General features: G+C 64.6%; 52 protein-coding genes (1 of these 52 only partly in view). 30 read left to right on the top strand and 22 right to left on the bottom strand.

Annotated features, from left to right (window positions below; translation table 11 throughout):
* From FXB38_RS16250 to FXB38_RS16240, 3 genes are all read left to right on the top strand, one after another.
* Nucleotides 1–755: the 3' portion of a ferredoxin--NADP reductase gene (locus FXB38_RS16250; protein ID WP_148751871.1), read on the top strand. 19 nt of this gene lie to the left of the window's left edge; the window shows 755 of its 774 coding nt (coding positions 20–774); its start codon lies beyond the left edge, outside the window; it ends in the stop codon at nucleotides 753–755.
* A 473-nt stretch (nucleotides 756–1,228) separates the two neighbouring features.
* Nucleotides 1,229–2,854 (top strand): FMN-binding glutamate synthase family protein, encoded by a 1,626-nt coding sequence (locus FXB38_RS16245; protein ID WP_148751967.1) that lies wholly within the window; start codon nucleotides 1,229–1,231, stop codon nucleotides 2,852–2,854.
* A 108-nt stretch (nucleotides 2,855–2,962) separates the two neighbouring features.
* Complete coding sequence (locus FXB38_RS16240) at nucleotides 2,963–3,205, top strand: PilZ domain-containing protein (protein WP_148751870.1); 243 nt, start codon at nucleotides 2,963–2,965, stop codon at nucleotides 3,203–3,205.
* Between the two features lie 21 nt (nucleotides 3,206–3,226).
* Here FXB38_RS16240 and FXB38_RS16235 read toward each other — a convergent pair whose 3' ends face one another.
* The 4 genes from FXB38_RS16235 to FXB38_RS16220 all read right to left on the bottom strand — a co-directional run bounded on the left by FXB38_RS16235 (nucleotide 3,227) and on the right by FXB38_RS16220 (nucleotide 8,254).
* The gene (locus FXB38_RS16235) at nucleotides 3,227–4,525 is read right to left on the bottom strand and encodes a hemolysin family protein (protein WP_148751869.1); all 1,299 of its coding nucleotides are present in this window, start codon (nucleotides 4,523–4,525) and stop codon (nucleotides 3,227–3,229) included.
* A 132-nt stretch (nucleotides 4,526–4,657) separates the two neighbouring features.
* Nucleotides 4,658–6,664, bottom strand: coding sequence for a carbohydrate porin (locus tag FXB38_RS16230; protein ID WP_430640174.1), 2,007 nt, complete (start codon nucleotides 6,662–6,664; stop codon nucleotides 4,658–4,660).
* A 380-nt stretch (nucleotides 6,665–7,044) separates the two neighbouring features.
* Nucleotides 7,045–7,308: a hypothetical protein gene (locus tag FXB38_RS16225; RefSeq protein ID WP_187434916.1), complete on the bottom strand. Its 264-nt coding sequence runs from the start codon at nucleotides 7,306–7,308 to the stop codon at nucleotides 7,045–7,047.
* 139 nt (nucleotides 7,309–7,447) lie between these two features.
* Nucleotides 7,448–8,254, bottom strand: coding sequence for a creatininase family protein (locus FXB38_RS16220; protein ID WP_148751866.1), 807 nt, complete (start codon nucleotides 8,252–8,254; stop codon nucleotides 7,448–7,450).
* A 155-nt stretch (nucleotides 8,255–8,409) separates the two neighbouring features.
* Between FXB38_RS16220 and FXB38_RS16215 the strand changes: the two genes are divergently transcribed.
* The 7 genes from FXB38_RS16215 to FXB38_RS16185 all read left to right on the top strand — a co-directional run bounded on the left by FXB38_RS16215 (nucleotide 8,410) and on the right by FXB38_RS16185 (nucleotide 14,628).
* Nucleotides 8,410–9,432: an ABC transporter substrate-binding protein gene (locus tag FXB38_RS16215; protein ID WP_148751865.1), complete on the top strand. Its 1,023-nt coding sequence runs from the start codon at nucleotides 8,410–8,412 to the stop codon at nucleotides 9,430–9,432.
* An 11-nt stretch (nucleotides 9,433–9,443) separates the two neighbouring features.
* Nucleotides 9,444–10,259 carry an ABC transporter ATP-binding protein gene (locus tag FXB38_RS16210; RefSeq protein ID WP_148751864.1) on the top strand — a complete coding sequence of 272 codons (816 nt, stop codon included), beginning with the start codon at nucleotides 9,444–9,446 and terminating at the stop codon, nucleotides 10,257–10,259.
* Nucleotides 10,256–11,074: an ABC transporter permease gene (locus FXB38_RS16205; RefSeq protein WP_148751863.1), complete on the top strand. Its 819-nt coding sequence runs from the start codon at nucleotides 10,256–10,258 to the stop codon at nucleotides 11,072–11,074. The genes FXB38_RS16210 and FXB38_RS16205 overlap by 4 nt, the downstream gene beginning before the upstream one ends.
* Nucleotides 11,074–12,063 carry a 2-hydroxyacid dehydrogenase gene (locus FXB38_RS16200; RefSeq protein WP_148751862.1) on the top strand — a complete coding sequence of 330 codons (990 nt, stop codon included), beginning with the start codon at nucleotides 11,074–11,076 and terminating at the stop codon, nucleotides 12,061–12,063. The genes FXB38_RS16205 and FXB38_RS16200 overlap by 1 nt, the downstream gene beginning before the upstream one ends.
* Nucleotides 12,063–12,755, top strand: a complete 693-nt coding sequence (locus FXB38_RS16195; RefSeq protein ID WP_148751861.1) for an AprI/Inh family metalloprotease inhibitor — start codon at nucleotides 12,063–12,065, stop codon at nucleotides 12,753–12,755. Before FXB38_RS16200 ends, FXB38_RS16195 begins: the two co-directional genes overlap by 1 nt.
* A gap of 153 nt (nucleotides 12,756–12,908) precedes the next feature.
* Nucleotides 12,909–13,316, top strand: a complete 408-nt coding sequence (locus FXB38_RS16190) for a YciI family protein (protein ID WP_148751860.1) — start codon at nucleotides 12,909–12,911, stop codon at nucleotides 13,314–13,316.
* A gap of 31 nt (nucleotides 13,317–13,347) precedes the next feature.
* Nucleotides 13,348–14,628: an RNA polymerase sigma factor gene (locus FXB38_RS16185; protein ID WP_148751859.1), complete on the top strand. Its 1,281-nt coding sequence runs from the start codon at nucleotides 13,348–13,350 to the stop codon at nucleotides 14,626–14,628.
* Here FXB38_RS16185 and FXB38_RS16180 read toward each other — a convergent pair.
* Nucleotides 14,625–16,205 carry a peptidoglycan-binding protein gene (locus FXB38_RS16180; RefSeq protein WP_148751858.1) on the bottom strand — a complete coding sequence of 527 codons (1,581 nt, stop codon included), beginning with the start codon at nucleotides 16,203–16,205 and terminating at the stop codon, nucleotides 14,625–14,627. The genes FXB38_RS16185 and FXB38_RS16180 overlap by 4 nt on opposite strands.
* Nucleotides 16,206–16,490: 285 nt before the next feature.
* Here FXB38_RS16180 and FXB38_RS16175 point away from each other — a divergent pair, with 285 nt between their 5' ends.
* Nucleotides 16,491–16,865: a hypothetical protein gene (locus FXB38_RS16175; protein WP_148751857.1), complete on the top strand. Its 375-nt coding sequence runs from the start codon at nucleotides 16,491–16,493 to the stop codon at nucleotides 16,863–16,865.
* A 165-nt stretch (nucleotides 16,866–17,030) separates the two neighbouring features.
* Nucleotides 17,031–17,336: a YMGG-like glycine zipper-containing protein gene (locus FXB38_RS16170; RefSeq protein WP_148751856.1), complete on the top strand. Its 306-nt coding sequence runs from the start codon at nucleotides 17,031–17,033 to the stop codon at nucleotides 17,334–17,336.
* Between the two features lie 75 nt (nucleotides 17,337–17,411).
* Here the strand turns inward: FXB38_RS16170 and FXB38_RS16165 are convergent, their stop codons facing one another.
* Complete coding sequence (locus tag FXB38_RS16165) at nucleotides 17,412–17,837, bottom strand: hypothetical protein (protein WP_148751855.1); 426 nt, start codon at nucleotides 17,835–17,837, stop codon at nucleotides 17,412–17,414.
* Between the two features lie 160 nt (nucleotides 17,838–17,997).
* On the opposite strand from FXB38_RS16165, the gene FXB38_RS16160 reads away from it, so the two are divergent.
* From FXB38_RS16160 to FXB38_RS16150, 3 genes are all read left to right on the top strand, one after another.
* Nucleotides 17,998–18,579, top strand: a complete 582-nt coding sequence (locus FXB38_RS16160; protein ID WP_148751854.1) for a TetR/AcrR family transcriptional regulator — start codon at nucleotides 17,998–18,000, stop codon at nucleotides 18,577–18,579.
* Between the two features lie 14 nt (nucleotides 18,580–18,593).
* Nucleotides 18,594–18,980 carry a VOC family protein gene (locus tag FXB38_RS16155; protein ID WP_148751853.1) on the top strand — a complete coding sequence of 129 codons (387 nt, stop codon included), beginning with the start codon at nucleotides 18,594–18,596 and terminating at the stop codon, nucleotides 18,978–18,980.
* A gap of 216 nt (nucleotides 18,981–19,196) precedes the next feature.
* Nucleotides 19,197–22,676 carry a CHAT domain-containing protein gene (locus FXB38_RS16150; RefSeq protein WP_148751852.1) on the top strand — a complete coding sequence of 1,160 codons (3,480 nt, stop codon included), beginning with the start codon at nucleotides 19,197–19,199 and terminating at the stop codon, nucleotides 22,674–22,676.
* 9 nt (nucleotides 22,677–22,685) lie between these two features.
* Here the strand turns inward: FXB38_RS16150 and FXB38_RS16145 are convergent, their stop codons facing one another.
* From FXB38_RS16145 to FXB38_RS16135, 3 genes are all read right to left on the bottom strand, one after another.
* Complete coding sequence (locus FXB38_RS16145) at nucleotides 22,686–23,474, bottom strand: bestrophin-like domain (RefSeq protein ID WP_148751851.1); 789 nt, start codon at nucleotides 23,472–23,474, stop codon at nucleotides 22,686–22,688.
* A gap of 28 nt (nucleotides 23,475–23,502) precedes the next feature.
* A complete protein-coding gene (gene radC, locus FXB38_RS16140; RefSeq protein ID WP_148751850.1) occupies nucleotides 23,503–24,216 on the bottom strand; it encodes a RadC family protein in 714 nt (237 codons plus the stop codon).
* 134 nt (nucleotides 24,217–24,350) lie between these two features.
* On the bottom strand, nucleotides 24,351–25,319 hold the full coding sequence (locus FXB38_RS16135; RefSeq protein WP_148751849.1) for a DMT family transporter: 969 nt from the start codon (nucleotides 25,317–25,319) through the stop codon (nucleotides 24,351–24,353).
* Between the two features lie 130 nt (nucleotides 25,320–25,449).
* On the opposite strand from FXB38_RS16135, the gene FXB38_RS16130 reads away from it, so the two are divergent.
* Nucleotides 25,450–26,046 carry an Ada metal-binding domain-containing protein gene (locus FXB38_RS16130; protein WP_148751848.1) on the top strand — a complete coding sequence of 199 codons (597 nt, stop codon included), beginning with the start codon at nucleotides 25,450–25,452 and terminating at the stop codon, nucleotides 26,044–26,046.
* 16 nt (nucleotides 26,047–26,062) lie between these two features.
* Here the strand turns inward: FXB38_RS16130 and map are convergent, their stop codons facing one another.
* Both map and FXB38_RS16120 read right to left on the bottom strand, forming a co-directional pair.
* Entirely contained in the window at nucleotides 26,063–26,881 is an 819-nt protein-coding gene (map, locus tag FXB38_RS16125) for a type I methionyl aminopeptidase (protein ID WP_148751847.1), read from the bottom strand.
* 184 nt (nucleotides 26,882–27,065) lie between these two features.
* Nucleotides 27,066–28,376 carry a mechanosensitive ion channel family protein gene (locus tag FXB38_RS16120; protein ID WP_148751846.1) on the bottom strand — a complete coding sequence of 437 codons (1,311 nt, stop codon included), beginning with the start codon at nucleotides 28,374–28,376 and terminating at the stop codon, nucleotides 27,066–27,068.
* A gap of 438 nt (nucleotides 28,377–28,814) precedes the next feature.
* On the opposite strand from FXB38_RS16120, the gene FXB38_RS16110 reads away from it, so the two are divergent.
* Nucleotides 28,815–30,608, top strand: coding sequence for a potassium/proton antiporter (locus tag FXB38_RS16110; protein ID WP_148751844.1), 1,794 nt, complete (start codon nucleotides 28,815–28,817; stop codon nucleotides 30,606–30,608).
* 316 nt (nucleotides 30,609–30,924) lie between these two features.
* Nucleotides 30,925–31,185, top strand: coding sequence for a PepSY domain-containing protein (locus FXB38_RS16100; RefSeq protein ID WP_148751842.1), 261 nt, complete (start codon nucleotides 30,925–30,927; stop codon nucleotides 31,183–31,185).
* 44 nt (nucleotides 31,186–31,229) lie between these two features.
* Here the strand turns inward: FXB38_RS16100 and modC are convergent, their stop codons facing one another.
* From modC to mepA, 5 genes are all read right to left on the bottom strand, one after another.
* Nucleotides 31,230–31,892 (bottom strand): molybdenum ABC transporter ATP-binding protein, encoded by a 663-nt coding sequence (gene modC, locus FXB38_RS16095; protein ID WP_148751841.1) that lies wholly within the window; start codon nucleotides 31,890–31,892, stop codon nucleotides 31,230–31,232.
* A gap of 2 nt (nucleotides 31,893–31,894) precedes the next feature.
* Nucleotides 31,895–32,590: a molybdate ABC transporter permease subunit gene (gene modB / locus FXB38_RS16090; RefSeq protein ID WP_148751840.1), complete on the bottom strand. Its 696-nt coding sequence runs from the start codon at nucleotides 32,588–32,590 to the stop codon at nucleotides 31,895–31,897.
* A gap of 27 nt (nucleotides 32,591–32,617) precedes the next feature.
* Nucleotides 32,618–33,403 carry a molybdate ABC transporter substrate-binding protein gene (gene modA, locus FXB38_RS16085; RefSeq protein WP_148751839.1) on the bottom strand — a complete coding sequence of 262 codons (786 nt, stop codon included), beginning with the start codon at nucleotides 33,401–33,403 and terminating at the stop codon, nucleotides 32,618–32,620.
* A 186-nt stretch (nucleotides 33,404–33,589) separates the two neighbouring features.
* Nucleotides 33,590–34,093 (bottom strand): hypothetical protein, encoded by a 504-nt coding sequence (locus tag FXB38_RS16080; RefSeq protein ID WP_187434915.1) that lies wholly within the window; start codon nucleotides 34,091–34,093, stop codon nucleotides 33,590–33,592.
* A 342-nt stretch (nucleotides 34,094–34,435) separates the two neighbouring features.
* Nucleotides 34,436–35,380: a penicillin-insensitive murein endopeptidase gene (gene mepA, locus FXB38_RS16075; RefSeq protein WP_148751837.1), complete on the bottom strand. Its 945-nt coding sequence runs from the start codon at nucleotides 35,378–35,380 to the stop codon at nucleotides 34,436–34,438.
* Nucleotides 35,381–35,811: 431 nt separating this feature from the next.
* On the opposite strand from mepA, the gene FXB38_RS16070 reads away from it, so the two are divergent.
* On the top strand, nucleotides 35,812–37,980 hold the full coding sequence (locus FXB38_RS16070) for a putative bifunctional diguanylate cyclase/phosphodiesterase (RefSeq protein ID WP_148751836.1): 2,169 nt from the start codon (nucleotides 35,812–35,814) through the stop codon (nucleotides 37,978–37,980).
* A gap of 79 nt (nucleotides 37,981–38,059) precedes the next feature.
* Nucleotides 38,060–38,782, top strand: a complete 723-nt coding sequence (locus FXB38_RS16065; protein WP_148751835.1) for an RDD family protein — start codon at nucleotides 38,060–38,062, stop codon at nucleotides 38,780–38,782.
* Nucleotides 38,783–38,891: 109 nt separating this feature from the next.
* Here the strand turns inward: FXB38_RS16065 and FXB38_RS16060 are convergent, their stop codons facing one another.
* A complete protein-coding gene (locus tag FXB38_RS16060) occupies nucleotides 38,892–40,859 on the bottom strand; it encodes a methyl-accepting chemotaxis protein (RefSeq protein ID WP_148751834.1) in 1,968 nt (655 codons plus the stop codon).
* Between the two features lie 203 nt (nucleotides 40,860–41,062).
* Entirely contained in the window at nucleotides 41,063–42,220 is a 1,158-nt protein-coding gene (locus FXB38_RS16055) for an acyl-CoA dehydrogenase family protein (RefSeq protein ID WP_148751833.1), read from the bottom strand.
* Nucleotides 42,221–42,410: 190 nt separating this feature from the next.
* Between FXB38_RS16055 and FXB38_RS16050 the strand changes: the two genes are divergently transcribed.
* Together FXB38_RS16050 and FXB38_RS16045 are read left to right on the top strand one after the other, a co-directional pair.
* Nucleotides 42,411–44,039, top strand: a complete 1,629-nt coding sequence (locus FXB38_RS16050; protein ID WP_148751832.1) for an amidase family protein — start codon at nucleotides 42,411–42,413, stop codon at nucleotides 44,037–44,039.
* Between the two features lie 66 nt (nucleotides 44,040–44,105).
* Entirely contained in the window at nucleotides 44,106–44,867 is a 762-nt protein-coding gene (locus FXB38_RS16045; RefSeq protein ID WP_148751831.1) for a hypothetical protein, read from the top strand.
* A 7-nt stretch (nucleotides 44,868–44,874) separates the two neighbouring features.
* Here the strand turns inward: FXB38_RS16045 and plsY are convergent, their stop codons facing one another.
* Nucleotides 44,875–45,561: a glycerol-3-phosphate 1-O-acyltransferase PlsY gene (gene plsY / locus FXB38_RS16040; RefSeq protein WP_148751830.1), complete on the bottom strand. Its 687-nt coding sequence runs from the start codon at nucleotides 45,559–45,561 to the stop codon at nucleotides 44,875–44,877.
* 520 nt (nucleotides 45,562–46,081) lie between these two features.
* Here plsY and FXB38_RS16035 point away from each other — a divergent pair.
* The 6 genes from FXB38_RS16035 (at nucleotide 46,082) to FXB38_RS16010 (ending at nucleotide 50,940) form a co-directional block, all read left to right on the top strand.
* Complete coding sequence (locus FXB38_RS16035; protein ID WP_187434914.1) at nucleotides 46,082–46,990, top strand: serine hydrolase domain-containing protein; 909 nt, start codon at nucleotides 46,082–46,084, stop codon at nucleotides 46,988–46,990.
* A 265-nt stretch (nucleotides 46,991–47,255) separates the two neighbouring features.
* Nucleotides 47,256–47,672 (top strand): SRPBCC family protein, encoded by a 417-nt coding sequence (locus FXB38_RS16030; RefSeq protein ID WP_187434913.1) that lies wholly within the window; start codon nucleotides 47,256–47,258, stop codon nucleotides 47,670–47,672.
* Between the two features lie 264 nt (nucleotides 47,673–47,936).
* Nucleotides 47,937–48,242, top strand: a complete 306-nt coding sequence (locus tag FXB38_RS43840; RefSeq protein ID WP_246229921.1) for a hypothetical protein — start codon at nucleotides 47,937–47,939, stop codon at nucleotides 48,240–48,242.
* Nucleotides 48,243–48,274: 32 nt separating this feature from the next.
* Complete coding sequence (locus tag FXB38_RS16020) at nucleotides 48,275–49,372, top strand: tetratricopeptide repeat protein (protein WP_148751827.1); 1,098 nt, start codon at nucleotides 48,275–48,277, stop codon at nucleotides 49,370–49,372.
* Nucleotides 49,373–49,574: 202 nt separating this feature from the next.
* Nucleotides 49,575–50,033, top strand: coding sequence for a hypothetical protein (locus tag FXB38_RS16015; RefSeq protein ID WP_148751826.1), 459 nt, complete (start codon nucleotides 49,575–49,577; stop codon nucleotides 50,031–50,033).
* A 217-nt stretch (nucleotides 50,034–50,250) separates the two neighbouring features.
* Nucleotides 50,251–50,940, top strand: a complete 690-nt coding sequence (locus FXB38_RS16010) for an aspartate/glutamate racemase family protein (RefSeq protein ID WP_148751965.1) — start codon at nucleotides 50,251–50,253, stop codon at nucleotides 50,938–50,940.
* A gap of 136 nt (nucleotides 50,941–51,076) precedes the next feature.
* Here FXB38_RS16010 and FXB38_RS42755 read toward each other — a convergent pair whose 3' ends face one another.
* On the bottom strand, nucleotides 51,077–51,307 hold the full coding sequence (locus tag FXB38_RS42755; RefSeq protein ID WP_187434912.1) for a hypothetical protein: 231 nt from the start codon (nucleotides 51,305–51,307) through the stop codon (nucleotides 51,077–51,079).
* Between the two features lie 380 nt (nucleotides 51,308–51,687).
* On the opposite strand from FXB38_RS42755, the gene FXB38_RS42750 reads away from it, so the two are divergent.
* Nucleotides 51,688–52,077, top strand: a complete 390-nt coding sequence (locus FXB38_RS42750; protein ID WP_187434911.1) for a hypothetical protein — start codon at nucleotides 51,688–51,690, stop codon at nucleotides 52,075–52,077.
* 126 nt (nucleotides 52,078–52,203) lie between these two features.
* On the opposite strand, the gene FXB38_RS16000 is transcribed toward FXB38_RS42750, so the two are convergent.
* Entirely contained in the window at nucleotides 52,204–52,497 is a 294-nt protein-coding gene (locus FXB38_RS16000) for a hypothetical protein (RefSeq protein ID WP_210250914.1), read from the bottom strand.
* Between the two features lie 187 nt (nucleotides 52,498–52,684).
* Complete coding sequence (lepA, locus tag FXB38_RS15995) at nucleotides 52,685–54,496, bottom strand: translation elongation factor 4 (protein WP_148751824.1); 1,812 nt, start codon at nucleotides 54,494–54,496, stop codon at nucleotides 52,685–52,687.
* Between the two features lie 113 nt (nucleotides 54,497–54,609).
* On the opposite strand from lepA, the gene FXB38_RS15990 reads away from it, so the two are divergent.
* The coding region (locus FXB38_RS15990; protein WP_148751823.1) for a glycosyltransferase family 39 protein at nucleotides 54,610–55,065 on the top strand (456 nt) is incomplete at its 3' end.

Here is a 55,065-nt window from a genome sequence, read left to right as displayed (position 1 = left end):
AGAAGGTTCTTTCCGTCCAGCACTGGACCGACACGCTGTTCAGCTTCCGCGCCACGCGCGATACCGGCTTCCGCTTCCAGAACGGCCAGTTCGCGATGATCGGCCTCGAGGTCGATGGCCGTCCGCTGCTGCGCGCCTACAGCATGGCCAGCGCCAATCACGAGGAAGAGCTCGAGTTCTTCTCGATCAAGGTGCAGGACGGACCGCTGACCTCGCGCCTGCAGAGGATCAAGGAAGGCGACACCATTCTGGTCGGCCGCAAGGCGACCGGCACGCTGATCACCGACAACCTCATCCCCGGCAAGCGGCTGATGCTGCTCTCGACCGGCACCGGCCTTGCGCCCTTCGCCAGCCTGATCAAGGATCCCGAGGTCTATGACCAGTTCGAGAGCATCGTGCTGGTGCACGGCTGCCGCCAGGTCTCCGAGCTCGCTTACGGCGAGAAGCTCGTCGCGAATTTGCGCGAGGACGAGCTGTTCGGTGAGCTGCTCGCGGACAAGTTGATCTATTATCCGACCGTGACCCGCGAGCCGTTCCGCAATCGCGGCCGCATCACCGACCTCATCAGCTCCGAGCAGATGTTCAACGACATCGGCCAGAGCCCGCTCGACATCGCAACCGACCGCATCATGATGTGCGGCAGCCCGGCGATGCTCGAAGAGCTCAAGGTGATGTTCGAGGGCCGCGATTTCGTCGAAGGCTCCGGCAACAAGCCCGGCCACTTCGTGATCGAGAAGGCGTTCGTCGAGCGCTGATACCCTCCAACACCGCCGTCCCGGGTCTGCGCTGACGCTTGCCCGGGACGACGGCGGAGAGTGTGGCTCGCATCTCGGCTCGCACCCTCACTACCACCCTCACCATCCTCCCCCGACCTTGTCATTGGCGTCGCCCGCGCGCGCCTTGTTATAAGCGCGCGGCAAAATCTCGCAGCGGTGTTGCGATGCGAGAAGTGGGGGAGCTGCGCCTTGCGCGCCACGGTGTGATTCCGCACGAGGCGCAGCTGCATGGCCACTGAATTGGTCACTGATTTGTCATGTCATTGAATCTATTGCAGTGAAAAAGCCCGCATCCGGAGGAATTGATCTGAAGCGTGCGGATTCGGTAGCCTCAGGACCGGTCCGCGTCATATCCATAGACCCGGCGCGGGCGTATCATACCCCGTCATCCTGACGAGAGGGACGTGGTCGTGGCCAACGAGAACAAGACACAAGCTTCGCCCGAAGGGCTGATGGAAACCCTGCTGCTTCCATTCTCGCCGCGCTTCATCATCCTGACGATCTGCGCGGTCGTCACCGCATTGCTGATCGGCATCGGCATCGCGGACCGCAAGATCTTCGACATCCTGCTGATCCCGATCTGCATCTTCGGCGCCCTGACGCTGCTCGGCGTCCGCGATCTCATGCAGAAGGGCCATGCGGTTCTGCGCAACTACCCGATCTCGGCGCATATCCGCTTCCTGCTCGAAGAGATCAGGCCGGAGATGCGGCAGTATTTCTTCGAGAGCGAGAAGGACGGCATGCCGTTCTCGCGCGACATTCGCGCGCTGGTCTATCAGCGCGCCAAGATGCAGCTCGACAAGCGTCCGTTCGGCACCCAGGAGGATGTCTATCGCGATGGCTATGAGTGGATGCATCACTCGGTGTCGCCGAAGGCGCACGCCGAGGAGAAGTTTCGTGTCACCATCGGCGGGCCGGACTGCGCAAAACCCTATTCGGCCTCAGTGTTCAACATCTCGGCGATGAGCTTTGGCGCGCTCAGCCCCAATGCGGTGCGCGCGCTCAATGCCGGCGCCAAGAAGGGCGGCTTCGCCCATGATACCGGCGAAGGCGGCTTCAGCCCCTATCACGCCGAGATGGGCGGCGACATCATCTGGGAGATCGGCTCCGGCTATTTCGGCTGCCGTCATCTCGACGGCAGCTTCGATCCAGAGGCGTTCGCGCGCGTCGCGAGCCAGGACCAGATCAAGATGGTCGAGCTCAAGATCAGCCAGGGCGCCAAGCCCGGCCATGGCGGCGTGCTGCCGGCGGCGAAGGTCTCCGAGGAGATTTCCAAGATCCGCGGCGTCACCATGGGCGAGGACTGCATCTCGCCAGCCTCGCATCGCGCCTTCTCGACGCCTGTTGGCATGATGCAGTTCATCGCCGAGATGCGAAAGCTCTCCGGCGGCAAGCCGGCTGGCTTCAAGCTCTGCATCGGCCATCCCTGGGAGTTTCTGGCGATCTGCAAGGCGATGCTGGAGACCGGCATCTATCCCGATTTCATCGTCGTCGACGGCAACGAGGGCGGCACCGGTGCTGCGCCGCTGGAGTTCATGGATCATCTGGGCATGCCGATGCGCGAGGGCGTCAATTTCGTCCATAACGCGCTGGTCGGGATCAATGCCCGCGACCGCATCAAGATCGGCGCGTCCGGCAAGATCGCCACCGCCTTCGACCTGGCGCGCGCGATGGCGATCGGCGCCGACTGGTGCAATTCCGCGCGTGGCTTCATGTTCTCGCTCGGCTGCATCCAGTCGCTGAGCTGCCACACCGACCGCTGTCCGACCGGAGTCGCGACCCAGGACCCGACGCGGGCACGTGCGCTCTACGTGCCGCTCAAGATCGACCGCGTGCACAATTATCATCGCGCCACGCTGCACTCGCTGACCGAGCTGATCGCGGCGGCCGGTCTCACCCATCCGCAGGAGCTGCGCCCGGTTCATTTCAGCCAGCGGACCTCGACGACCCGTGTGCAGTCCTTCGCACAGCTCTATCCGGCGCTGCGCCCGGGCGAGCTGCTCGAAGGGACGGAAGATCCGCGGTTCGGCGACGCCTGGCGGATGGCGCGGGCAGATTCGTTTCAGCCGGCGCTGTGAGGTTCCGCTCCACCACATGATACCGCTGCACCCTGCTGCGGGGCGTAAATTCATCGCACGCCGGTTGCATTTTAACCTCTGTGTCAGCTTCGGGTGTAAATTGGCCCAATGGACGAAGAACGACGCAACAAGGCCAGGCATCGTGTGTTGAAAGCCGGAACCATCGAGTTCGGCGGCGGCGCGATCGACTGCACCGTCCGCAATTTCTCCGCCACCGGCGCAGCCCTCGACGTCACCAGCCCGGTCGGCATTCCCGAGCATTTCACCCTATCGATCAAGGCCGATGGCGCGCATCTCGCCTGCACGGTGGTGTGGCGCAAGGAAAAGCGGATCGGGGTAAGGTTCGGGTGAGGGTGTCGCACGAGCGCTCGCTCACCCCGTCTCGACCTCACTTAGCCGGCTCGCCAAAATCTTGTCGATCCGCCTGCCGTCGAGATCGACCACCTCGATGTGCCAGCCGGCAAAGTCGAAGGCGTCGCCGACATTGGGCAGCACGTTGAATTGCTGCAGCACGAGGCCGGCCACCGTGTTGTAGCGGTGATGCGGCGGCAGCTCGATGCCCAGCAGCTCGCCGAACTCGTCGACCGGCATCCAGCCTGCGACGAGGAGCGACGAGTCCGCGCGCCTGACGTAAGCCGGCTCCGGAGGCCCTTCCTCGGAATGGAAGGCGCCGACGATCGACTCCAGAATATCGGCTGCCGTCACCACGCCCTCGAACGCGCCGTACTCGTCATAAACGAAACCGACATGAACCGGCGCAGCTCTCAGGATTGCCAGCACGTCGCGGGCATCGGCTGATGCGGGAATGCTTGGCGCTTCGCGGATAAGCGCCCGCAGATCCGGCGTGCGTTCGTTCATATACGCGACCAGCAGGTCCTTCGCCTGGAGCACGCCGATCGGCTTGTCGCGATCGCCGTCGGAGACCGGAAAGCGCGAGTGCGGGCTCTTCGCGATCAGAGTCTGGATCGTGGCTTGGTCATCGCTCAGGTCGATTTCGTCGACCTCCGTGCGCGGCGTCATGATCGCGCCGACCGGCCGGTCGCCGAGCCGCATCACGCCGGCGATCATCTCCTTTTCGCCCGACTCCAGAACCCCCGCGCTTTCGGCCTCGTTGACAAGATGATGAATCTCGTCCTCCGACACCTTCTCCTCGGCTTTGCCGCCGCGGCCGAGCAGCGTGAGGATCAGCTTGCCGGAGAGATCGAGCAGAAATACGAGCGGCAGCGAGACCCGCGCCAGAACGTGCATTGCGGGCGCGACCTTCACCGCGATGCTTTCAGGGTTGCGCAGCGCCACCTGCTTCGGCACCAGCTCGCCGATGATCAGGGTCGCATAGGTGATGATGGTGACGACCATGCCGACGCCGACGATGTCGGCAATGCCCGAGGACAGGCCGAGCTCGACCAGCCATTGCGTCAGCCGTTGCCCGAGCGTCGCGCCGGAGAACGCGCCCGAGAGCACGCCGACCAGCGTGATGCCGATCTGCACCGTCGAGAGAAACTTTCCGGGATCGGCGGCCAGTGTCAGCGCGCGCTCGGCGCCGCGCACGCCCTTGGCGGCCAGCATCGACAGCCGCGCCGGGCGCGATGAGACCACGGCGAGCTCCGACATGGACAGCAGGCCGTTGATGACGATCAGGACGACGACGATGATGAGTTCGACAGACAACATTGCGCGCGAGCGAAGGGGAAAATCAGCCCGGCGGACGCCGGACCAAGCCCGTTATATATGAACGCGATGCGCACCTTGCCCGGTTCCGACCAAATTGTCGCACCGCCGTCCGGACATGTGTTCCCCGGAGGCTCAGAATTCGGCGTGCAGGCGGCCCGAGAAGATCGAAACCGGGCCGCGGTCAGCGTTGTAGGCAGGGTTGACGATGAGCTGATAGTCGGCGGTCAGCGTCACGCCCTTGATCACCGAATAGGCGTAGTAGGCCTCGAGGATGCGTTCGGTGCGATAGTTGAGCTGGCCGTCGCCGATCAGGAGACCGGTGCCGCCGGCGGCGAGGAAGTCGCGATGCGCGGCCGACAGGCCGTTGATGGCGCCGCCGATGCCGACCGTATCGTCCGGACGCCCCCAGCGACTGCCCTTGATCGACAGGCCGCCAGAAACGCTGCGGTCGACATCAGTGAAGTTCAGGATCTGGTTCTGGCCGTCGTTCCAGCTTGCCCGCGCGAACAACCCGACGTCCTTGACGATCTGCTGCTCGAGATTGACGTAGAGGCCGTATTTGAGACGATTGCGCTGGGTCACGGCGGCGATGTCATTGATGTCGAGCGCCGGATTGGCAGCGGCCAGGTCCACCACCTGCTGATAGTTCGCGGTGTTGCCGCTATTGGCGAAGACGCCGACGCGCAATTTGCCGGGCTGCTCGAAGATCGAATGACGCTCCTCGAACTCGACCACCGAACCGCCGGTCTTGAAGGTCAGCACATCGCTGTTGGGCGCGGCCGGCACCTGGAATAGGCCGGCACGGATCGCCCAGTCCTTGCGGTTGAGCTCGACTACGGCGCCGCGGGTATAGCCGGGCAGGTCGGCGGGGAAGTCATAGGCGGCCGACGCCCACATCGCCCAGTTCATGAAGTCGGCACGCGGGTCTTTTGCGTATGAATTGCCGTCGAAGAAGTCGCCGACTGCGAACCGACCGACGATCAGCGTGACGCGATCAATGTCGCGTTTTCCCGCGAGCTGGTTCGGACCGTCGTCGATCGTCTCCTGCTCGCCGCCGAGTCCGAATATCTGCTTGAGATAGTAGCGCTGCGCCCGGATTTTCGGGAAGGCCGCGCCGGCCTTCTGCGCTTCGCCGTTGGAGAAGCCGGCAAGCCCGAGCGTGCCGTTGAGGCCAAAACCCTGCGCCAGCTCGGGGTTGAAATAGAACTCGCCGCCGTCCCAGAGCCGCGCTCCCAGAAACGCCGTCGTCGTCCAGGTCGCCTGGAACTGGCCGCGACCGGGAAGGCTCTGCGGGCTCGCATAGGGTGAATGGATCGGCCCATAGCCTTGCGGCAGCACGGTGGTCTGGGCGTGGACGTTCCAGTCGTCGGATTCAGGCAGCTTGGCCTTGCCGCCGGCCACCGGCATCCACGGCGTGTCGCCGAACTGGTAGTTCAGGCCGAGCTTGAACAGATGAATGCGTGGATCGACGTTGACGCCGCCGAGGCCAAAGCCGCTGAGATCGTAAGTCTTGCGGGAGAGGTCGACATAGTCGTATTCGGCCTTCGCCGTCCAGTTGCCGCTGACGGCGTATTCGAGACCGAGGCCCGCAGTCCATCCGGCCTGGTAGTGGCCGACCGGAAATAATCCGGTGACGCCATCGCCGTCATTGACGTTGATGTGGGTATGGCCCCAGGCCAAGCCGCCGGTGAGATAGGGCATGAATCTGTCGAACGCATAGCCGATGCGGCCGCGCACGGTGCCGACGTAATCAATCGTGGTGTGGAATGGCGCCGGCGAACGTGCGAGTGCCGGACCGTCAGACGGACTCGTGAAGGTCGAATCCGCCTCGATGCCGAGCACGACGCGGTTGGAAAGCTGCCGGCTGTAGCCGAGCTGATAACCGCCGGTGAGCCCGGTCGCGCTGTGCGGCAGGACGACGCCCTGCTCAGGCATGGGATTGGTGCCGGGTCCGAAGCTCGCGTCGCCGTAGCCGAAATGGCCGCCGACGTAGAAGCCGGTCCACTCGTAGACCGTTTTCGCGGCGCGCGCCTTCAGCGGCAGGTCGGCGGCAAAGCTGGCGCCCGGCACGACGAACCCGCCGGCGGCGATCACCGCTGCCGTCCGCAGCAATTGATGTCGGTGACTTCTCAAAGTCAAAACTACGCCCCCAGACGCGACCGTGCCCCAACCGCGCCCGACATCCCTGCCGATTCGCGATGCTCCTGTCATTAGGGTCTTGGCTGTTCGCGCGATCGGACGAGACGAGCTCGTTTCGATGCGTTTCACCCCAAGGTCTTGCCAAGCCCCTGCGCTCGCTACAAACCTTATTGCTAATAATTCGCAATAGCAACTAGTTCAGAATGTCGCAGGAGATGGTTCGCACCGCTATGTGACCGGACTGCAACGAATTCCCGGTCTCAAAAAACGAATGACCCCGCCCGGGGGGACAGCCGGGCGGGGTCGGGGCACGACACGGGGTGGATGAGGCGCCCGTGTCGGACGCGGGATCCACGTAAGATCGGCCTCAGAACCTCAAATCAGTAGCAAGTACGAACGTTGCCGACGAACTGGCCGTAAGCGTTGTACTGGGCGACCCAGCCGCAGCGGTGATAGCCGTAGTAATAGGGCTGGCTGCTGGCGGCGACCGCGGTGCCGACGATGGCGGCGGTGGCGATGCCGGCGCCGACACCCCAGCCCCAGCCGAGCGGCTTGGCCTGAGCGGTCGACGTGGTGGATGCGACGCCAGCGGTGACGGTGAGGGCGGCGAGAGCGACGGTGGCAATCTTGGTTTTGATCGACATGTGAAACTCCATCCGGGTTGAGGCGGTCCGTTGTGGTCCGCGTGCTCAATTGGACGGAGGCTTGCCGAAACCGGTTCGAAGGCGCCCTAGGTGGTCTGGGAATGCAGCTCTTTCCCGAAGGATTTCAGATAGATGCGAGCTAACCAAGGGGGCCTTTGGCGAGCTTGTTCACGTCGAAGTTATCGACCTCGGCCAGCAGCTCGCAAAAGGCGCGCGCGCCTTGGTCGATGACCTGCTCGCCCTTCTCGAGGACGGCCAGTGTCGCATTGCCGACGGCGCCGCTGGCGTTGAGATCCTGGGCCTGCCAGGCAAAGGGCGCGGGCCGCTGCGTCGAAAGCCAGCGATATTGTTTCTCGATCGCGATGCTGCTCGCAGGAAAATCCGCGATCGCATCCACGCGCACCTGATCGGGATAGCGCGCCAGCATGATCGAGGTCTCGACCGCGCCGCCATGGATGCCGTGACGCACTTCATCGGCCGGGAACAGTTTTTCTGCAGCCGACAGGCGCGACCATGATGTCGTCACCACGAGCAGCTTCTGATGCGCGCGAAGATCCTGCGCCACCAGCATCATCGCCGCGCTGTTGCCGCCATGGCTGGTGATGATGACGAGCTTCTTCACGCCGCGTCGCGCGATATCCTCGCCGATTGCGGTCCAGCGCTTCAGCGCCACCTCGGTCGGCAGCGTCTGCGTGCCCGGATAGTCGATATGCTCGGTGGAGATGCCGATGGGCTCAACAGGCAGGAAGGTCGCCGGAATGGTCGCGGGCAGCACTTCCTGCACCCGCGCAAGATAGGCCTCCGCAATCAGCACGTCGGTCTCGAGCGGCAGATGCGGGCCGTGCTGCTCGGTCGCGGCCAGCGGCAGCACCGCGATCCAGCGCGATACGTCCGCAGGGTTCGCATCGGCCCAGCGGATCTCGGTCCAGTCGCGCGAAGGCGTCATCAAGGTTTCTTTGCCCGAATTTGTCACGTAGTTTGGTGTTATGGAGGGGACGCGGGCCTGGCCGGTTCGCGTCCCCGAATGTCTTGCGGTTTTATCGCGTTGGTCTGGCATGAGCCAGAAGCGATTGGGCCAGAAACGATCGACGGAGTCCCATCATGAGCCCTCCTCATCTGCGGCGAGCGTTAACGGCAGGCTTGCTGGCCACGGTCGTGTCGATCCTGCTGGCGCGCGCGGAAACCCTGGACAAGGTCAGCTTCGGCACCAACTGGGTCGCCGAGGCCGAGCACGGCGGCTTCTTCCAGGCGGTCGCCGACGGCACCTACAAGAAATATGGGCTCGACGTCACCATCGTTCCGGGCGGGCCCAACGAGAACAACCGGATGCTGCTGATCGCCGGCAAGATCGATTTCTTCATGGCCGCGAACACGCTGATGTCGTTCGACGCGGTCGCTAACAACGTCCCCGTGGTGACCATCGCCGCGGTCTTCCAGAAAGACCCGCAGGTGATGCTGACGCAGCCGGATGCGAAGGTCACCAAGATCGAGGACCTCAAGCCGCTGACGCTGTTCGTCTCCAAGGAGGGCATGGGCAGCTACTTCCAGTGGCTGAAGTCCGAATACGGCTTCAGCGAGAAGAACGTCCGGCCCTATAATTTCAATCCGCAGCCCTTCATCGCCAACCCCAAGAGCGCGATGCAGGGCTACGTCACCTCCGAGCCTTTCGCCGTCGAGAAAGCCGCCGGTTTCAAGCCCAACGTCATCCTGCTCGCCGATGCCGGATTCAACACCTATTCGACCCTGATCGAGACCCGCCGCGACCTGGTCGAGAAGAAGGCGGACCTGGTGCAGCGCTTCGTCGATGCCTCCATGATCGGCTGGTACAATTACATCTACGGCGACAATTCCGCCGGCAATGCCATGATCAAGAAGCTCAATCCGGAGATGACCGACGATCTGCTCGCCTATTCCGTCGCCAAGATGAAGGAATACGGCATCGTCGATTCCGGCGAATCCTTGAAGAACGGCATCGGCGCGATGAGCGACGATCGCTACACCTCCTTCTTCAACAAGATGGTGAAGGCCGGCGTCGTGAAGGGCGATCTCGACTTCCGCAAGTCCTACACGTTGCGCTTCGTCAACAAGGGCGTCGGTGTCGAGCTGCGCCCCGCCAAGCCGTAACGCAAGCGTTGATGTCAGACGCCAAAACTACGCCCACGGTCGAGGCCAGCCTGACGGCGCTCGCCGTCAGCCTGCGCGGCGTGACGAAGACCTATGACAACGGCGTCATGGCGCTCGGTCCCTTCGACCTCGCGGTGCGCAAGGGCGAGTTCATCTCGCTGCTCGGGCCCTCCGGCTGCGGCAAGTCGACGGCGCTAAGGCTGATTGCGGGGCTCAGCGCGGCATCATCAGGCACGGTGCGGATGTCGCGTCATGAAGGCCCGGCGCAGATCGGCCATGGTATCGGCTTCGTGTTCCAGGAGCCGACCCTGATGCCCTGGACCAGTGTGCGCGAAAACGTGCGGCTGCCCTTGAAGCTTGGCGGCATCCCGAAAGCCGAAGGGCGGGCGCGGGCCGACGCGGCGCTGGCGAGCGTCGGTCTCGCCGATTTCGCCAACGCTTTTCCACGCGAATTGTCCGGCGGCATGAAGATGCGGGTGTCGCTGGCGCGCGCGCTCGTCACCGATCCTGATATCCTTTTAATGGATGAGCCGTTCGCGGCGCTCGATGAGATCACGCGCTTCCGCCTCAACAACGATCTGCTCGCACTGTGGCGCAGCCTTGGCAAGACCGTCATCTTCGTCACCCATTCGGTGTTCGAATCCGTCTATCTGTCGCAGCGCGTCGTCGTCATGACCGCGCGGCCCGGCCGCATCCAGGCCGACATCCGCATCGAGACCGTCGAGCCGCGCGGTGAGGAGTTTCGCACCTCGGCGGCTTATTCGGATTATTGCCGGAAAGTATCGGCCGCGCTGGCGCCGTCCTACTCGGGACAGTCGATGCTATGAACGCGCAAGCCCCCGTCATCGCAAAGCCGTCAGGCGCGCAAAGCGCGGTGCGTTTCGTGCTGCCCATCATCGTGTTCGCGGCCGGTCTTGCCGCCTGGGAGCTCGTGGTCCGCATCCGTGAGATTCCGCCCTATGTGCTGCCGGCGCCGTCGGTCATCTTCCTGACGCTGATCAAGGACTGGGCGGTGCTGTCACAATCGCTCGCCACCACGCTGCTGACGACGCTGGAAGGTTTTGTCGCCGCGAGCATCGGCGGCATCGCGCTGGCGCTGCTGTTCAACCAGTCGAAATGGGTGGAATATTCGCTGTTCCCCTATGCCGTCGTGCTGCAGGTGACGCCGGTGATCGCGATCGCGCCGCTGCTCCTGATCTATCTGGAGCAGCAAACCGCGGTCGTCGTCTGCGCCTTCATCGTCGCCTTTTTCCCGGTGCTGTCGAACACCACGCTCGGGCTGAATTCGGTCGACCGCAACCTCGCCGGCCTGTTCCAGCTCTATGGCGCCTCGCCGCCGCAAACCCTGCGCTTCCTGAAGCTGCCTGCGGCGCTGCCCTATATTCTGGGCGGCCTGCGCATCGCCGGCGGCCTGTCGCTGATCGGCGCGGTCGTCGCCGAGATCGCGGCGGGAACGGCGGGCGCCGGCTCAGGTCTCGCCTACAGAATCGCCGAATCCGGCTATCGATTGAACATACCCCGCATGTTCGCAGCGCTGCTTTTGTTGTCGCTGGCCGGGATTGTCATCTATGGGGTGCTGGCGCTAGTTTCCCACCTCGTTTTACGGCGCTGGCACGAGAGCGCGCTTGGAAAGGAAAACTGATGTCTACCGGTTCGATTTCGTCCGACAAGATCGACCTTCTGATCTATGGGCCGGTGCGGCCGATCCTGGAGAACGGGTTTTCCGATCATTTCGTCGTGCACAAGGCCGAGACGCGAGGCGACCTCGAGCGGCTGACGCCGGCGATCCGCGACAAGATCCGCGGCGTCGCGGTGACCTATCACACCGTCCGTGCCGACAAGGATTCGCTGTCGCAATTGCCCGGGATCGAGATGGTGGCGAGCTTCGGCGTCGGCTACGACCACATCGACGCCAAATACGCCGCCGAGCACAACATCATCGTCACCAACACGCCTGATGTGCTGACCGAGGAGGTCGCCGACGTCGCGATGGGCCTGCTGATCTCCACCGTGCGCGAGTTCATCAAGGCCGATCGCTACGTCCGCTCCGGCCTCTGGCAGACCCAGAACTATCCGCTCAGCGTCGGCTCGCTGCGCGACCGCAAGGTCGGCATCGTCGGCATGGGCCGGATCGGTCAGGCGATCGCGCGCCGGCTCGATGCCTCGCTGGTGCCGGTGGTCTATCACTCGCGCAATCCGTCCAAGGACGTTTCCTACAAGCACTACCCCGACCTGATCGAGATGGCGAAGGCGGTCGACACGCTGATGGTGATCGTGCCGGGCGGCGCCTCGACCGACAAGATGATCAATGCCGAGGTGTTCAAGGCGCTCGGCCCGCGCGGCGTGCTGGTCAACGTGGCGCGCGGCTCGGTGGTCGACGAGCAGGCCTTGGTCCAGGCGCTGAAGTCCGGCACCATCCTCGCCGCCGGCCTCGACGTGTTCGCGGCCGAGCCCAGCGTGCCGGAGGAGCTCAAGTCCATGCAGAACGTCGTGCTGCTGCCGCATATCGGCTCGGCCTCCGTGGTGACGCGCAACGCCATGGACCAGCTCGTGGTCGACAACCTCAAGTCCTGGTTCGCCGGCAAGGCGCCGCTGACGCCGGTTGCGGAAACGCCATTCAAGGGGCGCTGATGAGAGTCCTTCGGGCCGTTGCTTTGCTGATCGCGGCCTGCGCCGCCGCGATCGGCCCTGCGCGTGCGCAGGATGCGACGACCCTGAAGAAGGAAATGCCCGGACAATGGGAGCTCTCGACCACCGAACGCAGCAAGACCTGTGTCATCACGATGAAGAGCGACGCCGGGGCGCAGGGTTTCAAGCTGGAGCTCGAGCCGGCCTGCAAGACCGCGCTTCCGTTCACCAAGGACATCGTCGCCTGGAGCGTCAAGGGGCTCGACATCGTCCGCTTGCAGGATGCGACCGGTGAATCCGTGATCGACTTCACCGAGGTCGAGGCCGGCATCTTCGAAGGCCTGCGGCAGGGCGAGGGCGTCTACATCCTGCAGGACCTCGCCGCCGCCCGCTCGATGGCCAAGTCGATGGACCAGATGATCGGTGACTGGGCCATGGTGCGCAGCAACGGCCAGCCGGTCTGCGGATTGACGCTGACCAACACGGAAGCCGATCAGGACAATTTCCAGGTCTTCCTGAAGCCGAAATGCGATGCGGCGATCGCCCAGTTCAACCCGACGCAATGGCGGCTCGAGCGCGGCCAGATCATCCTGATGTCGAAATCTGGCGACGTCTGGCAGTTCGAGGCCGACGACAACGCGCAATGGCGGCGGGTTCCCGATACGGCCGATCCCCTGATCATGCTGCGCCAATAGGCGCCGTTCCGGTTCTGTAATTCTCCTCGCAATTTTTCCTGCGCCCAATTTTTATCGAAGCGATGTCGATCCGGCCCCGGCTGGATCGTCATCCCAATAGCGAGCTGATCGCGCGGCCGAACCGGCCGCGTCTCGCCTCAACAGGAGTTTTGCATGCGCTTCATGTACATCGTCACCTCCAGCCAGCCGATGAAGGGCCCGAGCCCGGCGCTGATGGAGGCCATGCAGAAGATTTCCGAGCGGGAAATCAGGGCCGGCCGGATGATCGACAATGGCGGCCTGATGCCGCTTGCGACCGGCGCGCGTGTGCGCATCGTCGACGGCGAGCTCAGCGTCATCGACGGTCCCTTCATCGAGGCCAAGGAAGTGGTCGGCGGCTACGCCATTTTCGAGTTGCGCGACAAGGCGGAAGCCCTGGCCATGGCCAAGGAGTTCATGCAGCTGCACCTCGATCACATGCCGGGCTGGGATGGCACCTGCGAGTTGCGGGCCTTCGCCACGCCGGGCGTGGATGGGGCCTGCGAGGTCGACGCACGGTCAGGGGTAGCTGCGCACGCCTGATGGTCAGCACCGCTCATTCCGGTCGGCGGCGATGACGGCCGCCGACATCGATCAGATCATCCGTGCCACGATTCACGCCACCTGGCGCGTCGTGCAACCACGGCTGATCGCGACGCTGGCGCGGATGCTGCGCGACGTGCCGCTTGCGGAAGAGCTGACCCAGGACGCGCTGGTTGCGGCGCTGGAAGCCTGGCCGATCATCGGCGTGCCCGACAATCCCGGCGCCTGGCTCATGACCACCGCAAGGCGCCGCGCGCTCGATGTCCTGCGTCGCGGCAGGATGCTGGCGGACAAGCACGACATGCTGGCGCGCGACATGTTGCAGGAGCAGGCGACCGTGCCGGATTTCGATGCTGCGCTCGACGATGACATCGGCGATGAGTTGTTGCGACTGGTCTTCACCGCCTGTCATCCGATCCTGTCGCGCGAGGCGCGCGCGGCGCTGGCGCTGCGCATGATCTGCGGCTTGACCACGTCCGAGATCGCGCGCGCCTATCTCGTGCCGGAAGCAACCATCTCCCAGCGCATCGTCCGCGCCAAGCGCACGCTGTCCGGATCCGGCCTCGCCTACGAGACGCCGGGCGGCGAGGCTTTGTCAGAGCGTCTCGCCTCCGTGCTGGAGGTCGTCTATCTCATCTTCAACGAAGGCTACCTCGCCGCTCGGGGCGACGAATGGCTGCGGCCGCAGCTCTGCGACGAGGCGCTGCGCATGGGCCGCGTGCTCGCCGGCCTCGCCCCGGACGAGCCCGAGGTTCACGGCCTCGTCGCGCTGATGGATTTGAATGCCGCGCGGGCCCGTGCACGCACCGACGCGACTGGCGATCCCATCCTGCTGATGGACCAGGATCGCACGCTCTGGGATCGCTCGCAGATCCGCCGCGGCCTGCGCGCGCTTGAACGTGCCCGCGAGCTCGGCGGTTCGGGAAGGTTCTACGCGCTTCAGGCGGCGATTGCGGCGTGTCACGCCACGGCGGGGACGGCCGCGGACACCGACTGGCGGCGCATCGCGCAGCTTTACGCCGAGCTGGCGCTTCTGGTGCGCTCGCCGGTCATCGAGCTCAATCGCGCGGTCGCGGTCGGCATGGCCGAAGGACCGCAGGCCGGACTCGACGTGCTCGACAAGATCGCCGGCACGCCGGCGCTGTCGGCCTATCATCATCTGCCGGCGGTTCGGGGTGATTTGCTGCAAAAGCTCGGACGGCTCGCAGAGGCGCGGCAGGCGTTCGAGGCCGCCGCGCAGCTTGCGACCAACGGGCGAGAGCGCGCGCTGATGGAGCGCCGCGCCGCGGCGCTCCATGCACAGGATATCTAGGTTGTCGGCTTGGGCGGCGGCGCGGTGCCCTGGGCCCATTTCTCCAGCTTGCCGAGCACGCCCCAGGCCGTCAGCGCCAGCGAGATCGGGAGGGCGAACTGGCTAAGCCCTGGCACCGCGGACGCGATCGTCCCGAGCAGCCCGGCAAGACCGCCGGCACTCGGGGTCGCGCTCACGGCAGAGAGCAGCGCGGTGATGAGCGCGCCGCCGATGCCAAGTGCCGTCTTCTTGCCGTCCAGCAGCTTGCCGATGGTTTCGCCGAGCGCGCCGTTGACCTGGCCGAGCACGGGCTTGTTGCCGAGCAGTGTGCCCAGCAGGTCGACGAGCTGCTTGAGCTGATCGGCCGGAGCGGGATTTGCCGCCGCCGCCGTCCCCGGCACTGTCCTGGTGATGAGAGAGAGGAGCTGCCCGAGTACGCTGACTGTCGTGCTGGCCGCCGTTGTCGGGTTCGCCGGATTTGTCGCTCCCGACTGCAAGGCCTGCGTGAGGCTCTGCAGCTGGCTCAGGATCTTGGGTAGCTGAATAGTCTGCGCTAGGGGCGCCGTTGCTGTAGATGGGGTCGCGATCGGCGTTGGTGTCGTTGCTCCCGACTGTATGAGCTGTGCGAGATTTTCCAATCGGCTCAGGATTTGAGACAGATCGACCGACTGTCCTCCCGACGTCATGCCTGCCAATGCAGGTGTTGCGCCTCCTGGCTGCACGACCTGTGAGATATCATCCAGCCGCTTGAGGATCTGGGAAAGATCGATACTCGCCGTCCGGACCGGCTGCATTCCCGCGCGCGTGATGGCGGCGATCGTGGTGCCGTCGAGCAGGCCGGTATCCGCGAGGGCGTGTTGTTGCTGAAATTGCGAGACCGCGGCCTTGGTCTTCGGTCCGCTGATGCCGTCTTCGTCGAGCGGCGGATTGGCGCCGAGCTTGTTGAGCGTCTGCTGCATGAGCAGGACCGACGAGGCCACGTCCTCGTCGGGCTCGGAATGGGAGGCAATGGACGGGCCGTCGTTGATCGCGATCGAGGAATCCTGCGACATCATCGCATGCAGGATAACGGCGGTGCCGAGCTGGGAATCGACATGGTTCGGATCGAAGACATGGTCCGCGACGAACTTGCCGGCGTTTGCCTCGGTCGGTCCGTACAGGGTCGAGCCGCCGTAGAGATAGGGCGAGTTGACGCCCTTGGCGTGATAGCCGAGGCCGTTGAAGCATTCGAGCCGGTACAGGGTGCGCGCAATGCACCAGTCCTGCGTGCCGACGAAGTGCTGGATCCGCAGCGCGTCCACGGCCCCGTCGACGAACGAGGCGAACGGGCCGCGGCCTTTCGGGACGAGGCATGTCACGCGCTTCAATGTCTCGCCGTTGCCGAGATAGGTGTCGAAATCGAAATTGGATTCGCGATAATGGCAGAGCGCGACAAAATACCAGGGCACACCGGACAGCCGCTCGACCTGCTGATAGGTCGCCTTGCCGTTGATGGCCTTGCGTGCCGTCGCGCTGGCCTCGCCAAGGCGTGCGGGCCGGATCTGGAGATTGGCCCAGTTCCTCTCATACCCGCTCTTCAGATTCTCGTATGACACCATCTCCCGCTCCCGCGAATTGTTAAATTATCAGTTGGTTGTGCAAATCAGGCGTGAGCCGCGTGCCACCGTCGGTGGGCGCGAGCTCTGGGCGTGGTTTGGCAAATGTGGCAGGCCCTCGCCGCAGTGCATGTGAAATGGCTTACACGTGCAGCGCGAAAGGTTGCGGTCAAAGGACGCAACATCAGCACCGTACGCGCGAACGCGCGGTCGCCCATGCGCACTCCGGGAACCGGTCGGGCGGCCGTCCGTTAGCACCGGAGACGGTCTGCTCAGGGAAATCCTGCGATGGCCAAGCGCGTCCTCGCGATCGGCATCGAACCCGGCAGTGCGGATTACAGTGCGTTTCCGCAGCTCACGCCGGCGCTCGTCCGCAACTATATCGAAGCGCAGCTGCTGCGCCTGCGCGGCCTCGGCTACGAGGTCACGAGCTGCCTGATCGATCTCGACGTTGCCGCGGAGGCGGCCGTAACGGCCGCGTTGCGCGATGAGCACTTCGATTGCATCGTTATCGGTGCCGGCCTGCGTGAGCCGAAGGAACGGCTGCTGCTGTTCGAGAAGGTGCTCAACCTCGTCCACCACCTGGCGCCGCAGGCCGCGATCTGCTTCAACACGACGCCTGCCGACACGGCGGAAGCCGTGCAGCGCTGGGTCGAGCCGTAGCCGCGGGCAAGCCTACCCTTAGTCCGAGGCTGATCAGGATCGGCCGTTGTCGCGACAGGCTGGCCCGTGACGTAAAGGGCGGGAAGCGAGCCGGATTCGCGCGATTATTCTGGCCCGGGATCGTCCCAAACGCTATGAGTGGCGCATCAGATGGGAGGATTCGGGATGCTTCGACGTCTTGGAGTTGCAGCGTGTTTCGCAGTCGCGATGGCCGTCCCGGTCCATGACGCGGTGGCGCAGGACGCTGTCGGTGGCGCCATCATTGGCGGCGTGGGCGGAGCGATCCTGGGCGGAGCGATCGGCGGTGGCCGCGGCGCCGCCATCGGTGCCGTCGTCGGCGCCGGCACGGGGGCTGCGATCGCCTCCGAAGGCGAGCGTCGCCGGTCCGGCTATTACGCCTATCAGCGCGGCTGCTACATGCAGCGCCCGGACGGCCGCTACGTCCCGGTCGATCCAAGATACTGCTACTGAACATACTGCTACTGAACAGACGATGCGCCGGCGCCGTCTCGCATGCGCCGGCGCTGTCATGACTGGTTGCTGTCCCTAGGCAGCGCTGGCCCGACTGACTGCATCGCCGAGCTCGGCATTGGTGTAGGCCCTGCCGCCGATGCCCCACAGCCCGTCCACCGCATAGACCATGTTGACGAAAATCCGCTCGCGCGGATGGCGGCCTTCCGCTGCGTTGAACACGATCTCGGTGGCCTCTTCGATGAAGCCCGCCTTTTGCGCAGGCGCCGCCAGCGCGAAAGACGGGACTTTCAATTCGACCACGACGATGTCGTTTGACGACCCGCCGGCGAAGGACCGGCCTTTCGGGACGGTGCTGATCTCGCCGATCACGTTCGGCGTGATGAACGCATTGCCCGCGAGATCGTGATGCCTGAGAAATGAGGCGGTCAGCTCGGCGAACATGGTCTGCTCGGCGGCTGCACTGAAGATGCCATCCGTGGCAACGACGGTGATCGGCATGATTGGATCTCCCTTCATGATACGAGCGTCGCGAGCGCCGGATGCGATCGCGGCTTGCAATAATATTGCGATCGTTATATAACGACCGTGACTGCATTCGCACGGAGAGGGCGATGCCGTCAATATTAAAATAGCGATCGTTATATCTAGAGGTGCGGTGGTGCGATACAAGTCCGGACACAAGGAAGAAGCTCGCGCGCGCATGGTCGCGGCCGCCGGCCGCGGCTTTCGCCGCCATGGCTATGGCGGCATCGGTGTCGACGGCCTCGCCAAGGAGGCCGAGGTCACCTCCGGCGCGTTCTACGGGCACTTCTCGTCCAAGGGTGAGGCATTCAAGGCCGCGCTGGTGGCGGGCCTGCAGGAGCTGCGCCAAGGCGTCGAAAGCCTGCGTGCCGAGCACGGCGCCAAATGGGTCGCGGCATTCGTCGATTTCTATCTCGGGCAAAAGCGGGTCTGCGAGCTCGGTTCGAGCTGCGCCTTGCAGAGCCTGACCTCGGAGGTGCAGCGCGCCGATGCTGCAATCAAGACCGTGTTCGAGGCCGAGATCGAGGGCGTCGTGAACGCCGTTGCGGGCGGTTTGCCGGGCCGCTCGCCCAAGGACAGACGCGCGCGTGCCTGGGCGTTGCTCTCGATCCTGTCCGGCGGTGTCACGATGGCACGGGCCGTCGCCGACAAGGATGTCAGCGCTGCGATCGCGTCCGCGTGTCGCGCGGCTGCACTCAAGGCCTGTTCCGAGACCTGAGAGGAGACCCGCGGATGCAGATGTCGAACTATCTCTTCTTCACGACGCATTGCGAGGCGGCGCTCGCTTTCTACGCCGCCTGTGGCCTCGGCAAGGTGACCGAGGTCATGCGTCACGGCGCAGCCGGACCGATGCAGGGAAAGATCCTGCATGCAAGGTTCGAAGGACCAGGTATCCAATTCTATGCATCCGACAACGACGATGCGGAGCCGATGCGCGGCTCGGCGCACCACCTGATGATGGACGACGCGCAGGAAACGACGGACCTGTTCGCCCGCCTTGCCGAAGGCGGCACGATCACCACGCCGCTCGGGATCCAGCCCTGGGGCGACTATTACGGCAAGCTCACCGATCGCTTCGGTGTGCAATGGATGCTGAACTGCACGCTGGCGCGCGTCTAGCGCGTCCCGCTGGCGCGCCGGCGTAGCTCGGGGCAGGGCAAGTGACAGGGCAAGGGCAGGCTTCACGCGGCGAAACCGCGCATCTCCTTTACGTAGCGCGCATCTCGCGCTAAACTAAAGGTAGCATATTGAGCTGACCAATTTTTTTCGCCCCGGGCTGGCACTTGTCGCCAGGCCGGTTCGCCCCGACCGCATTTGCCGAAAAGGCGGGTCTCCATGGCGCGATCGATTACTCTGAACAATGCCAGCGAATGGACCGTCGTCTCCGAGGGCACGGCGGCTGTCCGCCGAGGCGGCCGGCGCGCGGCCGCGACAGCGGCGATCACCGTTCCGGTGATCCCGGCCGAGTTCATTGCGCCGCAGGTGACGATCGATCGCACCATGGAGCTCGCCCCGACGACCACGCGTCGGGCGGCCGGCGTGCCGATGGTCGACATGTCGGTGGTCCCGTCGGCGAACGAATCCTACCTGCTGGCGATCAGGCACGCCTCCGGCGCGCTCACGTTCCATGCGCCCGAGATCGAAATCGGAGCGCGCAGAGGGCGATCGGCTGCGTTGGCCAGCTTCCGCTTTCGCGTCCCGCTGCGAGGTGCCTCGATCGCGGCCAAGCGGCGCGGCATCGTGAGCTCGGCCATCAAAGCGGTCGTCCTGAAAGTGGCTGGCAAGATCGCCGATGCGTTGTTGCCCTCGCTGGCCGCCACGGTCGAGGCGGCGCTATGGAGGAGGGCGGGTCTCTCCGAAGGATGGTTCACTCTCGACCAGAATTCGCTGGCGTCGGGCACGTTGCGGCCGGGTGCGCCGGCCGGCGGTCAGGCTGGACGCGCACTGCTGTTCCTTCATGGGACGTTCTCACACACCACCTCGTCGTTCAAAGAGCTCGCCACACCGCAATTCTTCACGCCGCTGCAGGCGGCGTATGGCGATCGAATATATGCGTTCGATCATTTCAGCGTCAGCAAGACGCCGGAAGAGAATGCGAAAGACCTGCTCGCCGGCTTGCCCGATCAGGAGACCGAATTCGACGTCATCACCTATTCGCGCGGCGGTCTCGTGCTGCGCAATCTGGTGGAACGCGCGAACGCGCTCGGGCCGACGGCAAGCCGGTTCAAGCTGAATCGCGCCGCGCTGGTCGCCTCGCCCAATGATGGCACGCCGCTGGCAACGCCGGCACGGTGGGAAGCCACCGTAGGCTGGCTGGCCAATCTGCTCGAACTGTTTCCCGAGAATCCGTTCACCTTCGGCGCCGGATTCGTTGCCGACGCGCTGGTCTGGCTTGCGCAGCGCGCGGGTGGTGCCTTGCCGGGCATCGCGGCCATGGACGCGGGTGGCGAGATGGTGGCCGATTTGCAGGGGCCCCCCGCGCCGCCTGCTGCGGCTTACGCCGCGCTGGTCTCGAACTTCACCCCGTCCGGCAATATCCTCGAGCGAATGGTCGACGTCGGCGTCGACACGTTCTTCGCCGGCGCCAATGACCTCGTCGTGCCGAGCGCCGGTGGATGGCTGATTGATCGCACCGACGGGTCGGTCCCCGGAGACCGGATCGGCTGCTTCGGCGCGGGCGGAAACTTTCCCTCGAATCTGCCGCCGGTGCATCATCTGAACTTCTTCGCCCGCGCCGAGACCGCCAGCTTCCTGCTTCAGGCGCTGGCGGGAGCTCCACACGGATTGCCGGAGATCGATCCCTCGGTGACGCTCCCCGACAGCCGAGGCCGGCGCAGCCTCGTCGAAAGGCCGGCCGCGTTGCTGCGGCCTCAGGCCGCACAACTGCCGGCGCCCCCGCCGGCGACGGTGGTGCCGGCGCCGCTTCCGGGCCCGTCAGATTTCTCGATCTTCAGCGATGCATTCCAGCTCACGCTGATTGATCCCAGGCCCCTCGCGCAGGATGGCGGACCTGCCCGGCCAGGCGGGGATGGGCAGAAAGGTGGTGTCGTGACGCCGCAGCCGTACCAGCTGTTGGCAACCTATGGCGGTGCACGCATCGTGGAGCCCTTTACGGCCAGGGGCGGCGAAGCGGGGCAGAGGTGGCATGACATCATCGCCATGCATGAGCGCATGAAGAATTACGTCGACGGCAAGCTCGGCTTCGACGCGCCGACCGACGAAGAGCTCATCAAATACGGGACGCTGCTGTTCGACACGTTGTTTCCGCGGGAGGTGCGTCGCCTCTACGACGTGGCGCGATCGCGCGAGGAGCGCAACGGCCATCTGAACGTGATCTTCACGTCGATGATTCCGTGGATCGCCGACAAGCCCTGGGAGTTCGCGTTCGACCCGGACCGCAAGACGTTCCTCGCGACCCAGGAGCTGCATTTCGTCCGCAATGCGCTGACGGCGATGCCGGTGGAGGTTGCGAAGCCCAAGTCGGGGCCGTTGCGGATTCTGGTGGCCGTTGCACAGCCGATCGGGACCGCGAAGCTCTCTACGGAGCAGGAAGAAGCCGTTATCATGCGCAGCTTCCAGCCGCTCATCGATGCCGGCCTGGTCAAGGTCGACGTGCTGCGTGCGACGACGCCGACGCGGCTGCATCGGTGGATCTCGGCGACACCCTACGACGTCGTGCACTTCATCGGCCATGGCACCTTCGACACCGAGACCGGACAGGGCTTCCTTGTTTTTGAGGATGACAAGGGCGCCGTGTGCGAGGTCAGCGCGCGAAATATTTGCGAGATCCTCTGCAAGCGTGGAATCCAGCTCATCTTCCTCAACGCGTGCGAAACCGGACGCGGCGAGGCGAGGGGTACGAAACAGCGCAAGGCGGACTTCAATCGCGGCATCGCGCCGGCGCTGGTGGCGAACGGCGTTCCGGCCGTTGTTGCGAACCAGTTCAGTGTCCGCGACGAGGCCGCAACCGAATTCTCACAGCATTTCTACTGGTCGCTGGCGCAGGGAGACTCCTACGGAAGCGCGGCACGGGAAGCGCGGATCGCGGTCAACTACGCGACCAGCCACGACACGATCGACTGGGCCGTTCCGGTTGTCTACGCCCGCGATCCCGAGGGCCGCATTTGCGAGCGGCGCACACTGCCAAAGGAAGCATTGCTGACACCGCTGGTCTCGACCACGGCGAGACGCGCCACCATGCTGCACAAGTTCCGTGTCGCCGTGTGGGACGTCAACCATGTCTTTCCGGAGCTCGAGCGCACGGTCCAGCGCTTGAACGTCGCCCAGGGCGAGTTCGGCTTCGAGGTTGTCGACATGTCCGTTCCGCTCGGAGCCTGGCAGCGCGTGGAGGGAGAGGGCCTGCAACTCAACGCCAATCTCGCCGCAAGCGGGTTCAACAACAAGCGCCAGGAATTCGGCGTCGATTTTCTGTTCTGCATCATCGACAAGCCGATCATGTATCAGGAAGGCGGCGATACGCACACCGGCTATATGTGCTGGTGGTCAGATCCCGGCCAGGAAAACATCATCATCTTCGGCACCGTCTACGAGGACAAGCCGACGCAGGGACCTGCGGCCGACCATATGATCGCAAACGCAATCGTGCAGGGGCTGACGGGTATCCTGGCAGACCGCGGCACGCACAAACGGAAGGCCGGCGGCGGCAAGCACTGCCCGCTCTACTACAATGGCGAATTGGACATGCGGCTCGATGTTGGATCGCAGCGCTTTGACGCCATTTGTGAACGCGAGCTCAGGAAACAGATACCCGAGCATCTGCCCGCGTTGAAGTCGCTGCTCGCCGCCTTCGACTGACATCGCGCCTCAGGGCTTGGCGGAGGCCTCCGGCATGATCTGGCGCAGCGGCTCCGGTGATATCGATATCTGGCCCGTGAACGGACGATCATGCGCCACGATCAGGAGCACCGAGGTGGCGACGCCGGTCGCGAACAGCGCAATCGCGATCGCCGATCCCAGGCGGTTGTCGCAATGAACGAAGCCGATCACCAGCAGCTCGCACAAGGCCTGGAGATACAGGCACCACCATTTCACCGAGTTGACCGAGGCCAGGCTGACGATGATCCGCTGCCGCCGCGCATCCAGCGCCTGCTCCAGCGCGGCGACGATCTCGCGCTGCGCGGTCTCCTGCCCGCGACCCTGCGGCGTCGTCGCGACGACCAGCTGCAAGGCCTCGGCGAGCGCCGGCGGCGTCGCCTTCAGGGAAGCCTCCTGATGCGCCATCTCGGGCCATTCCACCGTGACGGCTTGACTGACATAGTCACGCACCAGCCCACGCAGCTTGGCTTCCTGCTCCGCCGGCAGTCCGGCCGCGAGCAGAACGGCGCTGCGAAGCGCGCTGGCCTCGCGGCTCACCGCCGTGCCAGCGCGGTCGCTGTCGCCCCAGACCTGCGCCGCAGTGAAGGCGACGAACAGGCCGAAGATGATGCCGAGCACCGGCAGCATGCCCGGCGAGATCGCCTTCAGCGCTTTCGCGCGTTCCTCTGTCGCGACCAGCGCGATCGCGGCGAACACCGTCGCGGCCAGAAGATAGGTGAAACCGAAGATCACCAGCGCCATCGCGGGCACCGGCAAATTATGCAGCCAATCGCTCATGTCATCTCATCATTTGCCCGGAAGCTCGTCAGATCAGCCGCATCCCCCGCAGGCTGGCATGCCCGTTCTTGCCGACGATGATGTGATCATGCACGGCAATCCCGAGCGGCTTGGCGATCTCGATGATCGCCTTGGTCATCTGGATATCGGCCTGCGAGGGCGAGGGATCGCCCGAGGGGTGATTATGCACCAGAATCAGCGCGGTTGCCGACAGCTCCAGCGCGCGCTTGATCACCTCGCGCGGATAGACCGGCGTGTGGTCGACGGTGCCGGTCTGCTGCACCTCGTCGGCGATGAGCTGGTTGCGCTTGTCGAGGAAGAGCAGCCGAAACTGCTCCTTGTCGGCGAAGGCCATGCTGGTGCGGCAATAGGCGATCACCTCGTTCCAGGACGACAGCGCATTGCGGCTGTTGACCTCGCCCTTGGCGACGCGGTGCGCGGCCGCCGCAATCAGCTTGAGCTGGTTGATGGCCGCTTCGCCGACGCCGTCGATCTCGCGCAGGCGCGCCACCGGCGCATGGACGACCTCGGCGAACGAGCCGAAGATCTTGATCAGTGTTTTCGCCAGAGGTTTTGTGTCGCGCCGCGGCAGCGCCGGAAACAGCGCCATCTCCAATAGCTCGTAGTCGCTGAGCGCGTCGGCCCCGGCGCTGTAGAAGCGCTCGCGCAGCCGTTCGCGATGGCCGAGATAATGCGGCGCGTCCTCGGGGTTGCTGTCGTCGGCCTTGGTTTTGGCGGGCATCGCGCACAACCATGCCGCACCCGGCGCGTTTTGCAACCATGAAGTGTCATGGTGTCCCGCGGACAGTCTTGCTGCCGCCCGCAGGACGCGCCGTTCAGCCTATGAGATCGTCATCGACAAACAGGATGGCAAGATCAGGCTTTGAAGGTGACGACAATCAGCCCGGCGGTTTTCTGATCGTGTCGCGCCGGCGGCGGCAGCGTGACCGTGATCACCCCGGTAAGAATGAGCGCCATTCCGGCCAGAATTGACCAGGCAAAGCTCTCGCCGAGCAGGGTTGTGCCGAGCATCACCGCGAATCCCGCCCGCAGATAGCCCCCGCTGGTGGTGCCGAGCGGGCCGATGGTGCGGATCAGCCGGAAATAGATCACCATCGCGAGCGCCGTGCAGATCATGGCGAGCGCGACGACAGCCGCGATCGCCTGCGCCGGCGGCGGAGCCAGCATCCAGGGCCGCTCTAGGATCGCGGCCGCGGGCAGCATCAGGATTGCGGCGCAGCTCATGGCGCCCGCCGCCGTGACGATCGCAGGAAGCTTCTTGAACCGCTGCCCCCATAGCGGCGCGAGCGCGTAGCAAAGGCTCGCGCCGAGCACGGCCGCCTGCGCCAGCGGCGCGGCCGTGCCGATCCCCGACAGCGCGTCGATCCCCACGGTCACGGCGACGCCGGCGAGGCCGAGACCGACGCCGATGATTGTCCGGCCGCTGGTCGCCTGTCGTCCGCGCCCCGTCATCAAGGCAATCGCAAGCACGAACATCGGTGGTGTCGCATTGAGCACGCCGGCGAGGCCGCTTGTGATATGCGCCTCGCCCCAACTGATCAGGGTGAATGGCAGCGCGCTTTGCAGCACCCCTTGCACGAGAAAGGCAGCCCAGACCGATCCCTGGCGAGGGAGAGCGTGTCCCTGCGCCGTCGCAATGAGAAGGAGAAGACCTGCCGCGAGGGTCACGCGCGCCGCGACCATCGTGAACGGCGGAATCGACGGGATCGCCACCTTGATCAGCGTGAACGAGCTGCCCCAGATCAACGAAAGCAGCAGCAACAGGGCGATCTCGGAGGCGAGGGTGGCTTGTTCTGATGTTGCCTGTTCGGCCTGCGTGCTCATGCGGTGCTCCGCGATTTGCCGGCAGCATGATCAGGAAGCGGCCGCGCGGGCTGGCCGAATTCGGACCTCATTGTCCGATCGAGTCCGATTTCAGCTACTCGGCCGCCCGCATCGAAACTAATGTCGCGGCATGACGACGGGTCCGGCGCAACGGCAAACCCTGCCACCGCATCTCGACTGGGAGACCTGCGACCGCGCACGACTGGCACGGGCCCGCGCGTTCGACGGCCTGTTCTTCTCCGGCGTTCGCTCGACGCGCATCTATTGCCGGCCGGTCTGTCCGGTTCGCCCCGCACGCTCCGAGAACGTCACCTTCTATGCGACGGCTGCCGCCGCCGAGCGGGCCGGCTTTCGCCCATGCCTGCGCTGCCGGCCCGAAACCGCGCCCGGTTCTCCGGCCTGGCTGGGGACGGCGACCACCGTCGCCCGCGGGATGCGGCTGATTGACGACGGCTTTCTCGATCGCGCCACCATGACGGCGCTCGCCGAGGCTCTTGGCGTCGGGCCGCGCCATCTGCTTCGTCTGTTCCTGCGCCATGCCGGCGCGAGCCCCAGCGACATCGCGGCGACCCGGCGCGTGCAGGAAGCCAAGCGCCTGATCGACCGGACTGACATGACCTTGGCGGAGATCGCTTTCGCCGCTGGCTTCGGCAGCGTTCGCCGCTTCAACGACGCCTTTGCCGCGACCTACAAGCGGCCGCCGTCGTCCTTCCGGCGCCGGCGATAACCGAGACGATCTGCAATCACCCGATCTGCTTCTCGCCGTGCCGCTCCGACAGCGTAAAGATCTCGACGCCGGTGGCGGTGACACCGACCGAATGCTCGAACTGCGCCGACAGCGAGCGGTCGCGGGTGACTGCGGTCCAGCCGTCGGACAGGATCTTCACATGCGGCTTGCCGAGATTGATCATCGGCTCGATGGTGAAGAACATGCCGGGCTTGAGCTGCACGCCTTCGCCGGGCCGGCCGATATGGATGATGTTCGGCTCGTCGTGGAACATGCGCCCCAGGCCATGGCCGCAGAAATCGCGCACCACGCTCATGCCTTGCGGCTCGACGAAGCTCTGGATGGCGTGGCCGATGTCGCCGGTGGTGGCGCCGGGCTTCACCGCGGCGATGCCGCGCATCATCGCTTCATAGGTCACCTCGATCAGCCGCTCGGCCTTGCGCGCGATCGGGCCGACCGCATACATCCGGCTGGAATCGCCGTACCAGCCGTCGACGATGAAGGTAACGTCGATGTTGACGATGTCGCCTTCCTTCAGCGGACGGTCGCCGGGCATGCCGTGGCAGACCACGTGGTTGAGCGAGGTGCAGGTCGAGTAGCGGTAGCCGCGATACATCAGCGTCGCGGGATAGGCGCCATGGCTGAAGGCGAACTCGCGGACGAATTCGTCGATGCGATCGGTCGGAACGCCGGGGCCGACGACGTCGGTGAGCTCGTCGAGGCACTTCGCCACCAGGGCACCCGCCTTGCGCATGCCGGCAAAGGCGGCCGGCCCATGCAGCTTGATCTGTCCGGTCTTGCGCAGGGAGGTATCGGTGGCTTCGACGTAGCTCATGCGGGTCTGGTTCTTCTGGCTCGGGCCCGATACGGGCGGAAAGGCTTGATTTCAGGCCCAATCTAATGATTGCGGGCCTTCGCGCAAGCTTGGCAAGAGCGCTTTCGAGCGAAGTGGGTGCCGGTTCGCGTCAAGAAAACGCGTCAAATCAAGACGAGAGCCTGCCATGCGCCCGAAAGCAGGCTCAATTCGGGACTTCTACGGTGGTTTCGACCGGCAGCGCGCCGCCGCGGATGCGGATTTCGCGGACCGGGTAGGGAACCCGGATGCCCTCGCGCTTGAAGACGTCCCACAGCGCCAGCATCACGTCGCTCTTGACGTTGTCCATGCCGTCGGGGTCCGCAAGCCAGAGGGTGAGCGAGAACTTCATGCCGGCTTCGGCGAATTCGGTCAGGATGCAGTTCGGCGGCTTGGCCTTCTGCGCGCGCGGGTGGGCGGCCGCGGTCTCGATTGCGAGCTTGCAGACGAGCCTGGGATCGGCGTCGTAATTGGTGCCGAAGGTGATCTTCACCAGCGTGTTCTTGTCGGTATAGGTCCAGTTGACGACCTTCTGCGTCACCAGATCCTCGTTCGGCACCAGGAATTCGCGGCCGTCGCCGGCGGCCACGGAAATATAGCGCGTCTTCATCGCGCTGATGCGCCCGGTGTTGTCGCCGATGGTGACGAGGTCGCCCGGCTTCACCGATTTGTCGGCGAGCAGGATGATGCCGGAGATGAAGTTGGCGACGATCTTCTGCAGGCCGATACCGATGCCGACGCCGACCGCGCCGGAGAACAGCGCAAGCGCGGAGAGGTCGATGCCGACCGTGCCGAGCGCGAGCACGATTGCGATTGCGAGCAGCCCGATGCGGATGATCTTGACCAGCAGCACTTGCACCGACGGTGTCAGGTCCGTCGCCGAGTTGATCTTGCTCTCGGCGAAATTGCTGGCGATGTTGGTGAGCCAGAGCGCGAGGATCAACAGCGCGCCGGCCTTGAGCACCAGAAGTGGCGTCAGCCGCAATCCGCCGAGCACGATCGCATAGGAGTCGAGCAGATCGACCGTGGTGTCGAGCTGCCCGAGGATCGACAGCGCGGCGACGAACCACGCCGCAACCGACACCAGCTTGACGAAGAAGGCGTTGCGCAGCACCGAGGTGAGCAGCCGGATCGCGAGCCAGGCGAGCCCCAGCTTGGCGGCGACCATCAAGAGATAGCTGCGGCTCGGCCAGGTCGCGTGATACATCACCACGCGCGAGATGATCACGAGCAGGGTGAACATTGCCGTCGAGGCGCTCGAGACCATCACGCGGGCGAAGTGGCGCAGCGGCAGCGGCCAGCGCATCGCCAGCGAGGTCATGTCGACCCGGATGCGAATGGCGGCTTCCGCCGCATAGGCGATCCCGGCCGCCACCAGAATGAGCCCGAATTGCAGGTAGAACCATGGCGAGGCGATTTCCGCCCCGACGCTGCGCGCGGTGGTCTGCACGAACTCCATGAAGTCTTTGAGGTCCATCGGGCAGGTCTCTTCGGGAAGTGGGCGGCGGTTTGATTCGAAAGTGCCGCAGAATCCCATAATGGCTGCGGCCGGGCCATCGATACACCGCTAAATGAAGCGCGTTAAGGCCGCAAAATACGGGCAGATTGCCGCGAGCGGGAGAAAATGGGTTGGCGCGCCGGTGCGGCGACGATAAGGATGCATGAGCACATGTTTTTGAGATGGGCAAATCTGTCGGTCCCGGCACACTTCACCTCGCCCCGCTTGCGGGGAGAGGTCGAAATTCAAGCGCTGCTTGAATTTCGGGTGAGGGGGACTCTCCGCGAGTCCCACTATCACCGGCCCTGCAGAGGCTCCCCCTCACCCCACCCTCTCCCCGCAAGCGGGGCGAGGGAGTGCCCGGCCGGTGGCCCCCTGACTGAACTCGTCGATCTCCCGGAGTAACCGCAGCACCGCATGGCCTCCCTCGACTCTTTCAGCATCGCCATTCTGCTCGGCGCCGTCTTGGTGATGGCCGGTATCCTGTCGAGCCTGCTCGCGCTGCGCTTCGGTGCGCCGCTGCTGCTGGTCTTCCTCGCGATCGGCATGCTGGCGGGTGATTCAGGCCCCGGCCAGCTCCAGTTCAACGACGTCGGCACGACCTATCTGGTCGGCTCGGTGGCGCTGGCCCTGATCCTGTTCGACGGCGGCCTGAAGACGCGCTTTGCCAGCATCCGCACCGTGCTCGCGCCCTCGGTGATGCTCGCGACCGTCGGCGTGCTCCTGACCGCGCTGATCACGGCGCCGTTCGCGAAATACGCGCTCGACCTCAACTGGACGGAGTCGCTGCTGGTCGGCGCGGTGGTGGCCTCGACCGACGCGGCCGCGGTGTTCCTGCTGGTGCACACCCAGGGCCTGCGCCTGCGCCCGCGCGTCGGTGCGACGCTTGAAGCGGAATCCGGCACCAACGATCCCTTCGCCATCTTCCTCACCTTGATGCTGGTCGAATACATCTCGCTGGGCTCGAGCTCGCCCGGCCATGTGGTGATGGAGTTCCTGCAAGAGGCGGTGCTGGGTGCCGTCGTCGGTTTCCTCGGCGGACGTTTCGTCGTCATCGGGCTCAACAAGGTCGCGCTGCCGCAGGGCCTGCACGCGCCCTTCGTCACCACGGCCGCGCTCGTGATCTTCGGCGGCTCGCAGATCATGCATGCCTCGGGCTTCCTCGCCGTCTATCTCGCCGGCATCATCATCGGCAACCGGCCGACGCGCGCGCATAATTCGGTCGTAGCGTTTCTCGATGCCGCAACCTGGCTGGCGCAGATCGTGATGTTCGTGCTGCTCGGCCTGCTGGTCTCGCCGAGCCGGCTGGGCTCCAGCGTGCTGCCGGCGATCGGCGTCTCGTTCGTCCTGATGCTGGTGGCGCGGCCGATCGCCGTGTTCGTGTGTCTCGCCCCATTCCGCTTCAACTGGCGCGAAAAGATATTCATCGCCTGGACCGGCTTGCGCGGCGCGGTGGCGATCTTCCTGGCGTCGATCCCGATGCTGGTCGGCCTGTCAAAGGCCTATCTCTATTTCGACGTCGCCTTCGTCGTCGTGATCATCTCGCTGCTGCTGCAAGGCTGGACGCTCGCACCTGCCGCGCGAAAGCTGCATGTGGCGCTGCCGCGCGCCGAGCGCGGCCCGCGCCGTGTCGAACTGGATCTGCCCGGCCAGCTCGAGCAGCAGCTGGTCGGCTATCCGGTGCGGCCCAAGAGCCTGTATTTCCGCCGCGGCCTGATCCCGTCCTGGTCCAAGCCGACCCTGGTGATCCGCAAGGAGAGCATCTTGACGCCGACGGAGGCCGAGCCGATTGCGCCCGGCGATTACATCTATCTGCTGGCGCCGCCGGAAAAGGCCGAAGCCCTCGACCGTTTCTTCGTCGACATGCAGCCGAGCTCGGAGCCCGATCCGCATCTGCTCGGCGACTTCATGGTCTCCGGCGAGCACACGCTCGCCGAGCTCGCCGAGATCTACGGCGTCAAGGCGAGTGACGACGAGAGCAAGCTGACGCTGGCCGACTATTTCGACGTCCATCTCGATCGCGCGCCGAAGGAAGGCGCCGAACTGGCGCTGGGTGAGATCGTGCTCGTGGCGCGCAGCATCTCCGGCGGCCGCGTCAACGTCGTCGGCCTTCGCCTGCCGGAAGAAGACGAGACGCCGGCGCCGCTGACGCGCAGCCAGGCGCTGCGCCGCAAGCTCGCGGAGCTGTGGACCTCGGTGGCGGGGGTTTAATTCTCACGCAGTCCGCCTTGAGTTTTGCAGGACGGAACCAACTACACACTCCGTCATTGCGAGCGCAGCGAAGCAATCCAGACTGCCACCGCGGAAAGATTCTGGATTGCTTCGCTGCGCTCGCAATGACGGTGTTTGTTGAAGCGCCATGCCCTGCGACGGCGAGCCGATGCAGGACCCGGTTCGCACGGAACCGCCACGAAATCGCGGCAACCATGGAAGATTTGCGCGGCTTCGTGACTTCCGGTTCCGGAACGCTCTGCTGCGTAGTCCGTTCTAGCCACGTAACGGTCAATGCATCTGACAGGAGCAACCCATGCGCAAACTCATCCTGCCCGCCATTGTCGCGATCGGTTTGGGAGCGGCGGCGCCGGCGATGGCCTACGACACGGGCGATCAGATCTCGATGCAGGCCGCGCTCGACGTCGCGACCGACATCGGCGTCATGACGATTTCGCATACCCAGTTCCTCGGCGACGAATGGCAGATCGAGGGCCGCGACAGCAGCGGCCGCTGGATGGAGGTCGATGTCGACGCCCGAACCGGCGACGTGCGCAACGTCGATCGCGGCTGGTAAGTGATGCGCGAGGCGGGTCGTCCTCAACCGCGATCCGCCGCGCCTTACGTCAGCACCTTCACCCCGCCGAACGAGGTCACGCGTCCCTGCCTGAGCATCACGATCTGGGTCGCAAGTTGACGCAGCTCGGCGACGTCGTGGCTGACATAGACCATGGGAACATTGGCCTCGTCCCGCAGCCGCACCAGATAAGGCAAAATCTCGAGCTTGCGGGCCTCGTCGAGCGCGCCGAGCGGTTCGTCGAGCAGCAGCAGGCGCGGCTTTGACAAGAGCGCGCGGCCGAGCGCGACGCGTTGGCGTTCGCCGCCGGAGAGCTTTCCCGGACGGCGGTCGAGCAACGCGCCGATGTCGAGCAGCTCGACGACGCGCGTGCGCTGCGCCGGATCGGGCGCGAGACCGTTCATCCGCCGTCCATAGTCGAGATTTTGCGCGACGTTGAGATGCGGAAACAGCCGCGCATCCTGGAACACATAGCCGATGCGGCGGCGATAAGTCGGCACATGGATGCCGGCGGCGGTGTCATCGACGGTCTCGCCGTCGATGACGATGGTACCTCGGTCGGGCCGCAGCAGGCCGGCGATCATGTTGATCAGCGAGCTCTTGCCGGCGCCGGATGCGCCGAACAGGCCGGTGACGCGGCCTTCGCTTGCGAAAGATGCGTGCAGCGAAAACTCACCAAGCTGTTTTTCGACATCGACGTGCAGCATGGTCAGTTCCCGTGCAGCCGCGCGGTGGCGCGGCGGGCGAACCATTCGGCCGCGATGAGCGCGCCAAGCGCAATCACGACCGAGATGATGACGAGCCGGCCTGCGGCGGCGTCGCCGTCCGGCGTCTGGATCAGCGAATAGATCGCGGACGAAATCGTCTGGGTCTCGCCGGGAATGTTGGAGACGAAGGTGATGGTGGCGCCGAACTCGCCGATCGCCTTCGCAAAGCCCAGCACCATGCCGGCGAGCACGCCGGGCAGCGCCAACGGCAACGTCACCGTGAAGAACACCTTGAAGGGCGCGGCGCCGAGCGTCTCGGCCGCCTGCTCGAGCTTGCGATCGATCGCCTCGATCGACAGCCGCATCGGGCGCACCAGCAGTGGAAACGACATCACGCCGCAGGCGAGCGCAGCTCCAGTCCAGCGGAAGGCGAAGACGACGCCGAGATGATCGGCGAGGAAGGCGCCGACCAGGCCGCGGCGGCCGAAGGTCAGAAGCAGGAGATAGCCGGTGACGACGGGCGGCAGCACCAGCGGCAGATGCACCAGCGCATCGAGCACCGATTTGCCCCAAAAATCCCTGCGGGCGAGCAGCCAGGCCAGCGCAATGCCGAACGGCGTCGCCACCAGCGTTGCGATGACGGCGACCCTGAGCGAGAGCAGGATCGCCGTCCATTCGGCGGGAGAGATATCGAGCATCAAGTCGTGATCATCACGTCGCAAAACCTAAGTCGTGGGAGAGATCAGGAACCTGAAGCCGTATTTCTCCAGAATCGTCTTGGCGGCTGAGGTGCGCAGGAAGGCGAGATAGTCGTTGGTCTCGGGCTTCGCGGTCGTGGTCGCCGCCACCGGATAGATGATCGCGGGATGCGAATCCGCGGGGAAGGTGCCGACGATCTTGACGCCGGGCTCGACCTTGGCGTCGGTTGAATAGACGATGCCGAGATTGGCTTCACCACGCGCCACCAGCGTCAGCGCGGCGCGCACGCTCTCGGCCATCGCGAATTTCGCCTCCGCCGCCTGCCAGGCGCCGAGCTTCTCCAGCGCGGCCTTGGCGTATTTGCCAACGGGCACCGACTTGACGTCGCCGGTCGCGATCCTGCCGTCGCCGGCGAGCTTTGCGAGGTTGAAACCTTGGGCGATGGTGACGTTGTTGATCTCTGAGTCCTTCGGCGCGATCAGCACGATGCTGTTGCCGAGCAGGTTGACGCGGGTCGGCTCGTTGATGGTCTTCTTGGCTGTAGCGTAGTCCATCCAGTCGGTGTCGGCGGAGACGAACACGTCGGCCGGCGCGCCCTGCTCGATCTGCTTGGCGAGCACCGAGCTTGCGGCATAGCTGACGCTGAACTTGACGCCGGTCTTGGCGGTGTAGGCGGCATCGATCTCGTCGAGCGCGTTCTTCATCGACGCCGCGGCGAAGACCGTGATGGTCTTGTCCTCGGCGGCGGCCGGCGAAAGGCTCGCGCCCGCGAGCATGACGAAGGCGGTGAAAAGTCCGGCAATGCGATACATGGATGGCGCTCCGTGCGAGATCGCGCGCGCAAATGCACGCGCAAATCTGGCGTTGGTTGGGTCAGATCGCGACGGGCGGAAGCGCTGTTCCACGGGACCTTGCGACGGCTTACGGCCGGCAGGGATATCGCAGCTCTCGAAGATAGCAGGCTGCGCCCTCAGGTCAAAGGCGTCTAACCAAACGGCCTATTGCGCCGGCAGGATCGAAATCGAGAGCGAATTGTCCTTGGCGCCGCTGATCTGCAGCACGAACGGCTTGTCCGAGAGCTCGTATTTCATGGTCTTGCGGATGCCGTCGCAATCGGTGGCGCCGCTGAAGGCTATGGGCTTGAGGAGATGCCCGTCCTGGACCACGTCGACCCAGGCCCCGCTGGACAGGCTGATCGTATAGAGCCCGGCCTTCGCCGCCTTGATGCCAGTGAAGCCGGCAAAGGTGCCGTCCTTCGGCGCTCGCTCCGGCGGCGAGGGCAGTTTTGCCTCCTGAGGCGCGACCAGGCCCAGCGTGATCGCCGACGAGGGGACCGCGGCCTGTTCGCTGCCCGATGCGAGCCTGGCGCGGTCCGGCGCCGTCAGCGCGGCGCGGTCGCGCTCGATCGGCCATTTGAACTTGTCGCAGCCGCTGGGCTCCTCGGCGGCGAGAGCGGAGGTCGCGCCGAGTGAAAGCACGGCGAGGAGGGCGAGGACGCGCATGTCAAATCTCATCGTTGGCCACGCAAGGACGCGGGGCGTGCGGTCAGGTTTCGTTGGCGAAAGGGATGCGCATCCCGGAATGCCGCGGGCTTACGGCCGCGCGGCATGGCGATCCTAGCGCATTTGGGTGGCACGAACCAACCACCTGTTCGTCATTCCGGACAAGCGCAGCGGAGCGAAGCGCAGATCCGGGATCCATAACCACAGGGTTGTGTTTGGCGAAGACTCGGAGTTATCAGCTCGCGCCACAACCGCTCCCTGTGGTTCTGGGTCCCGGATCTGCGCTTGCGCTTGTCCGGGACGACAGTGGTGGGCAGGGCGGCAGCTTGCCCGACGCGCGCCCTACCGCTTCGCATCGGCTGCGCGCAGCACGGCTTTGCAGGCCGCCGGCATCTGGGCCAGCGTCATCGGCGGCTTCGGCTTCGGCGGCTCCGGCGGCGGCTTCGGGTGCAGCACGCCTTCGCTGAACCAATAGGCCAGATCGGAGGGCTTGCAGCCTTCGTCCTCGGATTGCGACGGCTGGCCCTGACATTCGCTCGCGCCCGCTGGGCAGCGCATGCGGATGTGGAAATGATAGTCGTGGCCCCACCACGGCCGGATCTTCGACAACCAGGAACGATCGCCCTTGGCTTCGCGGCACAGTGCCTTCTTGATCGCGGGATTGACGAAGATGCGCTGCACCGCCGGCTCCTGCGCGGCGTCGCGCAGCATCAGCACATGGCTCGGCGTGAACACCTTCGGGTCGATGTCGAGCCGGTCCTCGCGCACCATCATCACCGCCGACATCTCCTCGCGCTCCTCGCGCGAGAGCCGGTGGTCCGGCATCGGCGTCAGCCAGATGTCGGCGTCTAACCCGATCTGATGGCTGGCATGGCCTGATAGCGCCGGCCCGCCGCGCGGCTGACCGATGTCGCCGACCAAAATGCCCGGCCAGCCCGCGTCCTTGTGCGCTTTGGCAGCCAAGCGCTTGATCAGCGCGATCATGTCGGGGTGACCGTAATTGCGGTTGCGCGACAGCCGCATCACCTGCCAATCGTCGCCGTTGAGCGGCATCTGCTGGGCGCCGCCGATGCAGCCCTTCACATAGGAGCCGATGACATGTGCCGCCCCCGTCGAGGGCAGCAGCTTGCGCGCGAACAGCTCCCTGGCGCCGATCTTGGGATCGTTCGGATTGGCGAGCGGCGGCAGCGGCTTCGGGTTCACGCTGCCCTTGTCCTGGGCCAGCGCTGAGCCGGCGGCCAGGAGCGTCATCATAAGCAGGAGAGGGGCGATGCGGCGGGGACTCATGCTGATCCTCTTATAGCCGAACGCCGCGTCTGGGTTAAGAATTAGGCTTTCGACGTGGCCGCCTAGCCTCGATTTTTAACGGCTCGATAACCGTATCCTGCATTGACCAATATTCGTGCGCGGAACGAGAGGCGCCTGGCTCCTGCATGCAAGCGGCCAGCGGTCCGGAACTGATTCAAGGAGATTGCGCGTTTTTGCATCTCCTCTCCCGCCGATCGCGACGCGGGAGCAGGCTCGACGCGCCCGTGGACGCCAGTCGCGCCTCGCAAACAGGCAAACCGGCCCGGCGCCCGGTCGGCACTGCCGTGACGGCGTCGGCCAGGATTACCTTCTTTTCATAGACTTGCCCCAAGACTTGCGTCCGCTGGGTGCGGCTAGGGCGTGTGAAGTTGAGTTTGGGGTCCAAGAAAACAGGAAAGCGAAAGTGCAACGTGCTTGCCCGGGGCGGCCGACGGCCGCGCAAGCCGCGATTCGCGCGCGCGTCGCATCCGCCCGTTGCACACGACGCACTCGTGCAGAGCCGTGGGGAAGCCGAAGCGGCCATCGCCGAGGCGCGCAAATCGCATGAGCGGCTGCGTCAGGCCGTCGACATGCTGCCGCAAGGCATTGTGATCCTCGATCCGGAAGGCCGCTACGTCCTCTGGAACAAGCAGTACGCGGAGATCTACAGCAAGACCGCTGACCTGTTTCAGGAAGGCGCGCGGCTCGAAGACACGCTGCGCATCGGCGTTGCCCGCGGCGACTATCCGGAAGCGGCCGGTCACGAGGACGAATGGATCGCGGAGCGGCTGAAGAAGCTCTACGAGCCCGGCAAGCGCCACGAGCAGACGTTGTCCGACGGCCGCGTCATCCTGATCGAGGAGCGCCGCACCGATGACGGCGGCGTGGTCGGCCTGCGCGTAGACATCACCGAATTGAAGCAGCGCGAGGCCTCGTTCCGCTTGCTGTTCGACGGCAATCCCGTCCCCATGATCGTCTGCGCGCTGGATGACGAGCGCATCCTCGGCGTCAACGACGCCGCGGTCGCGCATTACGGCTATAGCCGCGTCGAATTCGAGAAGCTGAAGATCCACTCCCTGCAGGCTTTCGATCGCGAGCCGCCCTGGGCCACCGACCGGTCCAGCGAGGAGCAGGCCGCGCGGACCTGGAAGCACGTCAAGGCCGACGGCGCGCTGATCGATCTTGCGATCTATTCCCGCGAACGAACCTATGACGAGCGGCCCGCGGTGCTGCTCGCGCTGATGGACATTACCGAACGCAAGCGCGCCGAGGCGCGGCTTGCCTTCATGGCCCAGCATGACGGGCTGACCGGCCTGCCCAACCGCAATCGCTTGCGCCAGACCATGGACGAGATGCTGCAGCATTCGCGGCGCAGCCCCGAGAAGGTCGCGGTGCTGATGCTCGGGCTCGACAACTTCAAGGCCGTCAACGACACGCTGGGTCACGCGGTCGGCGACAAGCTGTTGCGCGGCGTCGCCAAGCGCCTGCGCTCGACGCTGCGCGAAGAGGATGCACTGGCGCGGCTCAATTCCGACGAGTTCGCGATCGTGCAGGGCGGATTGGCCCGACCGGAAGATGCGGTGGGGTTGGCAAAACGCCTGCTGGAGGCCATCGCCGATCCCTATCTGCTCGACGGCCATTCCGTGGTGATCGGCGCCTCGATCGGCATTGCGACGGCGCCGGCCGACGGCGACGAGTCCGAAAAGCTGCTCAAGAGCGCCGACATGGCGCTGTCGCGCGCCAAATCCGATGCGCGCGGCACCTTCGCCTTCTTCGAGGCCGCGCTCGACGCGAAAGCGCAGAGCCGCCGCAAGATCGAGGTCGAGCTGCGCGACGCGATCCAGAACGACGTGCTGCGTCCCTATTACCAGCCGCTGGTCGACCTCTCGAGCGGCCGCATCACCGGCTTCGAGGCGCTGGTGCGCTGGCCGCATCCGGAGCGCGGCATGGTCTCGCCGGCCGAGTTCATTCCGGTCGCCGAGGAAACCGGTCTGATCAATCCGCTCGGCGGACTGATGCTGCGCCGCGCCTGCCTGGATGCTGCGACCTGGCCCGACGACGTCCGCGTTGCCGTCAACCTGTCGCCGCTCCAGTTCCGCAGCGGCAATCTGCTCTCGATGGTCACGGACGCGCTGAAACATTCCGGCCTGCCGTCGCGGCGGCTCGAGCTCGAGATCACCGAGACGCTGCTGCTGGAGAAGAGCGCGCAGGTGCTGGCGACATTGCATGCGCTACGCTCACTCGGCGTCCGCATCTCGATGGACGATTTCGGCACCGGCTATTCCAGCCTCAGCTATCTCAGAAGCTTCCCGTTCGACAAGATCAAGATCGACCAGTCTTTCGTCCGCGATCTCGGCGCCAACCGCGAGGCGCAGGCGATCATCCGCTCCATCGTCAGCCTCGGCAAAGGCCTCGGCGTCATCATCACCGCCGAAGGCGTCGAGACCGAGGCCGAGCTGAGCTGCCTCCGCGCCGAAGGGTGCGACGAAGGCCAGGGCTATCTGTTCAGCAAGGCCCGCCCCAATGTCGAGATCATCAGCCTGCTGACGGCGCAGCGTGGGATTGACGGGGACGACGAAGACGCCGCGCTGGTGGCGTGATCCTGCTGTCTGATATAGTCGAACCTCGAGCCGCTTGCCGGCGTCTCTTAGGTAGATCGGATGAACGGATGCGGCGCCCATGGCCTCTGACGCTCCAACCCTGACACCCGGGCTGCGCTATGCGCGGTTCTCGCGGCGGCTGAAGGCCATCCTGCTCGACTGGATGCTCGCGATGGCCCTGCTGTTCGGAGCCTTGGCGGTGGCGAGCAACGCGCAGAGCGACACCCTGGCCCGGATCCTGGGCGTCGCAGTCGTCGTGATCCTGCTGCTCTACGAGCCGGTGCTGGTCTGGCGCACCGGCGGCACGTTCGGGCATGCCTGGACCAATCTGCGCGTCGTCGACGATCGCGGTGGCAATTTGAGCTTTGCAAAGGCGCTCGCCCGCTTCGCCATCAAGAGCCTGCTCGGCTGGTACTCGTTCCTGACCATGCTGGCCACCCGCCGCAATCAGGCGGTTCATGATCTCCTGACTCACTCGACCGTGCAGATCCGCGATGCTGCCAAGGCCAATCCGGGGCAATTCGTGACCGAGCGTAGCGCGGACGATCCGGCGATGCCCTCGTGGCGGCGGCGCGCGCTTGTGACAGTGGTCTATCTCGCGCTCGGCGTCTTGCTCTACTTCGGAGTGCTCGCCGCCCTGCTCCAGGGCGGTATCTTGTCCCGCGCCGGCATCAATCACGGCATTTGCTCGGGAGGCGACCGTATCGTCGACTTCGCCGCCGCCGCGGCGTGGCTCGCGATGATCGCCGTCGTCATCGGCATGGGCTGGCGAGGTCGCCTGTTCGGCGCACGCAAGGCCTGATTTGGACCGGGCTTGCCCGTCACGGCTGCTTCAGCCCCGACGCATCAAAATCGACGCAGTGCCGCTGAGGCGTCCTGCCGGAACGCCTTTGATTTGCGGGAGCGCCGCGTCAGGCGGCGCTGCGCAGTCCCGCCAGGAACGTATCCACGCTCTTCATCAGCGCGGTCGCATGCTGGCCGAGTTCTCCGGACGCAACCATGACGTTGCCGGCGAGCGCACGCGACTGGTCGGCGGCCTGGCTCGCGCCGGCGACGTTGGCCGAGACTTCGGTGGTGCCGGTGGAGGCCTGCTGCACGCTGCGGGCGATCTCGCGCGTCGCCGAGCCCTGCTCCTCGACGGCTGCGGCGATCGTCGTGGCGATGCCGCTGATCTCGCGGATGGTGTTGCTGATGTCGGAGATCGAGGTGACGCAATTGCCGGTGGCCGCCTGGATCGCGGAAACCTGGCTCGCAATCTCGTCGGTCGCCTTCGCGGTCTGGCTTGCCAGCTCCTTCACCTCGGACGCGACCACGGCAAAGCCGCGGCCGGCTTCGCCCGCGCGCGCCGCCTCGATCGTGGCATTGAGGGCGAGCAGATTGGTCTGGCTCGCGATCGCGCTGATCAGGCGCAGCACGTCGCCGATCCGCTCGGCGGAGGCCGCAAGGCTCGTGACCATCTCGGTCGTCTCGGCGGCCTTGACCACCGCGTTGCCCGCAACCTGGCTGGAATGGGTGACCTGGCGGCCGATCTCGGTGACGGAGGAGGCGAGCTCCTCGGTCGCGGCCGCCACGGCATTGACGCTGGTCGAGGCTTCTTCCGACGCGGTCGCAGCGGCCGAAGCACGCTGCGAGGTGCCGGTCACGCTGGAGGTGATTTCGCCGGCGACATGCTGCATGCCTTCGGTGGCCTCGGCGACGGCGGACACCACGCCCTTGACGTCGGCCTCGAACCGATCAGCCATCCGGCGCTGCAGCGCCTGCTTCTCGATCTCCGCCTTGGCCTTGTCGGCCTCCTGCGCCTCGCGCAGCGAGCCCGCTTCGAGCATGCTCTGGCGGAACAATTCGACCGCCTTGGCCATGGTGCCGAGCTCGTCCGCCCGCTCGCTGCCGGGAATCGTGACGCTGGTGTCGCCGCTCGACAGCCGGTTCATCACCGCCGTGATCGCGGTGAGCGGACGCGACAATCCGCGCCCGAGCAGGAACGCCAGCAGGATAGCGGCGGCGAGGATCGCGACCGTGCCGAGGATCAGATTGCGTTCGGAGGCGGCGAAAGCGGCCTCGTATTCGCTCGTGTCCTTGATGATCTCAAGCACGCCGACCGGCTGGCCTGCGTAGTTCCTGATCGACCCGGCATAGACCTCGGCCGGGTGGCCGTCGAGCTCGGCCTCGCGCAGCAGCGGCGGGCCGTTGATCACGGCTCTCAGCTCGTCCGGCTTGGCGACGGCGTTCTCGCCGAAGGTCGACGACAGCTTGTTCAGCGACGAACCGTCGACGGAATAGACCGCGAGGTCGATGCCAAACCGCTTCTTGGCGCGGTCGACGAATTCCTTGCCGAAGGCGGCGCCGACGTCGACATTGGCGAGGGTCTTGCCGTCGCGCACGATCGGCGTCATGCCGAAGATGCCGAGCGCCTCGCGGCCGGGCTCGACGCCGACGATCTGGCGGCCGGTCTTGAGCGCCTCAACCACGGTGGCACGGCGCCCGGAGACGTCGTCGCCGAAGGTCTTGGGCGCGTGAACGCGATAGAACGAGAGCGCCGGCGGCAGCTGGAAGGTGATCAGCGGGATGCCCTGCGCCTTCAGCGCCTTGTTGGCGTCGCCGAGCAGATTGGCGAGCGCGTCGCGGTCACCCTTGGCGATGGCGTCGCCGACCGGCGGCAGCGCCGCGATCACGGCGGAGACGGCGAGTGCCGAACGTCCCTCATAGTCGATGGCTGCGATGACGCTCTCATATTGCAGCTTGAGCTGCTGATCGAGCGCCAGCCGTGTCAGCGCCCGCTGCTGGGTGATCGAGAAACCGGAGAGGATGGCGCAGGCCACCGCAACGGTGAGCGCGATGGTGAGGATCAGGCGGGCCGCAATCGACTTGAGCATGAACATCGAAAATTCCCGGGCATTCCAAAAGATTGATTCTTGGTTTTGCCGAACGGTCTCAGAAATTGCTTAACAACAGGGCGGCATCGCCTCCGTGTTTCAACGGATTCGCTACCATCCTTTTGCATGACTCAATGCGGTAGGCGCATGGAGAGGCTGATCGTTTGTCGCAAGCAGGGACAAAGCGCCGCAGCTTCGCGCGGCGGCGACTAGCGGTTTTCGGCGAGGATCATCTTGCCGACATCCTCGTAATGCGTGTCGCGGGCCTGGATCTGCTGGGTGATCGCATGCATGTCGCGAAACCGTCGCTCGAACGGATTGCTGCGGAACACGGCGGTGGCGCCGGCCATGTGATAGGCGGTGTCGACCACTTTTGCCGATTGCTGGATGGTCCAGGTCGCGGCGAGGCGGACGGCGCTGCGATGCGCCGGGCTGAACAGTTTGGTCGCAGAGAGGTCGCGCCACATCGCATGTGCCGTCGCATAGAGATAGGCGCGCGCGGCGCGCAAATCCGCCTCGGTGCGGCCGATCAGACCTTGGACAGCCTGGTTGTCGCGCATGGCGCTTGCCGCCAATGACTGGTGCTTTGCGCGCGCCAGTGTGATCGCCGCATCCAGCGTCGCGCGCGCGACGCCGAGCGAGACCGCGGCGAAGCCGAGGCTGAAGGTCGAGCCGGTCGGAAGCCGGTAGAGCGGGCCCGGCTCGCGCAAGGCTTCGGCCACGTCGCGGAAGGCGGCAAAGCGATCGGGGATGAAGAGATCATGCACCTCGTAGGAATCGGTGCCGGTGCCGGCGAGCCCGATCGCCTGCCAGACGTCGTGCATCACGGCACTCGCGAGCGGGAACAGGATGGTGCGCATCTCCGGCGAGCCGTCGGCGTTCTTGCGCGGCGTGCCGTCGGCATTGACGATGCGGACATGCGCGCCAAGCCAGCTCGCCTGCCGCGAGCCCGAGGCAAAATCCCAGCGCGCGGTGACGCGGTAGCCGCCCTCGACCGCGCGCGCCTCGTGCGCCACCGCGCCCCAGGCGAGGATGCCGGCGGGGGCCGTGTTGAAGATCTCGTGCGCGGTGTCGTGGTCGAGGCTGGCTGCGATCATGGCGCAGACGCTGCATTGGCCGAGGCACCAGGCGGTGGACGCATCGGCCTTCGCGATCTCCTCCAGCATCTGCATGAAGATGTCGGGCGGCGCTTCCGACCCGCCCAGGCTCTGCGGCAGCAGCGCACGATAGAGCCCGTTCTCGATCAGCGCGTTGACAACATCAGGCGTCAGCCGCCGCGTCCGCTCGATCTGGTCGGCCTCGTCAGCAATCAGCGGCACGATGGCCCGCGCCCGCTCGACCAGGTCAAACCCCGGAGTTGCGTTCATGTCAGCGTTTCCTCGCCCATTCTTGCTGTGAGCGGTCGATCACGCGATGGTGGTCTATTTGGTGGGGACGATCAAGGCGGCGGGAGTCGGCGACGCATTGTCCCGCTTGTGTCAAACTCGGTGATCACCTTGCGGCGCAATCGCGATAAATGCTACATCCTGTAGCACATCTCTCTCCAAGAGGCACGTCATGAAGAAGCCCGCCCGTCGCGCTGCGGCTGCCGTCCGCGGCACGACGCCGCCCGAGCTGAGGCTCGAGCACACGCCGATGAGCGACATCATCGATGCCCTCGCCGGCGGGCAGGTCACCGCGACCGCGCTCGCAAACGCCTATCTCGCGCGCATCGGAGCTTACGATCGTGCCGGGCCGGCGCTGAACGCCGTCCGGGCGCTCAATCCCGACGCGCTTGCGATCGCGGGCAAGCTCGACGGCACCAAGCCGTCGGCCAAGCGGTCGCTGGCCGGCGTGCCGATCCTGGTGAAGGACAATATCGCGACTTCCGACCAGCAGCCGACCACGGCGGGTTCGCTGGCGCTGGAAGGCGCGCGCGCCAGACGCGACGCCACCGTCGTCAAGCTGCTGCGGAAAGCCGGCGCGGTGATCCTCGGCAAGGCGAACTTGACCGAGTTCGCTAACATCCTCGCGATCGAGATGCCTTCGGGCTATTCGTCGCTGGGCGGTCAGGTCAGGAATCCCTACGTACCGGCGCTGATGGACGGTCGCGGTATCCCGCTCGTGGACCCCGGCGGATCGAGCTCGGGTTCGGCGGTCGCCGTGGCGGCCGGCCTGTGCGCGGCCTCGATCGGCACCGAGACGTCCGGCTCGCTGCTGCATCCTGCCAGCCGGAATGGCCTCGTCACGGTGAAGCCGACCGTCGGACTGATCAGCCGTGCCGGGATCGTGCCGATCGCGCACAGTCAGGACACCGCGGGACCGATGACGCGCACGGTGCGCGACGCCGCCATGCTGTTGAATGTGCTCGCCGCCCAGGACCCGCGCGATCCCGCGACGGAACGGCAGAAGCGGCCGGCCGACTACACCGCCAACCTCGCACGCGATGCGATGAAGGGCGCACGCATCGGGGTGCCGAGCGACCCTGCCGACCCGCTGAACGATTGCTACTACGGCAAGTTGTCATCCGAAGGGGCCAGGCTGATGACCGAAGTCATCAAGGTGATGGAAGATCTCGGCGCCGTCGTCGTGCGCGCCAGCATGCCGACGCGCGGCTGGATCGCCGGGCCGGGCACCGGCATGGCCGTGCTCAACCGCAATCCGCTGAGCCCCAACAAGGGCAATCCGACGGGCTCGCCGATCGTGTTTCTCTACGAGCTGAAGCACGGTCTCAATCTCTACCTCAGGCATTGGGCGACCAATACCGACATGAAAACCATGGCCGACATCATCGCCTTCAACGCGGCGCACGCGCAGACGGCGCTGCGTTTCGGCCAGGACCTCTTTCTCGCCGCCGAACTCACCAAGGGCGATCTGAGCGAGCGCGAGTACAAATCGGCCCGCGTCATGGACCTGCTCGCCGCCGGGACGCATGGCATGGACGCCTACATGGACCGGCACAAGCTGGACGCCGTCCTGTTCCCCGGTGCGACCGGCGCAGCAATCGCAGCCAAGGCGGGCTATCCCAGCGTCATGGTGCCCGCGGGCTTCATCTCAGGGGCCGGCGACAAGGAGACGCCGGACTATCCGCTTGGCATCACCTTCGCGGGCCGTGCCTGGAGCGAGCACAAGCTTTTGCGCCTCGCCTACGCCTATGAGCAGGCCTCGAACATGCGCAAGCCGCCGCCCGGCCTGCCGGCGCTCTGAACCTCGGCGGCGCGCGCGGCGACCAACAACCGCCATCGTCACGAATGGCGCCGCTCGAGGTCTCCCATGCCGATCGTCAGAATCCTCCTGCTTCTTCTCGCGCTCACTTCGGCCGCGCTTACTTGGCCCGCGCTCGCGCAGGATGGCGCACGCGATCTGGCTGCTGCGCGCGATGCCGCGAAGGCGTTCAAGGTCTATGTCGATGGCGTCGCGAAGAAGGGCGAGCGGCCCGATCTGACCCGGCCGGAGGTCGCGACGCTGCTCGGCCATATCTTCGATCTCGACGCCCTCGCGGCGCTGCCGCCGGCGCAAGCCAGCGATATGGGCTGGCTGATGGACTGGACTAACGCCGCCAACGCGACCCATAAGCTGTTCATTCTTTATGGCGCGAAGCCGGGTCTGGAGCCTGATCTTGCGGCGCTCCAGCGCAACATGACCGAGTATGGCGACCAGTACGCGGTGGCGATGAGCTTCATGATCCGCGGCATGGCGCGCGAGGCGGTCGCGGGCCAATTGTTCTGGGCGGAGCTCGCGCCGGAGCAGCGCACCCGCATCCGCGAGGAGGGGTTTACCGGCTTCCGCAAGAACAGCGCCGTCTACATCCTGACCACGGTCTGCGCCGCGATCCAGGGCGCCGGCAAGCCCGCCAACGCGCGCCTGGTGGCGGCTGCGCTGCGCGACACGCGCGAGGTCTGGGCGAGCTTTCTGCTGCCGCAGGATCGGGCCCGCGTGATCGCAGAGCTCGCCGACCTTCCGAAATGGGCGCCCGACGAGATGGCGCGCGCCGACCTCGCCACCTTCACGGCCGCGCTTCAGGCGGTGAATTGATCCCGCATCAGAGCTCCGCTTCTGCTTTCGCGTCCGGGCTACCCTGTCCCAGCCGCGGCTCCGTCCCCGCCAGCAGCCGTTGAATGTTGGCGCGATGGCGGATGATCACGTAGAGGCCGCCTGCGATCACCAGCAGCCGATAGGGCAGAGGGTGTTCGAAACCGCAGACGAGAGCGATGGCCGTCAGCGCCGCGAGCATCGAGCTCAGTGAAACGATCCGCGCGATCGCCAGCACGACGCCAAACACGGCCGCCGCACCCAGTCCCACCGGCCAGGACATCGCCAGCAGCACGCCGAGCCCGGTTGCAGCCGACTTGCCGCCCGTAAAATTCAGCCAGATCGAGCGGCCATGGCCCAGCAGCGCGGCAATTCCGGCGAGGCACACCGCCCACGGCACCCAGGTTTGCAGATCGGACGCCGTCGGCGGCGTCGGAGACAATTCGGTGGTGAGCCAGGGACAGAACCAGCGGGCAACGAGGATGGCCGCCACGCCCTTCAGCACATCGGCGATCAGCACCACCAGCGCAGGCCATTTGCCGAGGGTCCGCAGCACATTGGTGGCGCCGGTGGATCTGGAGCCGTGCTCGCGAATGTCGATCCCCCTCAACAGTTTTCCTGCCAGATAGCCTGAGGGGATCGAGCCGACGAGATAGGCGATCACCAATCCAAGTGCACCTGCAATCCAGAAAACCATCGTCTTGTTTCCAACGGGTTTGTGGCCAGTGTCTCGTATGCGCTGTTTTATCGCCGGCTTTGCCTCACCGCCATGCGTCTGCCTACAATGAAGGCTCTTTCACAACCTGCCACGCCGCAAAACGGTCACACACCGAACGGCATCCTTGGGTTGCTCATCACGGGCAACGGTGGCAGGGCAAGCGCATATAGGAGCGATTCCCCTGTGGCTATCCTTCGAGACGCCCGCCGCTGGCGGGCCCTCAGGATGAGGACCGAGCGTGTGGCCGTAGCTTTGACGAGCACCGATGCCGCTTAGCCTCATCCTGAGGAGACCGCGAAGCGGTCGTCTCGAAGGACGAGGCGCGCACTCAGGTCGTGCAAAATGCCATATGCGATTGGCCTGGCAATAGTAGGGAGAGCCTGAGATGCGGAGATGGATTGGCGTCGTTGCAGCCGTGTGTGCCTTCGCCTTGAGTCCCGTCAGCGCACAACCTTCATCCGGGTGCGGCATTCCGCAGGAGATCCATGACGGATGGGCGATGACCTCGCCGGAGCAACAGGGGCTGAACGCGGCGCTGCTCTGCGCGATGGATGACGGCATCAGCGGCGGCAAGCTCGCCAATGTCGACGACATCGTCGTCATCAGGCATGGCGTGCTCGTCTACGAGCGCTATTTTGCGTATCCTCATCAGCTCAATTTCGACGCGACCTCGCGGCACCGGGGTAATTCGATGACCAAGAGCGTTGTGTCGCTGCTGGTCGGCATCGCCATGGAGCGCGGCCTGATCAAGGACGTAGACGTTCCGGCCTTTTTTTATCTTCCAGAGAATGCCGATCTCCGTATGCTTGACAAGGATCCCATAACCCTGCGCCATCTCCTGACGATGTCGGCGGGATTGGGCTCCGACAGGGCTCCCGGTGTCACCTTCCGGTACAGCGACAGCGAAACAGAGCTTGTTGGCGCCATCCTGAAAAAGGTCACCGGGAAAACCGTCGATGTCCTGGCTCAGGAAGAACTCTTCGCACCGCTCGGCATCAACGACGTCGAATGGCATAAATCGCCGTTCAGCGGCGTTGCCATGTCGAGCGCGGGGCTGAATCTACGCCCCCGCGACTGGGCGAAAATCGGCCAGCTTGTTCTCAACCGTGGCGCTTGGGAAGGCCGGCAGATCGTTCCGGCGTCCTGGGTGGATCAATCGACGGCGGAGCAGATCACGACCGAGGAGCCGCAATCCTACGGCTATCAGTGGTGGCTTGGTCGATCACTGGAGGGGAATCGCGAAGTTCAATGGATCGCTGCGCAGGGCTTCAATTCCCAGAAAACCATCATCATCCCCGCGCTCGACATGGTCGTCGTCTTCAACGCGTCCCGGCAATCCAAGAACATGGTTGCGCCCGAGCTCGACCTGCTGGATCGCTACATCGTGCCCGCGGCTTCAAGGGATTGATTGAGGTATTGGCGGCGACCCGCTTTTCCAGCGAGCAATGCCTTACTGCGCTTCATGCGAAAGTAAAGAGGGCGGTCGGTTCTAATCCATCCAGGACTCCTCCCCAGCATCCGATTTTTTTCGTATTGACGGCCCGGCCATGTCGGCAACGGCCGGTCTCGACCGTCCTTGGGTGGACACCTCCCGGACGTGCTGGACATGGACCCCGCACACCGGAAGTGACGTCGCCACCTCGAGCCGTCAAAATCGAACTGGAGCAATGCCCATGAGGATCACCGTCGAAACCAGCGTCGCCGCCCCGATCGATCAGGTCTGGCGTGCCTATACGACGCCTGCCGACATCGTGAAGTGGAACGCCGCGTCGGACGACTGGCATACGACCAAAGCGACGGTCGACCTGCGCGAAGGCGGCGTGTTCACGTCCCGCATGGAGGCCAAGGACGGCAGCATGGGTTTTGACTTCGCCGGCACCTACACGACGATCGTTGAGCACAAGCTGATCGAATATGCGTTCGGCGATCGCAAGGCCGAGGTCGAGTTCGTCCCCGGTCCGAAGGGCGTCGTCGTCCGCGTCGTGTTCGATGGCGAAGAGACGCACTCGGTCGAGCAGCAGCAAGGCGGCTGGCAGGCGATCCTCGACAGTTTTGCGCGATACGTCGAGGCGAAGCAGAAGACGTCGTAAGGGCGCGCAAGCCAGGGGATGGAGGCGGGGCCGGATGCAAGTGTTGGCGCAACGGTTCCCCTCCTGCCATCGACCGAGACGGATGGCGCGCGGTCGCGACAGGCGCCAGTGCGCTCGCTCGCGCCGAGCCTTTCATGGTGGCTGAGATCTCGCAAGAAACGGCTAACCATTGCGACGGCTGCAGAGGGGAGGGCATGGAAAGGCCAATCAACCAATGATAGCATGCCGTCTCTGAGGCCAACCAAGGGGACTGTCGTGCCTGGAATGACCAAGCCTCGCTCTTGGTTTCTGCCCGTTGTCGTGTGGATCGCTCTTGTCGGAGTTCTTCTCGCCTGGTTTACGCTCACACCACGCGGTGGTGCGCCGTACTGGTTGGTGAGTCTGATTGTGTCCTGGTTGCCCTTCCTGGCGCTGGTGGGCGTTTGGTTGTGGTTTTCGCGCAGGAATGGGCGCGCGTCATCCGGGGCGAGTTGGGTCGATCTCTTCGAGCAGCAGGTCGCCGAAACCCAACGCACGAACACATTGTTGGAGAGGATCGCGGCGGCCCTTGAAAAGCCGTCTGCCGGTTAGCTCGCACATCGGTGCATCGCGGGGAGAAGTGGATGCGCTCTTGGATTTCCGCGCATGTCTGGCTGGTCGCCCTGGTATTCGCAGCGGTGGCTTTCGTCAGCCGGCCGGCGGCAGCCGACGATCGACAGGAGTGTTTGAACGGATCGAAGGAAACCGCTGCCGCGACCATCGCTGCCTGTACACGCGCGATTGAAAGCGGAGACTACGATGACCGCGACCTGTCCATCCTGTATCATCAGCGCGGCGACTTCTGGTCATGGACAAGCCTTGCCGATTGCGTCGACCGCGCCCTCAAGGACTACACCGACGCGATCCGGCTTGAACCAGAAGCTGTGAGCTCACTGCTCAACCGCTCGCATATCTACAACCAACGGCATGACTACGACCGGGCGATAGCGGACGTTAACCGGGCGTTCGAAGGCGGCCTGTCGGACTATGGAAAGCGGGTCGGATACGACGAGCGCGGCTACGCCTATCAAGCCAAGGGTGACATCGACCGTGCCATCGCGGACTATACCGACAGCATCCAGCTCAATGCCAACAGCTATTTCGCCCTCTCAGCCCGCGGCAGCGCCTACCATGCCAAAGGCGATCTCGATCGCGCCATCGCTGACCTCGATCAGGTGATCGCGCTTTATCCGAAATATGCGCCCCCCTATTACAACCGCTGCCTCGTATACAGGGAAAAGGGTGACTTCGATCGCGCCATCGCCGACTGTAGTCAGGCGATCGCGCTCTATCCGCAATACAGGGACGCCTACTACTACCGTGGCGACGCTTATCAAGCCAAAGGTGACGTCGACCGCGCCATCGCCGACTACGATCAGATCATCTCGCTTGATCCGAATGATAGCGACGCCCATAGCAGTCGCGCCACTGCGTACCTTTCCAGGGGCGATTTCCGCCGTGCCTTCGCGGACCTTGGCCCGGGACAAGTGCTGTTATGGCTCGCCACCATTGTCTTGCTGGCCGTGATTGGCTGGCTTTGCAGCCGAACAGGCGTGTATGCGCGCCGATGGTCCGGGCGGACAATGATCGAGGTTTGCGAACAGCAGATTGCCGACATGCAGCACAGGAACGCCGCCCTGGAGAGAATCGCGGCGGCTCTGGAGAAGCATTCGTGGAGTTAGCTCGTAGGATGGGCAGATCGAAGCGAAGCCCATCAAACTTCATTCCCGCTGTACGCTGGTCAGCGCGATGGGTTTCGCAAGAGCTCAACCCATCTTACGGGCTGCCGAGTTTGTCGGCTCCGGGGCACACCGGACTCACGCAGCGCATACGATCCGGTTGGTGATACGCTCCAGCCTTGCGAATCAGCATCGAGCGACCACGATGTACGTTCTCAAGCCAGGCGTTAAAGCGGACCCGCATCGGCAGTGGTCACTGCCGGACCGTATCTTCTTCGGGTACGGCGCCTGCCATATCCTTGCTGGAGTTTTCTTGGATCAGCCTCCGCTTCCCGGCTTTTATGCGGAGCGCGTGATCCCGGCCGGAAGTTTCTTAGGATACCATGTCTACCTAACCAACGGCGTCATTGCGTTCGATTATCACGGCTATTCTATCCTTGACCGGCTCCTGGAGCATCACAAGCGTGTATGGTCTAGGCAATATGACGGTTGGCTCTGCGCAATCCGAAGGGTGGACTTCAACCTCCTCTCTACAGCAGACTTGAACAAGCGACAGATGCGGGGACCAGATCAGTATCTGCATGATCCCATCCCTCGCGCTCGTAGATTTATCGAGCAAAGAGACCACGCCAATGCATCAGCCAAGGCGCTTGCGAGCGCATAGCTCGTAGGATGGGCAGAGCGAAGCGAAACCCATCGAATTTCATTCCCGCTGTACGCTGGTCAGCGCGATGGGTTTCGCAAGAGCTCAACCCATCCTACGAACTGTATCAGACCGATGATGCATTCGCATCGCGGGCCTCGCACCTCAGGACGACGTGATGGCGAGCTTCGACGTCCTCGTTTACAATGCGGTTGAATCACTGTTCGGAGACGCCAAGATGCAAACCATCGGCCTGATCGGGGGCATGAGCTGGGAAAGCACCGCGCTCTACTACAAGCTCATCAACGAGCGCGTCCGCGACCGTATGGGGAAGCTGCATTCGGCTCCGCTGTTGCTGTACTCCTACGATTTCCAGGAGATCAAGGAGATGCAATACGCCGGCCGCTGGGCCGAGGCGGCGGCGAGCCTTGCGGAGGTGGCCGCGCGGCTCGAAAGCGCAGGTGCGCGAGCGATCGTGCTGTGCACCAACACGATGCACAAGCTCGCGCCTGAAATCACGTCGAAGCTGACCATTCCCTTCATTCACATCGGCGACGCAACGGCGCAGCGCATTCGGGCCAAGGGATATCGACGGGTCGGGTTGCTGGGCACGAAGTTCACGATGGAAGAGGAGTTCTACATCGATCGGCTGCGCGCGCATGATCTCGATGTCCTCATTCCCTCAGCCGACGAGCGGGCCGACGTGAACCGCATCATCTACGACGAGCTGTGCCTTGGTGTCGTCGCCGAGCCCTCGCGACGCAGCTATCAGGACGTGATGGCCGCGCTCGTTAAGCGCGGGGCGGAGTGCATCATCCTCGGCTGCACCGAGATCACGATGCTGGTCGGGGCTGCCGATACGTCGGTCGAGACCTTCGACACCACGGCCATTCACGCCGAGGCAGCGGCCGATTTCGCGATCGGATGAGGGCAATGTCGGCGGAGGTTAAGCGCGCGCCTCTGAAGCCGAGAGTTCGGCCTTCTCTGCTTCCGGGCCAGAAGCGGTTATCGACCCGGGTGCGCCACCCGTAAATTTCCCAAGTGCTGGCCCCTAGCCGCAGTCGTTAGTGGTGCAGGTCGCGGGGCCGCACCATGAAGACACCGAAGCCAAAGCAATGGACCGAGCAGGAGATTCGACGGTTGGGCGCGCTGGCCCGGCGGGGCGTTGGAGCATTGAAGATCGCCGCCGAATTGGGCCGCCATGCCGGATCAGTCAGGCGAATGGCGCGAGCGAAAGGAATATTGTTGAAGAAGTAGCGGCCGTGTCGGGGCGCTGCCTGCTCAACGAGGCGCACGGACGGTGTCCTACAGTCCGAAGCCTCTGCTGATGTCCCGCATGAGCCGGAGCGCGGCCTCAGTATTGCGACCGTAGAAGAGCGCGCGATCAAGCTGGGAAAGGAACCCCATTCCGAATAGCGCTATGGCGAAGCCTCTAATCATGGTTGTGGACCGGGTTGAACGATGCTGTGAAAGTTCAAAACGGCCCCAGCCGCAGGATGGGGTAACAGCCGGGGCCGGCATTCCCATTCCAATGTGCCGCGATCGGCGGTGGGCGGCACTCATCAAGTTAGGCACACAGAAGCTAACAAACCATTTGGTTTCGCAGTCACTCCGCGGGTGCCGCGGCCGGCTGTGTAATGCTGCGCCTTCCGTGAAGCGGTGGGCAAACCGAGCAATGGTCGAAATGATCGAGCGCTGCATCATTGGCCAAATGTTCCCAATACTCAGCTTCGGCGAGCAGTTTCCAACTTCGATCAGGATGACGCGCGGCTGTCTGACGGCACAGCACTGCCATCGCGCGCAGGCGACCCGCAGTATCCATGTACTCCTCCCTTTATTCTTGTTGATTGCAGCCTATTTTCTTTTTTTGCGTCGGAGTCATTACGATTATGAGGCTGAACTAATTTTCATCCCCGAAGAGCGATTCGATTCTGTTGCACCTTCAAATCGCGTTTCGAGCACAACTGGCGCAATCAGCGAGACTGCCGTCCGGCGCGCTTCCCCGTACATCTACGGGCGTTGCGCATCCATCGTCCTTGGCATCTCCTTCGGATTGTTTTTATGACGATCAAATTTTCAGACGAGGGTTCATGGGCGTTCAAGCCATGATGGCGACGATCCTCCAGAACCAATGGAACGGCGCGGCGTGCATTCGCTGCCTTCATCAGATCATGAAGCGATCATTGAGCCGTCAGACGTTCGCCATCGGAGCCAATTCCAGCTTGGCGGATGATTTTTCCAGCAGCCAGACTTGAGCCGTTCGCCGTGGGTCATTCCGATAGTTCTGGAAGTCCGCTTCGGATGCGAAGCTGACGATGTGCATTTCCATCGTGCCATCGGCATTTCGAAGCCGCCGCTCCAGGCGCCCGTTGAACTCGGGCAAGAGCGGCAGCACCGCATCCTCATAGGCTCTGAAGTCCGCGACGCCCTCTGCCGGTATTCGGGCGATGAGCGCAAACGTGATGGGGATGGGTTGATGGGACATCGTCGCCTGCCGGCTGCACCACTGCCATGATGCCATCCTGCCGGTGTTTTGCCCGACGCGTCAACCGATTTTCGTAAAAATCGAAAAACCACAGCGCCGACAAGGCGTCGGCTACTGTGCATGGGGTTGTTTTCGAGATCTGGGGTGTCCGGCCCCCAGGACATCCCGGGCCGAACGTTGAACAGCCTCAGCTGTCGACCTTCAGCGCGGCAATGAAGGCTTCCTGCGGGATGTCGACCTTGCCGAACTGCCGCATCTTCTTCTTGCCTTCCTTCTGCTTCTCCAGAAGTTTTCGTTTGCGCGTGATGTCGCCGCCATAGCACTTGGCGGTGACGTCCTTGCGCAGCGCGCGCACGGTCTCGCGCGCGATCACCTTGCCGCCGATCGCCGCCTGGATCGGGATCTGGAACATGTGCGGCGGGATCAGGTCCTTCATCTTCTCGACCATGGCGCGGCCGCGCCCCTCCGCGCGGGTGCGATGCACCAGCATCGAGAGCGCATCGACCGGCTCGTTGTTGACCAGGATCTGCATCTTGACGAGATCGGCCGGCTTGTAGTCGGTGAGATGATAGTCGAACGAGGCGTAACCCTTCGAGACCGACTTCAGCCGGTCGTAGAAGTCGAACACGACTTCGTTGAGCGGCAGGTCGTATTTCACCATTGCGCGGGAGCCGACGTAAGTCAGCTCCTTCTGCGCGCCGCGGCGGTCCTGGCACAGCTTCAGCACGCTGCCGAGATACTCGTCGGGCGTGAGGATGGTCGCCTCGATCCAGGGCTCCTGGATCTCCGCGATCTTGACCACGTCGGGCATGTCGATGGGATTGTGGATCTCGATCTCGCTGCCGTCGTTGAGCTTCATCTTGTAGATGACGCTCGGCGCGGTCGCGATCAGATTGAGGTCGAATTCGCGCGACAGCCGCTCCTGGATGATCTCGAGGTGCAACAGCCCGAGGAAGCCGCAGCGGAAGCCGAAGCCGAGTGCGGCCGAGGTTTCCATCTCGAAGGAGAAGCTGGCGTCGTTCAGCCGCAGCTTGCCCATCGCGGCGCGCAGCGTCTCGAAGTCGTCGGCGTCGACCGGGAACAGGCCGCAGAACACCACGGGGATCGCCGGCTTGAAGCCCGGCAGCATCTCGGTGACCGGCTTCCTGTCGTCGGTGATCGTGTCGCCGACGCGGGTGTCGGCGACTTCCTTGATCGCGGCGGTGATGAAGCCGATCTCGCCGGGGCCGAGCTCGTCGACCTGCGTCATCTTCGGCGTGAAGAAGCCGACGCGCTCGATGTCGTAGGCCGCACCGGTGCCCATCATGCGGACGCGGCTGCCCTTCTTCATGACGCCGTCGACGACGCGGATCAGAACAACGACGCCGAGATAGACGTCGTACCAGCTGTCGACCAGCAGCGCCTTCAGGGTCGCGTCGCGATCGCCGTTCGGCGGCGGCAGGCGGGTCACGATGGCCTCCAGCACATCGGGAATGCCGAGGCCGGTCTTGGCCGAGATCATCACGGCGTCGGAGGCGTCGATGCCGATGACGTCCTCGATCTGCTGCTTGACCTTCTCGGGCTCGGCAGCCGGAAGGTCGACCTTGTTCAGGACCGGGACGATCTCGTGATTGTTGTCGAGCGCCTGGTAGACGTTGGCGAGCGTCTGCGCTTCGACGCCCTGGCTGGCGTCGACCACGAGCAGGGAACCTTCGCACGCCGCCAGCGACCGCGAGACCTCGTAGGCGAAGTCGACATGGCCGGGCGTGTCCATCAGGTTGAAGATGTAATCCTTGCCGTCCTTGGCGTGGTAGGCGAGCCGCACCGTCTGCGCCTTGATGGTGATGCCGCGCTCGCGCTCGATGTCCATGGAATCGAGCACCTGCTCCTTGCCGGCCATTTCGCGGTCGGTCAGGCCCCCGGTCATCTGGATCAGGCGGTCGGCCAGCGTCGATTTGCCATGGTCGATATGGGCGACGATGGAGAAATTGCGGATGTTGGAAATGGGGACGGTCGTCATGGGCGCGGGATACCACTCACATCCCCGTGCGGCAACCATATTGCTGTAATTTCAGGGCCTTTCTTCACGCCAAGCTGATTCCAAGCGGAGCCAAAACGCGCTACGCAAAGCCGATGTCAGCGACCTCGATCCCCTCCGCCCGGGCGCGCGCGAAGACTCGCCTCAGCTTTGACCGTTTCCGGGCCTGGCTGGTTGCCTACGCGACCCACCCCTCAGCCCGGCTTTGGCTGGTGATCCAGCTCGCCATCCTGCATGCCGTGATCTGGACCTTCATCCTGATCAATCTCAAGGCGGCGCAGGACGTTCACATGGACGTCGCAGAAGCCTGGGGCTGGGGACAGAAATTCCTGTGGGGCTACGGCAAGCATCCGCCGTTGTCGGGCTGGATCGCCGGGCTCTGGTTCAAGGTGTTTCCGGCGGCGGACTGGGCGACTTATGCGCTGGCGATGGCGACCGTCAGCGTCGGCATGGTGATCTGCTGGCTGGTGGCGCTGCGTGTGGTCGATCCGCGCCGCGCGTTCCTGGTCGTGGTGATGGTCGCGCTCTATCCGATCCCTAACCGAAGACAT

The sequence above is a fragment of the Bradyrhizobium cytisi genome, assembly GCF_008123515.1.
Taxonomy (GTDB): Bacteria; Pseudomonadota; Alphaproteobacteria; order Rhizobiales; family Xanthobacteraceae; genus Bradyrhizobium; species Bradyrhizobium cytisi.
The sequence above is the reverse complement of the archived record's forward strand: the minus strand, read 5'-3'. Positions and strand labels throughout refer to the sequence as shown.

What these genes read in the sequence shown, in the direction of transcription:
- FXB38_RS16100 (WP_148751842.1), top strand. Translation starts at nt 30,925, where the DNA reads ATGCGCAAACTCATCCTGCCCGCCATTGTCGCGATCGGTTTGGGAGCG.
- lepA (WP_148751824.1), bottom strand. Translation starts at nt 54,496, where the DNA reads ATGACGACCGTCCCCATTTCCAACATCCGCAATTTCTCCATCGTCGCC.
- FXB38_RS16225 (WP_187434916.1), bottom strand. Translation starts at nt 7,308, where the DNA reads ATGTCGATCAAAACCAAGATTGCCACCGTCGCTCTCGCCGCCCTCACC.
- mepA (WP_148751837.1), bottom strand. Translation starts at nt 35,380, where the DNA reads ATGAGTCCCCGCCGCATCGCCCCTCTCCTGCTTATGATGACGCTCCTG.
- map (WP_148751847.1), bottom strand. Translation starts at nt 26,881, where the DNA reads ATGAGCTACGTCGAAGCCACCGATACCTCCCTGCGCAAGACCGGACAG.
- FXB38_RS16145 (WP_148751851.1), bottom strand. Translation starts at nt 23,474, where the DNA reads ATGAGCGATTGGCTGCATAATTTGCCGGTGCCCGCGATGGCGCTGGTG.
- FXB38_RS16130 (WP_148751848.1), top strand. Translation starts at nt 25,450, where the DNA reads ATGACGACGGGTCCGGCGCAACGGCAAACCCTGCCACCGCATCTCGAC.
- FXB38_RS43840 (WP_246229921.1), top strand. Translation starts at nt 47,937, where the DNA reads ATGACCAAGCCTCGCTCTTGGTTTCTGCCCGTTGTCGTGTGGATCGCT.
- FXB38_RS16195 (WP_148751861.1), top strand. Translation starts at nt 12,063, where the DNA reads ATGAGAGTCCTTCGGGCCGTTGCTTTGCTGATCGCGGCCTGCGCCGCC.
- FXB38_RS16200 (WP_148751862.1), top strand. Translation starts at nt 11,074, where the DNA reads ATGTCTACCGGTTCGATTTCGTCCGACAAGATCGACCTTCTGATCTAT.
- FXB38_RS16220 (WP_148751866.1), bottom strand. Translation starts at nt 8,254, where the DNA reads ATGACGCCTTCGCGCGACTGGACCGAGATCCGCTGGGCCGATGCGAAC.
- FXB38_RS16050 (WP_148751832.1), top strand. Translation starts at nt 42,411, where the DNA reads ATGAAGAAGCCCGCCCGTCGCGCTGCGGCTGCCGTCCGCGGCACGACG.
- FXB38_RS16150 (WP_148751852.1), top strand. Translation starts at nt 19,197, where the DNA reads ATGGCGCGATCGATTACTCTGAACAATGCCAGCGAATGGACCGTCGTC.
- FXB38_RS16185 (WP_148751859.1), top strand. Translation starts at nt 13,348, where the DNA reads ATGACGGCCGCCGACATCGATCAGATCATCCGTGCCACGATTCACGCC.
- FXB38_RS16045 (WP_148751831.1), top strand. Translation starts at nt 44,106, where the DNA reads ATGCCGATCGTCAGAATCCTCCTGCTTCTTCTCGCGCTCACTTCGGCC.
- FXB38_RS16180 (WP_148751858.1), bottom strand. Translation starts at nt 16,205, where the DNA reads ATGGTGTCATACGAGAATCTGAAGAGCGGGTATGAGAGGAACTGGGCC.
- modC (WP_148751841.1), bottom strand. Translation starts at nt 31,892, where the DNA reads ATGCTGCACGTCGATGTCGAAAAACAGCTTGGTGAGTTTTCGCTGCAC.
- plsY (WP_148751830.1), bottom strand. Translation starts at nt 45,561, where the DNA reads ATGGTTTTCTGGATTGCAGGTGCACTTGGATTGGTGATCGCCTATCTC.
- FXB38_RS16210 (WP_148751864.1), top strand. Translation starts at nt 9,444, where the DNA reads ATGTCAGACGCCAAAACTACGCCCACGGTCGAGGCCAGCCTGACGGCG.
- FXB38_RS16135 (WP_148751849.1), bottom strand. Translation starts at nt 25,319, where the DNA reads ATGAGCACGCAGGCCGAACAGGCAACATCAGAACAAGCCACCCTCGCC.
- FXB38_RS16060 (WP_148751834.1), bottom strand. Translation starts at nt 40,859, where the DNA reads ATGTTCATGCTCAAGTCGATTGCGGCCCGCCTGATCCTCACCATCGCG.
- FXB38_RS16020 (WP_148751827.1), top strand. Translation starts at nt 48,275, where the DNA reads ATGCGCTCTTGGATTTCCGCGCATGTCTGGCTGGTCGCCCTGGTATTC.
- FXB38_RS16175 (WP_148751857.1), top strand. Translation starts at nt 16,491, where the DNA reads ATGGCCAAGCGCGTCCTCGCGATCGGCATCGAACCCGGCAGTGCGGAT.
- FXB38_RS16055 (WP_148751833.1), bottom strand. Translation starts at nt 42,220, where the DNA reads ATGAACGCAACTCCGGGGTTTGACCTGGTCGAGCGGGCGCGGGCCATC.
- FXB38_RS16245 (WP_148751967.1), top strand. Translation starts at nt 1,229, where the DNA reads ATGGAAACCCTGCTGCTTCCATTCTCGCCGCGCTTCATCATCCTGACG.
- FXB38_RS16010 (WP_148751965.1), top strand. Translation starts at nt 50,251, where the DNA reads ATGCAAACCATCGGCCTGATCGGGGGCATGAGCTGGGAAAGCACCGCG.
- modA (WP_148751839.1), bottom strand. Translation starts at nt 33,403, where the DNA reads ATGTATCGCATTGCCGGACTTTTCACCGCCTTCGTCATGCTCGCGGGC.
- FXB38_RS16065 (WP_148751835.1), top strand. Translation starts at nt 38,060, where the DNA reads ATGGCCTCTGACGCTCCAACCCTGACACCCGGGCTGCGCTATGCGCGG.
- radC (WP_148751850.1), bottom strand. Translation starts at nt 24,216, where the DNA reads ATGCCCGCCAAAACCAAGGCCGACGACAGCAACCCCGAGGACGCGCCG.
- FXB38_RS16235 (WP_148751869.1), bottom strand. Translation starts at nt 4,525, where the DNA reads ATGTTGTCTGTCGAACTCATCATCGTCGTCGTCCTGATCGTCATCAAC.
- FXB38_RS16165 (WP_148751855.1), bottom strand. Translation starts at nt 17,837, where the DNA reads ATGCCGATCACCGTCGTTGCCACGGATGGCATCTTCAGTGCAGCCGCC.
- modB (WP_148751840.1), bottom strand. Translation starts at nt 32,590, where the DNA reads ATGCTCGATATCTCTCCCGCCGAATGGACGGCGATCCTGCTCTCGCTC.
- FXB38_RS16030 (WP_187434913.1), top strand. Translation starts at nt 47,256, where the DNA reads ATGAGGATCACCGTCGAAACCAGCGTCGCCGCCCCGATCGATCAGGTC.
- FXB38_RS16035 (WP_187434914.1), top strand. Translation starts at nt 46,082, where the DNA reads ATGACCTCGCCGGAGCAACAGGGGCTGAACGCGGCGCTGCTCTGCGCG.
- FXB38_RS16215 (WP_148751865.1), top strand. Translation starts at nt 8,410, where the DNA reads ATGAGCCCTCCTCATCTGCGGCGAGCGTTAACGGCAGGCTTGCTGGCC.
- FXB38_RS42750 (WP_187434911.1), top strand. Translation starts at nt 51,688, where the DNA reads ATGGTCGAAATGATCGAGCGCTGCATCATTGGCCAAATGTTCCCAATA.
- FXB38_RS16240 (WP_148751870.1), top strand. Translation starts at nt 2,963, where the DNA reads ATGGACGAAGAACGACGCAACAAGGCCAGGCATCGTGTGTTGAAAGCC.
- FXB38_RS16190 (WP_148751860.1), top strand. Translation starts at nt 12,909, where the DNA reads ATGCGCTTCATGTACATCGTCACCTCCAGCCAGCCGATGAAGGGCCCG.
- FXB38_RS16015 (WP_148751826.1), top strand. Translation starts at nt 49,575, where the DNA reads ATGTACGTTCTCAAGCCAGGCGTTAAAGCGGACCCGCATCGGCAGTGG.
- FXB38_RS16170 (WP_148751856.1), top strand. Translation starts at nt 17,031, where the DNA reads ATGCTTCGACGTCTTGGAGTTGCAGCGTGTTTCGCAGTCGCGATGGCC.
- FXB38_RS16110 (WP_148751844.1), top strand. Translation starts at nt 28,815, where the DNA reads ATGGCCTCCCTCGACTCTTTCAGCATCGCCATTCTGCTCGGCGCCGTC.
- FXB38_RS16120 (WP_148751846.1), bottom strand. Translation starts at nt 28,376, where the DNA reads ATGGACCTCAAAGACTTCATGGAGTTCGTGCAGACCACCGCGCGCAGC.
- FXB38_RS16080 (WP_187434915.1), bottom strand. Translation starts at nt 34,093, where the DNA reads ATGCGCGTCCTCGCCCTCCTCGCCGTGCTTTCACTCGGCGCGACCTCC.
- FXB38_RS16000 (WP_210250914.1), bottom strand. Translation starts at nt 52,497, where the DNA reads ATGTCCCATCAACCCATCCCCATCACGTTTGCGCTCATCGCCCGAATA.
- FXB38_RS16205 (WP_148751863.1), top strand. Translation starts at nt 10,256, where the DNA reads ATGAACGCGCAAGCCCCCGTCATCGCAAAGCCGTCAGGCGCGCAAAGC.
- FXB38_RS16155 (WP_148751853.1), top strand. Translation starts at nt 18,594, where the DNA reads ATGCAGATGTCGAACTATCTCTTCTTCACGACGCATTGCGAGGCGGCG.